Here is a 55,331-nt window from a genome sequence, read left to right on the forward strand (position 1 = left end):
CCCTCCGAGACCGCCGCCCCGACCCCCGGCTCCCCCGAGCGGGAGACGTCAGCGCCCTGGTGGACGAGCGCCGTCGTCTACCAGATCTACCCGCGCTCGTTCGCGGACTCGAACGGCGACGGCATCGGCGACCTGGGCGGCATCCGCTCGAAGCTCGACCACCTCGCCGACCTGGGGGTCGACGTGATCTGGCTCTCGCCGGTCTACCCGTCGCCGCAGCACGACAACGGCTACGACATCTCGGACTACGAGGACATCGACCCGCGGTTCGGGACGCTGGAGGAGTTCGACCTGCTCCTCGCGGAGGCCCACGAGCGCGGCATCCGCATCGTGATGGACCTCGTGGTCAACCACACGAGCGACGAGCACGCCTGGTTCGTCGAGTCCCGCTCCTCGCAGGAGGACCCGAAGCGCGACTGGTACTGGTGGCGCCGCGGGCGCCGCTCGGCCGAGCCCGGCCGCGAGCTCGAGGCGGCCGCCGGCGCCGGCCTCGACGTCGCCGAGCCGAACGGCTGGCGCTCCTACTTCTCCGGCCCGGCCTGGACGCTCGACCCGGCGACGGACGAGTACTTCCTCCACCTCTTCGCGGTGCAGCAGCCGGACCTCAACTGGGAGAACCCCGAGGTGCGGCACGCGGTGCACGCGATGATGAACCGCTGGCTCGACCGCGGAGTGGACGGCTTCCGGATGGACGTGATCAACCTCGTCTCGAAGGACGTCGGAGCCGTCGACGGCGAGCAGGGCGGCGCGGGCATCGTCGGAGGGGTGGGTCCGCGGCTCCACGAGTACCTCCGCGAGATGCACGAGGCCGTGTTCGCGCACCGCGAGGGCTCCTTCCTCACCGTCGGCGAGATGCCCGGGGTCACCCTCGAGGAGGCGGTGCTCGTGACCGATCCCGAGCGGCGTGAGCTCGACATGGTCTTCCAGTTCGAGCACGTCGGCATCGACCACGGAGTCGACAAGTTCCACCCGGTGCCGCTGGACCTGGTCGCCTTGAAGGCCAACCTCGCGCGCTGGCAGGACGGCCTGGCCGAGCGCGGCTGGAACAGCCTGTACCTCGGCAACCACGACCAGCCGCGTCTCGTCTCGCGCTTCGGGGACGACGGCGCGCACCGCTACGAGTCCGCGACCCTCTGGGCGACGCTCCTCCACCTCCAGCGCGGCACGCCGTACATCTACCAGGGCGACGAGATCGGGATGACGAACGTCCCGTTCGCCGGCATCGAGGACTTCCGCGACGTCGAATCCCTGAACTACTGGGCCGAGGCCGTCGGCGAGCGCGGCGAGGACCCGGCGACCGTGCTCGCCGGGCTGCGCGCGCAGAGCCGCGACAACGCCCGCACGCCGGTGCAGTGGGACGACAGCCTCCAGGCCGGCTTCACGACCGGCGAGCCGTGGATCGCGGTCAACCCGAACGCCGCCGAGGTGAACGTCGCCGCCGATCGGGCCGCCGAGCGGTCGGTCTTCGAGTACTACCGGGCGCTGATCGCGCTGCGGCACGCCGACGAGACGGTGCAGCTGGGCCGCTTCGCGCTGCTGGAGCCCGAGCACCCCGCGCTCTTCGCCTTCACGCGCACCGGACCGGGCGAGCTGCTCGTCGTCGGGAACGTGTCCGGTGAGCCGCTCGAGGTGCCGCTGCTCGAGGAGTGGGCGGCTGCCGAGACGGTCCTCGGCAACGTCGCCGGTGCGACCGGGTCGACGCTCGGCCCGTGGGAGGCGCGCATCCTGCGCCGCTGAACCTCGCCGCGCCCCGCTCCGAGCCCGGCGCGGGGCGCGGCGCTCGACGGCGGCGGACCAGCGGGCGAGAGCCTCAGGCGGAGACGCGGTCCAGCTGAGCGATGTCGCTCCGGGTCAGCGGGAGCGCGGCCGCCGCGAACAGCGACTCGAGCTCCGCGGCGTTCCGCGCCCGGACGATCGCCGCCGAGACCTCCTGGTGCGAGAGCACCCAGGCGAGCGCGACCACGCCGGGCTCCGTGCCGTGGGCCCCGGCGATCTCGTCGAGGGCAGCGAGCACGCGGGAGCCGTGGCGGCCGACGTAGTCCAGGCCCGCCTCGAACAGGGCCGACTCCGGCTCGTCCGTGCGGCTGCGCAGGGCGCCGGTGAGGTAGCCGCTCGCCAGGGGCAGCCGCGCGAGGGTGCCGAGCTCGAGCCGCACCACCTCGGGCGCGACGTCGGTCTCGTAGGTCCGGCGCTCCATCAGGCTGTACTCCGACACGACGGCCGAGAGCGACGGCAGCGCGAACGCGGTCGCCGTCTCGTGCAGCGCCGTGATCGCGGCTCCGCTGAAGTGCGCGGCGCCCAGGGCGCCGACCGATCCGTCCGCCAGGAACGGCGCGACCGCCGCCAGGCTGTCGGCGATGGGGATCCCGGGGTCCTCGCTGTCGAACGAGAGCAGGTCGATCCGGGTGCCGAGCCGCTCGAGGCTCCCCTCGATCGCGATGCGGACGTCCTCCGGGGCGAGGCCCGGCGCGTCCGGGTGCCGGCCGACCTTCGTCGCGACCAGCATCCGCTCGCGCAGCCCGCTCTGCTCGAGCCAGCGGCCGATCATGTACTCGCTCCGACCGGTCGCGTAGTGGTCCGCGGTCGAGATCAGGGTGCCGCCGAGACGGCCGAAAGCGTCGAGCACCTCGGTGGTGTCGTCGATCCCGGCGGCCCAGCCGAAGACGGAGCCGTCGAGGGCGAGCGGATGCACGGGGAGGCCGGTCCGACCCAGGGTGCGTGAGAGGAGCAGCGTCTCCGGCTCGGTGGCCAGGGGCGTCGGGTCGGTCACGGAGTCCTCCGGTCGGGGCGGTGCGGCGCGGTCCCGCCACCGTACCCCATGCCCCGCCGACGACGGACGCCCGCCCCACCGGAGTGGGACGGGCGTCACGGTCGTGCAGGAGGGATCAGCTCTCGGCGGGAGCCTCGACCTCGGCCTCCTCGGCCACGACGGGCGCGAGGGACAGCTTGCCGCGGTCGTCGATCTTGGTGATCTGGACGAGCAGCTTCTGGCCGACTCCGAGGACGTCCTCGACGTTCTCGACGCGCTTGCCGCCGGCGAGCTTGCGGACCTCGCTGATGTGCAGCAGTCCGTCCTTGCCGGGGAGGAGCGAGACGAACGCGCCGAAGGTCGCGAGCTTGACGACGGTTCCGAGGAACTGCTCGCCGACCTCGGGGTTGGTCGGGTTCGCGATGGCGTTGACCTGCGCACGCGCGGCCTCGGCCGACGGACCGTCGACGGCTCCGATGTAGACGGTGCCGTCCTCCTCGATGGAGATGTCGGCGCCGGTCTCGTCCTGGATCGCGTTGATCGTCTTGCCCTTGGGGCCGATCAGCTCGCCGATCTTGTCGACGGGGATCTGCACCGAGATCACGCGGGGCGCGGTCGGGGCCATCTCGTCGGGCTGGTCGATGGCCGCCGTGAGCACCGCGAGGATCGTGGTGCGGGCGTCCTTGGCCTGCTTGAGCGCGGCGTCGAGCACCGACGACGGGATGCCGTCGAGCTTCGTGTCGAGCTGGATGGCCGTGACGAACTCGGCGGTTCCGGCGACCTTGAAGTCCATGTCGCCGAGCGCGTCCTCGGCGCCCAGGATGTCGGTCAGCGCCGCGTAGCGGGTCTGGCCGTCGACGACGTCGGACACGAGGCCCATCGCGATGCCCGCGACCGGGGCGCGCAGCGGCACTCCGGCGTTGAGGAGCGACAGGGTCGACGCGCAGACCGAGCCCATCGAGGTCGAGCCGTTGGAGCTCAGCGCCTCGGAGACCTGGCGGATCGCGTAGGGGAACTCCTCGCGGCTCGGCAGCACCGGCACGAGGGCGCGCTCGGCGAGGAAGCCGTGCCCGATCTCGCGACGCTTCGGCGATCCGACGCGGCCGGTCTCACCGGTCGAGTAGGGCGGGAAGTTGTAGTGGTGCAGGTACCGCTTCTTGGTGACGGGCGACAGCGAGTCGATCTGCTGCTCCATCTTGAGCATGTTCAGCGTGGTGACACCCAGGATCTGGGTCTCGCCGCGCTGGAAGATGGCCGAGCCGTGGACGCGCGGGATGACCTGCACCTCGGCGTCGAGCGGGCGGATGTCGGCCAGGCCGCGTCCGTCGATGCGCACGCCGTCGCGGAGGATGCGGCCGCGGACGACCACCTTCGTGACGGACTTGTACGCCGCTCCGACCTGGTTGTAGGCCTCGGCCGACAGCTGACCCGAGGCGATGCGCTCGGCGATCTGCTCCTTGACGCGCGCCTTGAGGGCGTCGTCGGCGTCCTGCCGCTCGACCTTGTCGGCGATCTGGTACACGCGGACGAGCTCGTCGTAGCTGAGCTCGGCGACGTTGTCGTAGGTCTCCTGCGCGTAGGGCAGGAAAACCGGGTAGTCCTTGACCGGCTTCGCGGTCTCGGCCGCGAGCTTCGCCTGCGCCTCGACGAGTGCGCGGAGGAAGGGCTTGGCGGCCTCGAGGCCCTCGGCGACGACGTCCTCGCTGGGCTTGGTCGCACCCGCCTTGATGAGGTTCCAGGAGGACTCCGTGGCCTCGGCCTCGACCATCATGATGGCGACGTCCGAGGAGCCGTCCTCGTTGGTGACGACGCGGCCCGCGACGGTGAGGTCGAAGACGGCGTTCTCCAGCTGGGAGGCCTTGGGGAAGGCGACCCACTGGTCGTTGCCGGAGCCGTCGGACATGAGCGCCAGGCGGACGCCGGCGACCGGGCCGGAGAACGGCAGGCCGGAGATCTGCGTGGACGCGCTCGCGGCGTTGATCGCGAGGGCGTCGTAGAACTCGTCCGGCGCGATGCTGAGGACCGTGATGACGATCTGGACCTCGTTGCGCAGGCCCTCGACGAACGAGGGGCGCAGCGGCCGGTCGATCAGACGGCAGACCAGGATCGCCTCGGTGGAGGGGCGGCCCTCGCGGCGGAAGAACGAGCCGGGGATCTTGCCGGCGGCGTAGGAGCGCTCCTCGACGTCGACGGTCAGCGGGAAGAAGTCGAAGTTGTCCTTCGGGTTCTTCGAGGCCGACGTGGCCGAGAGGAGCATGGTGTCCTCGTCGAGGTAGGCGGCGACGGCGCCCTGAGCCTGCTGCGCGAGGCGGCCGGTCTCGAAGCGGACGGTGCGGGTGCCGTACGAGCCGTTGTCGAGAACGGCTTCGGCGAATGTGATTTCAGGACCTTCCAAGAGGTCTGTCTCCTTAACGTCTGCAGCGGCGCCCCTTCTGGGCGCCGGCGTTCGTCGGAGCAGCGGTCCGGTCAGGAATCGAGACGATCCCACGGCAGGGCTTCGCGCCGTGCCGTCGTGTGGAGGGCGTTCGTGCTGGCCACCAGTAGAAGAGCTCCGGGCTGTCGCGACCTGTGCCGCGAGCGGGACGTGCCGCCTGCGACTCGTGCCGCGGCGGCCCGTGCTCTGTCGCACGCTGCCGCCGTCCGGGACTCCACCACCGAGGACCAGCTTCCTGCCGGCCTGCTCCGTGGCTCGAACCCTGGGTCGACCGGCGGTCGCTTTCGGATTCGGAACCGGTTCATGCTATCAGCCGCGGTGCGGTTCCTCCATGGACCGCGCCGACCCGGGGGCCTTCAGCCCGTCAGCCCCGCGTCTCGTGCATCAGCAGCTCGACACGCAGCCCGCCCCTCGCGCTCACGATGCGGGCCGGCACGCGGGGCGACCTCCCCGCCTCCGAGAGCCGGGCGAGGGCGGCCTCGACCACGTTCTCGAGACCGCGCGGCACCTGGCCGACGAGCCCCGAGGGGCGCTGGGCCGCGAACAGGCGGACCGGCATCGGAGCGTCCACGCGCTCCTCCTCCGCGGTGCGGCGCGGGATCACGGCCGTGACCTCGTCCTCGCCGAGGGCGAGCACCCGCGCGATCTCGTCCTGGTGCGGCCGGGAGTCGGCGAGGCGGAGGAGGGTGTCGCCGCGCCGCGACTTCGGGCGCAGCTCGTAGTCGTAGTCGTCGAGCTTGCCCGAGCCGCGGTCGTCGGAGGGGAGGGGGTTCGCGTCGCCGCGTCCGAACGGGAAGAGCTTCATGCCCCCATTGTCCAGCGCGCGGCCCCTCCCCCGCTCGCGTCAGGCGGTGCGCCGCATCCGGGCGATCGCCGAGAGCACCAGGACGAGCACGACGGCGACGAAGCCGAGCAGGACCGGGACGGCCGGCAGGAGCGCGAGCGCGGCACCGATCGCCAGGACCGGCACCGCGAGGCCGAGGTAGGCGGCGAGGAACACGGCCGCGAGCACCTCGCCGCGGGTCTCGTCGGTGGCGAGCGAGCCGGCGACTCCGAGCGCCAGGCGGAAGAGCAGGCCCACGCCCGCTCCCGCGAGCACCCCGCCGACGATGAAGGCGGACACCGAGACGATCACGGCGCCGGTCGCGACCAGCAGCAGCCCGGCCGTCAGCGCCACGGCCGCGAGGCGGAGCGCCGTCCGCGAGGACAGCCGGATCGAGACCAGCTGCGCGACGGCTCCGGCGGCGAAGACCCCGAAGGAGACCGCGCCCGCCTCGAGGTGGGAGGTCTCGCCGAAGCGCCCGGCGAGGAAGGTCGGCGCCAGCGAGGTGAAGAGGCCGAACACGGCGAACCCGGCGAACGCGCCGACCGCAGCCGAGAGGAAGACGCCGCGGGAGGCGGCCGGCACGGCCAGGCGCTGCGGACGGTAGGCCGGGAGGACCTCGCGCCGCTCGACCGTCTCGGGGACGAGCGCGACGCCGATCCCGAGGACGACCAGGAGGACGAGGAACACGGCGTACGGGACGACCAGGGGCTCGCGCACCGTCACGGCGAACACCCCGCCGACGAGCGGGCCGAGCGCCAGCCCGCCCATGTTGACGAGGGCGGAGACGGCGCGGGAGGCGCCGGGGCCCTCCTCCGGGCGGGCGACGGCGCGCAGCTCCGAGAGGTGGGCGGTGGCCGTCGCGGTGAGCGCGCCGACGCCGAGCCCGGTCAGCAGGCGGGCGAGGATCAGCCCGGGCACGTCCGGCCAGAGCAGGAACACGGCGGCCGCCAGGACCTCGACGAGGATCGACGCGAGCAGGATCCGGCGGCGGCCGAGCCAGTCGCTGACGTGCCCGGCGAGGAAGAGGCTCGCCACGACTCCGACCGCGTACGCGGCGAAGACCACGGTGACGACGAAGGCCGGGAACCCGTCGCGCTGCTGGTAGATCGCGTAGAGCGGTGTCGGCACGGTCGAGAACGCCATCACCGTGAGGAAGGCGACGGCGATCACCCGGAAGCCGTGGCGGTGCGGGAGCTCGCGGCGGTGGACGGATGGGAGGGAGCGCTCGGTGGTGGTCACGGTGTCCACAGTGCTCCGCCCCATCATCCGTGTCCAACGGAGGATCTCGGTTGGATTGATCGTCCCTGCTGGATAATGGGCGGATGGACGACCGCCAGCTCGCCGCCTTCGTCGCCGTCGCCGAGGAGCTCAGCTTCACCCGGGCGGCCGCGCGCCTGTTCGTCGTGCAGTCGACCCTCTCGGCGAGCATCCGCTCGCTCGAGCAGGAGCTCGGCTCGCCGCTGTTCGCCCGCTCGACCCGGCGGGTGGCGCTCACCGCGGTCGGCGAGGCGCTCCTGCCCTCGGCCCGATCGGCGATCGACAGCCTCGACCGGATGCGCTCGCTCGCGGCCGATGACGCGGCGGGGCTCCGCGGGCGGGTGCGGGTGGGCACCTTCTCCGCCCTCGACCTCGTCGACCTGCCCGGCGCGCTCGGCGTCTTCCGCACTCGGCACCCGCTGGTGGACCTGCTCCTGCGCACCTCGACCACCGGCTCCACCGGTCTCGCCGAGGACCTGCGCCGCGGCCTGCTCGACGCCGCTCTGCTGGCACTGCCGGCGACGCAGCTGCGGGGCCTGGCGGTGACGCGGCTGGTGCGCAGCGACTACGTCCTGCTGGTGGAGAGCGCGCATCCGCTCGCCGCGGCGGGACCGCCCTCCCCGCAGGACCTCGACGGGCTCACCTTCGTGGACACGCCCGCCGGCTTCGGCAACAGGGTCGCCGTCGACCTCGCCTTCCGCGAAGCCGGGGCGTCGCGCCGGGTGGCCACCGAGGTCGCCGATCTGCCGGGGATCCCCCGCTTCGTGCAGGCGGGGCTGGGGCCGGCGATCGTGCCGCGCGCGGGCGTCGAGCCGCTGGAGGGCGTCACGGCCCTCGCGCTCGACTGGCCGGGGCTGGTCTGGGAGCTCTCGGTCTGCACGGCGCCGCGCCCCTCCGCCGCGGCGCAGGCGCTCACGGCCGTGCTGGCGGAGCGGTCGGCCTAGGCCTCAGCCCTCGCGCAGGGGGCCGCGGACGATCGAGTCGCCGGAGTGCTCCGGGTCGTCGTCGAACGGCTCCTGGGAGACGTCCACGAGCGGGTACTCGGCGAGGTCGACGTCGTCGGGCACGGCGAAGACGCCGTCGGTCCCGTCGAGCACGCCGAGCCCGACCAGCCCGGAGGCGTCGGCGGCGAGGAGCCAGACCTCCCGGTACGAGTCGTCCGCGCTCTGCGCATCGAGGTGCACGTGCAGGCGGCGGGTGCCGTCGGCGTCCTCCAGCTCGGCGGTTCCGCTCGCTCCCTGCCAGTCGGGGAGAGCGGCGAGATCAGCGCGCGCCACGACGGCGGCGGTGTCGTCGCTCCGCGAGGCCTGCCACCAGGCTCCGCCCGCGACCCCGATGACGAGCGCGCCGAGAGCGGCCAGCACGGCGCTCAGAGCGCGGGGCCGGCGACGGCGGGCGGGGCGGTGCCGTCCCGGGGGAAGGGCGAGCGGAGGCGGCACGGCAGCGGCCGACGACGGCAGGGCGCCGGGCCCGAGGTCGCCGAGGGCGAGCTCCTCGCGGATGCGGTCCCAGACGATCGCGGGCGGCGCCTCCAGCTCGACAGCACGGCTCGCACGGCCCAGGCCCGCGGCGTGGCCGAGCTCGACCAGCTGCCGGGCGCAGTCGGGGCAGTCGCGCAGGTGGGCCTGCTCGGCGTCGCTCGAGTGCTCGCCGAGGGCGAGCAGGGCGAGCTCGTCGGGATCGAGGTGGGTCATGTGCTGCTCACCTCCAGGCGGGAGCGGAGCCGGTCGAGGCTGCGGCGGATGTGGCTCTTGACGGTACCGAGCGGCAGGCCGGTGCGCTCGGCGATCTCGGTGTGGGTGAGGTCCTCGTAGAAGGCGAGGCCGATCACCCGCCGGGGGACGGGATCCAGGCGGGCCAGCTCGTCGGCGATCAGGATCCGCGCCTCGAGGTCGACGGGGGCCTCCCCCTCCTCGACCGGCGTGACGGCGACGAGGGCCTCGGTGAGCCTCCGCTCGCGCGCCCGCGCCTCGTGCGCGTCCGCGATCCTCCTCCGGGAGATCCCCACCAGCCAGGCTCCGAGAGCCGCCCGTCCGGGGTCGAAGCCCGAGCGCGAGGTCCAGGCCGAGACGAAGACGCGCTGCACCACGTCCTCCGCGTCGCCGCGGTCGCCCAGCGAGCGCAGCGCCAGCGTGAAGACCAGCGGCGACCAGCGCGAGTACGCCTCGGCGAGCGCCGCCTCCTCCCCTGCGGCGAAGCGGCGGCCGAGCCGGGCCACGAGAGCGCTGTCGGCCTCGGCGCCGTCGGCGGGCTCGATGGTCTCGATCAGGGGGTCCCTCCAGGGCTGCGGGGAGCGCTGCCGCCCGGGGGCGTGCGGCGCTGCGAGGCTCATCGTACGTCGCTGAGGCTCGGGCGGGCGGATCAGCCGGCCGGGACGGCCGTGACTACCACGTTGCTGAGGTAGTGGCGGGTGTCGTAGTCGAAGTCGCCGCCGCAGGTGATCAGGACCAGCCGCGGCGGTCCGTCGGCGGCGAACACGGCCGAGAGGTCGACCGTGGTCTTCTCCGTGGTCTCCACCGTCGAGACGGTGTACGCGCGCTCCGCGCCGTCCGCGCCGGTGAGGGTCACGGTCTGGCCCGGGACCGCCTTCTTCAGCTCGACGAACGGCCCGAGGCCGTAGGCGAGGGAGTCGACGTGCGCGGCGATCACGACCGTGCCCTCCGGCTCGTCGAGGCCGGCGCCGAAGCGGTACCAGCCGGCGACCTGCGTGTCGGGCACGAGCTCCATCGTGCCGTCGTCCGCGACTCCGACCGGCTCGACGGCCATGTCGACGGGGAGCCCGTCGACGACGAGCCGCTCGGGAGCGAGCGCGGTGGGGGCGGGGGTCGCGCCGAGCCGGGCGTCCGCCACCGGGACGGACGGCACCGCTTCCGGCAGGGCCGCCGCGGGCGAGGAGGGGACCGTGGCCGGCACCGGCTGCTGGGGCGCCGAGGAGACGGCGGCGGGAGCGGGCTCCACCCGGGACTCCTGCGCCGCGCATCCGGCGAGACCGGCACCGGCCACGATCAGCCCGACCACGGCGAGGACGCGCAGAGGGAAGGGGCTCCGGCTCATGGCGTCCTCCTGGGTCGTGGTCGGGGGTGCCGGGACGGCCGCGCTCCAGCACGGCCGACCCGGCGGTCGGAGCCTCGGGTCAGCGACGCGAGGCGGCGGTGCGGCGGCCGATCAGCACGGCGCCGGCGGCGGCGAGGGCGGCGAGCAGTGCTCCGCCCCACCAGCCCGCGGCGGCGTCGGGACGGTTGTCCGCGGCGAGGCCGGCCTCACCGGCGGGGACGCCCGACGGCGAGGAGTGCAGTCCGTCGATGGTCTGCGTCGCGAGAGCGAGGTTGCCCTTCTCCAGGCTGCCCCAGGCGTAGACGATCGTGTTCACGCCCTCCTGGACCTGCACGTCGGCCGGGCCGATGACCGGCGCGGTGGTCCCGGTCGCGGCGACCACGGTCGAGATCGTGGCCGGGGCGAGGTTCAGCACGCCCTCGTTCGGGTTCGTCACGTTCGTCAGGACGGGCGACCCTCCGGCGAGGATGTCCACGGCCGGAGCGGCGGCGATGTGGCGGACCGTGAGCCGGCCCTCGCCCGCGGCGGTCTTCGAGATGTCATTGGTGAAGAGGGTCGCGGTGGGGGTGTTGTCCGGCTTGAGGTGCGCCGCGACGGTGTAGCTCTTCCCCGCCTCGAGGCTGATGTCGATCGGGCCGATCACGGGGGCGCTGGCGTCCGCGGCGGTGGAGGCCGTGATGGCGACCTTGTAGGTGCCGGTGGGGAGGTCGAGCGGGCCGGCGAGCGAGCCGGGGGTGAAGTCGTCGAGCGTCAGCTTGCCGTCGACGTAGACGTCGACCGGGGTATCGGGGACGGCGTGCAGGACCGAGAGGTCGGCCGAGTCGGCGTCGGCGGCGGCGGCGGGCGTGGCGGCGATGCCGACGACGGCCAGGGTTCCGATGCAGGCACCGGCGAGCAGGCTGCGGGAGAAGCGGGAGATGGTCACGGTGTTCCTCTTTCACGATGGGACCCGCGTGGGGTCGGGGGGTGGTCGAGAAGGGCCTTCACCACTACTTCCGGCCGAGGCGCCTCCTCGGATGCACCCGGTCTGAGATTCTTCGAAAGAATTCCTGCCGGACGCTTCGCGAGCCCCTCGCAGCGCTGGCCCGAGCGCCCGCGCCGGGCTAGCCTCCGACCAGGAGGTGCGGAGGATGGGCAGGCGCGGCGTGGTCCTCCTCCTCGCCGCCGCGGCGCTCACCACGGCGGCGGTCGCGGGCGTGCAGGGCTCCCTCGCCCCCCGGGCGCCGGTCGCCGGTCAGTCCGCCGCCGCCTCCGACGCCCCCGCCCAGTGCGACGACGCGCGGGAGCTGCTGGCCGCCTCGTCCGCCTTCGAAGGCGGAGCGGGCGTGCCGGCCGGCCACCTCGTGGCCTGCCTCGACGAGGACCACCGGCGCCTCACGATCCACAACCGCACCCCCGTCGTCTGGAGTCTCGGCGACTCCTCGGTGCGGGGCGTGACGAGCGGGACGGACGGAGTGACGGGTCTGCTGAGCCTGCACGCGTCGCAGTCCTCCTCCGGGCTGCTCCTCGCACCCGGATCGGCGGCCTCGGTCTCGGCCGGCGACGGGAGGATCCAACCGCGGCCCGACGAGCCCTCGACCCGGCTGCAGCTCGCGCTCACCGCGGTGGTCGCGGCTCAGGATCAGGCGATCGGCCCCTCCGCCGGTCCCGACAGCATCATCCGCGGCGCCGCGCTCACCTGCGCGGTCGTGGTCGCGGAGTCGGACACCGGCTGGCGGGTGACCTCGCCGCGGGCTCTCGCCGCGGCGGCCGAGGACCCGGTGTGCGCGCGCGACTGGGCCCGCGCCCAGCGCAGCGCGGCGGCGTGGCGGATCGCCCTGCCCGGGCTCGTCGACGCCGTGGAGGCTCCCGGCCGCCCCGAGGAGGACACGGCGCTCCAGCAGGCCGCGGCCGACTGGTTCTCGGCCTCGAGCGGCTACTCGTGGGGCGGAATCGACCGCCCCGCTCCCCTGCCCTGACCGGCGCCGCGCGCCTCGTCCGCCCGGGAACGCGGAACGGGCCGCCCTCCGCGAGGAGGACGGCCCGTTCGGCAAGAAGTTCACGGTGTCATCGAGACCGCGCCCTGCTCCGGGAGGAGCTAGCGGCGCAGACCGAGACGCTCGATCAGCGAGCGGTAGCGGTTGATGTCCACATCCGACAGGTAGCCGAGGAGTCGACGACGCTGACCCACGAGCAGCAGCAGACCACGACGCGAGTGGTGGTCGTGCTTGTGCTCCTTGAGGTGCTCGGTGAGGTCCTTGATCCGCTTGGTCAGGACGGCCACCTGCACCTCGGGGGATCCGGTGTCACCGGGGTGGGTCGCGTACTCTTCGATGATCGCCTTCTTGACATCTGCTTCGAGTGCCATATATGGGATCCCCTCTCTCTCGTTGCGCGGTGCCCGGCGCCTGATGCGTGGGCTCTCTTGATCCGCGGCCGTCGAACGGCAACTGCACGACTCTACCAGAGGGAGGGCGGTATCAGGAGCCGGTGGCCCGGTTCCAGAGCACGACGAGCCACGGCGAGACCAGCAGCTGCCAGTAGACGAGCACGAGGACGTTGAGGACCACGCCGATCCAGCCGGCGATCGGCGGACGCTTCTCGCGACGCCGGGCGCGGAGGGTGGAGACGGCGAGCAGGATCCCGGCGAGCAGGACCGCGTGCACGAGCGCGGTGTAGAGCACGCCGACCAGCAGGTCGCTGACGGCCTGGTCGCCCGGGTAGGCGCCGAGCGAGATAAGGGCGTACCAGACGAAGAACGACAGCGGGACGGCGAGGACGGCCAGGAGGACCGAGACGATCCCGGCTCCGTAGCGGCGGAGGAAACCGCGAGCTCCCGAGGCCGTGGCACCGGTCCGAGCGGCTCCGGCGCGGACGCCGCCCGTGGAGCTGCGCCGACCGCCCGTGGCGGCCGCCGCGCGACGCGCGCCCGCCTCGGCGGCGGTGCGGATCGAGCGTCGCGAGGGGGCGGCTCCGGCTGCTCGCGGGGCAGGAGGACCCTGACGCCCGGGCGCGCCGTCGGATGACGTGCTCATGCCTCTCACCCTAGGGGATGACCCCTGAGCCCCCGGATCGGCGCGACGCGGCCCGCCGGGGCGGCGGAGTCAGCAGAATGGAGCGAGTGAGCCAGACCCCCCGCGCCCCCCGGCGCAGCCACGTCCTCGACGTCTCCCCCCTCCGCGAGTCCCCGGCCTTCGCCCGGCTCTGGGCCGGCAACGTGATCTCGGGCATCGGCGGCCAGATGACGATCGTCGCGGTCGGCCTGCACATCTACGAGCTCACCGGATCGACCCTCGCGGTCGCGCTGGTCGGCGTGGTGGCGCTGGTCCCGACCGTGATCGCCGGCCTCTACGGCGGGATGCTCGCCGACGCGTTCGACCGCCGCCTGGTGCTCCTGCTCGCCGCGGTCGTGGCCTGGGGCTCGACCGCGGGGATCGCGGCCCTCGCCTGGCTCGGCGCCGAGACCCCGCTCTCCCTCTACGCGCTCACCGCCGTGAACGCGGTGGCGACGACGGTGATCGTGACCACCCGGATGACGCTGGCTCCGCGGCTGCTCCGCACCGAGCTGGTCCCCGCCGCCGCCGCGCTGGGCGGCATCGCGAGCGGAGTCGAGGTGACCGTGGGGCCCGCCCTCGCCGGCGTGCTGGTCGCCTCCTCCGGCTTCGCGATCACGTACACGATCGACGTCGTGCTGTTCCTCGCCGCGTTCCTCGGCATCGCGGGGCTGCCGGCGCTCGTGCCCGAGGGCGAGCGGCAGCGGCCGGGGCTGGAGTCCCTCCGCTACGGCCTGGGCTTCCTGAAGGGCGCCCCGAACATCCGGATGTCCTTCCTGGTCGACATCGTGGCCATGACCTTCGGACAGCCGCGCGTGGTCTTCCCGGCGGCCGCCGCCGTGCTGCTCGGCGGAGGCGCGGTGACGGTGGGCGCCCTCACGGCCGCGTTCGCGATCGGAGCGCTGATCAGCGGCGTCTTCTCGGGCCGGCTCACCGGGGTCCGCCGGCAGGGCCTCGCGATCGGCCGCTCGATCCAGGTGTACGGAGCGTTCGTGGTCGCGTTCGGCGCGGTCCTGCTCGGTGCCGCACTCGTGCAGCACGACGCGTCGGCGCCGAACGCGGTGCTCATCGCGCTGGCGGCGGTCGCCCTGGCCGGCGCGGGCGCCTCGGACAACGTCAGCTCGATCTTCCGGCAGACGATGCTGCAGACCGCGGTCCCGGACAACATGAGGGGTCGTCTCCAGGGCGTGTTCATCGTCGTGGTGACGGGCGGCCCGCGGGTCGGCGACCTCTACACGGGACTGCTCGCCTCGCTCGCGCTGCTCTGGCTGCCGCCGCTCGCGGGCGGGCTCGCGATCATCGCGATCCTCGCCGCGGTGCTGCGACTGCGGCCGGGGTTCCGCGCGTACGACGCCCTCCACCCGACGGCCTGAGCGGAGGGGCGTCTCCCTCGAGGCGGACGGGACAGCGCGCCCGCCCGCTCGGCTCAGGCCGGCGGACGAGCGCGCCGCAGATCAGTCGCCGGAGGCCGCGTCGGCGCCGCCGCCGTCGGTCAGCCGGTCGTCCGAGACCAGTCCGCTGTCGTCGTCGCGGCCCTCGACCCGCACCGGGCGGTAGACGTGGAAGCCGTCGTCGTCGGGCTCCAGCTCCCAGATCACCTCGACCTCCTCGCCGTCGATGTCGGCCAGGCGGGTGAAGGAGCGCTGCGGGGAGCCGTCGATCATCTCGAGGCGGATGCTCTCCTGCTCCGCTCCGCTGTCGAGGATGGCGGTGTACGTCGATTCGGTGTCCATGCCTCGACGCTAGACACGCGCGGGGAGGCGTCGCCACCCCTTGCGGCGGCGCGCGGTCCGCGTAGCGTCGGCACCATGACCGACACCGACATCACTCCCGCCGACTCCGACGACCGCGAGCAGATCACCGAGATGGTGAAGAGCGCCGGGATCGGGCTCCTCACCACCGTCAACGCCACCGGGCAGCTCGTCAGCCGTCCGCTCAAGGCCCAGGACATCGACTTCGACGGCGAGCTGTGGTTCTTCACGCAGGACCCGTCGCCCAAGGTCGACGACATCCGCGCGAACCCGAGCGTCAACGTCGCGTTCGAGTCGAAGAAGGGCTACCTGTCGGTGGCCGGCTCGGCGACTGTCGTGCACGACCCGGCGAAGGTGGACGAGCTGTGGTCCCCGGCCGTCGCCGGCTGGTTCCCCGACGGCAAGGACGACCCGACCGTCGCGCTGATCCGCGTCGAGGCCGAGACCGTCGAGCTGTGGGCGACCGACGAGCCCCGTCCGGTCGTGCTGTTCAAGGTCCTCAAGGCCGCCGTCACCGGCGGACAGCCCGACATCGGCGAGAACCGCACCGTCTCCTTCGAGTGATCCCTCCCCGCGAGGCGCCGCCGGGGCGCGGCGCCTCGCGGGGACAGGCGTCAGGCGCCGCCGAAGCGCTCGGTGCGGACGCGCTCGGGCGCGTGGCCCTGCTCGACCAGGGCGGTGGCGACGGCCTCGACGAACGAGGTCGGGCCGCACACGTAGACGGTCGGCTCGAGCGGGGCCGGCAGAGCCGCCTCGGCGAGCAGCTCCGGAGTGACGCGGCCGGCCGGACGCGCCGCTCCCGCCGGCGCCACCCGGGTGAAGACGTGGTCCACCGCGACTCCGCCCGTCGCGGCCGGCCGCTCGGCGAGCGCCGCCAGCTCCTCGCGGTAGTAGGCGAAGACGGGCGAGCGGACCGAGTAGAGCAGCTGCATCCGCGCCGCGCTCCCGGACCGGGCGTGCTCGCGCGCCATCGCCATCAGCGGCACCACGCCGCTCCCGCCCGCGATCAGCTGCACCGGCTCCGCCTGCTCCGGACGCCAGACGAACCAGCCGCCGATCGGACCGCGGATCTCGAGCCGGTCGCCCGCTTCGAGGCCGTCGACCAGGTACGGGGAGACCTCCCCGTCGTCCAGCCGCTCGACCGCGAGCTCGACCCGCTCCCCGTCGGCCGGGGCGCCGATCGAGTAGGAGCGGCTCGCCTGGTAGCCGTCGGGCGCGGTGAGGCGCACGTCGAGGTGCTGCCCCGCCAGGTGGCCCGGCCACCCGGGCACGCGGAGCACCAGGAGGCGCGACGTGGGCGTGAGCGGCGCGACCGACTCGGCCACCGCCTCCGTCCACATCACCAGTAGCGCTCCTCTTTCCAGGGGTCCCCGTGCATGTGGTAGCCGTTCTGCTCCCAGAAGCCGGGCTCGTCGCCGGGCATCAGGCGGAGGGTCCGCACCCACTTCGCGCTCTTCCAGAAGTAGAGGTGCGGCACCAGGAGCCGGGCGGGGCCGCCGTGCTCGGCCGCGAGGGGCTTCCCCTCGAACTCGGTGACGACCCAGGCCCTCCCGCCGCGGATCTCGGCGAGCGGGAGGTTCGTCGTGTAGCCGCCGAAGCTCTGCGCCATGACGAAGCCGGCGTCCGTCTCCAGGCCCTCCAGCAGCGTGTCGACCGAGACGCCGCGCCAGCTGGTGCCGAGCTTCGACCACCGGGTCACGCAGTGGATGTCGGTGTGCACGTCCTCGTGCGGGAGCGCGTCGAACTCCTCCCGGTTCCAGCGGCGCACGCCCGCGGGCCCGCCGTCGATGGAGAAGGCCCACTCGTGGATGTTCGGGGTGGGCCCGATCGAGAGGACGGGGAAGCCGTTCTCGAGGTGCTGGCCCGGCGGGAGGTCCGGGTCCGCCTCCCTCTTGCCGAAGAAGCCCCGCGTGATGATGCCCATGTCCGCCCTCGTCGTCCTCGGGGCCTGGCCCCGGATCGCTGGAAACCGCTCGTCGCGCTCACGCTACCGCTCGGTGCTACCGCATGCGGGCCCGCCGGGCGAGCCCGGGACCGTGTCGGACGTCGGTGCCAGGATCGGGGCATGAGACGAACTGTCGTGCCGCCGTACCTCCTCGTCCGCATCGCCCGCCTCGACGATCCGGCCTTCGCCCGGGCCGCGCGGGCCGCGAGCCGCTCGCTCGAGCAGGACGTGCCGTTCCGGCGCGTCCGGCCCGGAGAGCCCGCGCCCGACCGCGGGGCGCCGACCGCCGCCGCGACGTCCTCGCCGCGCACCCGCGTGCAGTCCCTCCAGCGCACCATCGCGGACGCGCGGACCGAGGAGACCCTGCCCGGCACGGTCGTCCGCCGCGAGGGCGAGGCGGCCACGGGGGACGCGGCCGTCGACGAGGCGTACGACGGCCTCGGCGCGATGTCGGCCTTCCTGCAGGGTGCGTACGGCCGCGACTCGATCGACGACGCCTGGCTTCCGCTCGACGCGACCGTGCACTTCGGCGACGACTACGACAACGCCTTCTGGGACGGCTCGCGGATGGTCTTCGGCGACGGGGACGGCCAGGTGTTCCGCCGCTTCACCGTCTCGCAGAGCGTGATCGGCCACGAGCTCGCCCACGGCATCACCGAGTACACGGCGAACCTCGTCTACCGCGGCCAGTCCGGGGCGCTCAACGAGTCGGTCTCGGACGTGTTCGGAGCCCTGCTGGAGCAGTACGGCGCCGGCCAGAGCGCCGACGAGGCGAGCTGGCTGATCGGCGAGGGGCTCTTCACCGACGAGGTGCAGGGCACGGCCCTGCGGTCGATGATCGCCCCCGGCACCGCGTACGACGACGACGTCCTCGGCTCCGACCCGCAGCCGGGCTCGATGGCCGACTACGTCGAGACCGACGACGACAACGGCGGAGTGCACATCAACTCGGGGATCCCCAACCGCGCGTTCGCCGTGGCGGCGACGACCCTCGGCGGGAAGGCGTGGGAGCGCGCAGGGCAGGTCTGGTACGACGTGCTGACCGGGGGCGTCCTCACCGCGACGGCCGACTTCGAGGCGTTCGCCGCGCTCACCGTGCAGGCCGCCGCCGAGCGCTACGGATCCGGCTCCGAGGTCGAGGCCGCCGTGCGCACCGGCTGGACGACGGTCGGCGTGACCCTGTCCGCCTGAGCCGGTCCGATCGAGGGCGGAGGCGGGTAGCATCGCGCGCATGGACGTCATCGTGTCGCGCAGCGGCGGAGTCGCCGGCCTCCGCCGGGTGTGGCGGGTCGACGTCGAGCAGCAGCCCGACGAGGGCGCGTGGCGCGACCTGCTCGGCTCGCTCCCCTGGGACGCCGCCGACGGCGAGTCCCCCGGCCGGGCCGACCGCTTCGTCTACGAGATCCGCGTGCAGACGCACCACGTCCGCCTCGGCGAGACCGAGCTCGACGGAGCCTGGCGCGAGCTGGTCGACCGGGTGAAGAAGGCGCAGCCCCGTTAGGAGCTGCGCCTTCTTCGTGTGCTCGGAGCTACTCGGTGCCGAGCAGATCGATCACGAAGATCAGGGTCTTGCCGGAGAGCGGGTGCCCTCCGCCGGCCGGGCCGTACGCCAGCGCGGGCGGGCAGATCAGCTTGCGGCGGCCGCCGACCTTCATCCCCGGGATGCCCTGCTGCCAGGCGCGGATGAGGTTGTTGAGGGGGAAGTTGATCGACTGGTCGCGGCTCCAGGAGGAGTCGAACTCCTCGCCGGTGTCGTACTCGACGCCGAGGTAGTGGACCTCGACGGTCGAGCCGGGCTGCGCCTCGGCGCCGTCGCCGACGACGATGTCCTCGACGACGAGGGTGTCGGGGGCCGGGCCCTCAGGGGCGTCGACCTCGGGCTTGGTCAGGTTCTCGCTGCTCATGCCTCGATCCTACGGCGCTCGGGAGCGGAGTCTGGGAGCGGGCTGCGAGCACTCACTCCACGAGCGTGAGGCGCTGCGTCGGCCGGGTCATCGCGACGTAGAGCGATGCGGCGCCGCGCTCGCCGGTCTGCGCGATGAGGCGAGGGCGGGCGATGATCACGGAGTCGAACTCGAGCCCCTTGGCGTCGTTCGTCGACAGCACGGCGATCGCACGGTCGAGCCCGGTCGCTCCGCGGCCCACCTCCCGGCCGAACCGCTCCTCGAGGCGCTCGGCGATCGCGGCGAGGTCGTCGTCGGGCGCGATGACCGCGAGCGTCCCCTCCGCCTCGATCGCCCGGTCCTCGACGACGGCCGCCAGCACGCGCTCGGCGAGGCTCGCGTCGCCGCGGTCGCGGATCGTCCGCACCGGCCACTCGGTGGAGCGCACGGCCTCCCCCGGCGTGATCTCCAGCCCGTTCTCGCGCGCCGTCCGCTCGGCGAAGGCGACGATCTGCGCGGGCGTGCGGTAGTTGACCGTCAGCTCCTCCAGGCGCCACGGCGCCGCCTCCACTCCCCGGCCCTGGCGGCCGAAGGTGTCGCGGAGCGCGGCGTCCCAGCTCGAGGCGGCGGAGGCGCCGGACGCCTGCGCGACGTCGCCCACGATCGTGAACGAGCGCATCGGGCAGCGGCGCAGCAGCACCCGCCACTGCATCGGCGAGAGCTCCTGCGCCTCGTCGACCACGACGTGCCCGTAGGTCCAGGTGCGGTCGGCCGCGGCCCGCTCGGCGGTGGTGCCGAGCACAGAGCGCTCGGCGAAGCCGGCCGCGAGGTCCTTGGCGTTGACGAGGCCGTCGACGCCCATGTTGCGGATGGCGGCCTCCGCGTTCTCGACGTCGCGCTTGCGCTGCTCCTTCTCGGCCTTCTTCGAGGCGTCGGCGAGGTCGTCGTAGGCGCCGAGCAGCTCCGCGGCCTCGTCGAGCAGCGGCACGTCGGAGACCGTGAACGGAGCGTCGCGGTCGCGGCGGAGGAGGGAGCGCTGCGCGGCGGTCCAGCGCGGCGTGAGCGTCGCGAACCAGTTCGGACGGGCGTAGAGGTCCTGCAGCAGCTTCTCGGGGGTCAGCGGGATCCACGCGGTGTTGAGAGCGACGCGGACGTCGTGGGCGGTCCGCACGTCCTCGCGCAGCACCGCCTCGTCGGCCTCGTCGACCGTGCTGCCGTGGCTCCGCAGCTGATCGGCGAGCTGGCGGGTGAGCTGCGAGAGCAGCGTCTTGACGAAGGAGACGCGCGCCTCGTTGTGCGGCTTGCGAGTGTCGCGCGCCCGGGTGATCGCGCGCTCCACGTCCTGCGGCTCCAGACGGAGCTTCTCGCCGTTGACGTCGAGCACCTGGGTCTCGGCCGGGACGGTCTGGCGGGAGCGGACCGCGCGCTTGAGCAGCTCCGCCATCCGCGCCGAGCCCTTCACGCGGGCGACCGCGGGCACGTCCTCCTCGACGAGGTCGAGGCCCGGGTAGAGCTGGCCGAGCGTCGAGAGGACGACGCCCGTCTCGCCGAGCGAGGGCAGCACCGCCTCGATGTAGCGGAGGAAGGACCGCGAGGGGCCGACCACGAGCACGCCGGAGGAGGCGATGCGGTCTCGGTAGGAGTACAGGAGGTAGGCGGCCCGGTGCAGGGCGACCGCGGTCTTGCCGGTGCCCGGCCCGCCCTGCACGACGAGCACGCCGCGCAGCTCGGACCGGATGATGCGGTCCTGCTCGCTCTGGATGGTCGCGACGATGTCGTGCATCCGGCCGGTGCGCTGAGCGCCGAGAGCCGCCATGAGCGCGCCCTCGCCCTGCAGCACGGTGCCCTCGCGCAGCAGCTCCTCGTCGAAGACCTCGTCCTCGAAGCGGAGGACCTCGCGGCCCCGAGTGGTGAGGTGGCGCCGGGCGCGCGTCCCCATCGGCCGGGCGGCGGTGGCCTGGTAGAACGCGGCCGACTGCGGGGCGCGCCAGTCGAGCAGCAGCGTGTCCTGCTCCTCGTCGCGCAGGCCGATCCGGCCGATGTAGCGGTGCTCGGCGTCGGCGTCCGCGAGCGTCAGCCGGCCGAAGGCGAGCCGGTCGTCGGCGCCGGTGAGCGAGCGGATGCGGTCCTCGTAGAGCCGCGCGTACGCGTCGCGCTCGGAGCGGCTCTGGTGGTTGCCGCCGACGCTCTCGATGCGGACGGTGTCCAGAGCCTCGCGGGCCTGGGCGATCAGCTCGTCGAGGCGGGCGTAGAGCGCCGCCACGTAGTCGCGCTCCCGAGAGAGCTCGGTGGCCTGCACAGTGCTGCCGTCCGTCATCGTCCGCCTTCCGAGGGTCCGCCGCCGCGGGCCGGGAGGCGCGGGATGCGCTCCGGGGGCCGCGGGAAAACAGGCGGTCCAGTCTACCGAGCGATCCGAAGCGGCCCGTCCCGACAGCGGGATCCGGATGCCTCTTGCGCTCGGCGCCGCGGAGGAGCATCCTCTCTCTCACGAAGAGCTCGACGCCCCGTCCGAGCAGCCGGCCCTGCCGCTGCCGCAGGGCGTCGAGCTCTTTCTCGCGGGAGCCCGTCCGCCGTCCGGTCATCGACCGGGAAGAGAACCGGACGGCCCCGCGTTGCACGCCCCATGGCCACTCCGAGCAGCAGCGTCACCGCCCCCTCCCGCGCCTCGATCGACCTCACGGAGTCGGCGCGCGCCAGCTGGGAGTCGTGGCTCGCCCGACGCGTCGAGCGCGTCACCGGACCCCGGGGCGATCTCGCCCTCGTCGAGACGCGCTGGCTCGAGCCCGGCGAGAGCGTCGACGACGAGCAGGCGCTGACCGGCTACGGCCCCTCGGCGACCCTGACGCGGATGCGCCGCGAGAACCTCGACACCGGCGAGCCGGAGTACGGCTACCGCGTCTGGGACGCGGCCTCCGACGGCATCCGCTCCTTCGACGCCATCGAGACCTTCCCGTTCGACGCCGCCTGGGTGCTCGAGGCGTGGTTCGAGCCGGTCGCCGAGGACCGCACCGTCCCGTTCGAGCACCTGCGCGACAACGGCGCCACCCGCGAGCTCGTCGTGCCCGGCGACATCACCTTCTCGCTCGTGGACGACGGGCGCGCCCGCGAGTACACGGTCGCGGCGTTCGACGACGGCGGCACGCTCCTCGTCCCGTTCGGCGATCCGACCAACCGCAGCGACGACCCGGAGCTCGCGAGCTACCCCGTCGGCCGCTTCCTCGTCGTGCAGCGGATCGGCGGCGCGGCCGACGCGGGCACCCCCGGTCCGGTGCTCCTGGACTTCAACCGGGCGTACATCCCGCCGTGCGGCTTCTCGCCCCACTACAACTGCCCGCTGCCGCCCGCGCAGAACCGGCTCGGCGTGCCCGTGACGGCCGGCGAGCGCCGCGTGCGCAGCGCCTCCGCCTAGCGCGCCGGGGCTGAGCGGGGGCGGCCCCGGCTCAGCGGGTGAGCACCGCCCGGCGGGCGACGAGCTCGTCGAGCAGGACCTGCTCGTCGACCGCTCCGGTGCGTCCGCCGCGGCCGAGCAGGAGGTGCTGCCGGTGGTGCGCGAGCCGCGTCGCCGAGCGGAGGAAGTCCCGCATCGCCCGCGGCCGGTCCCCTCCCGCGCTCCGGGCCCAGCGAGCGGCGGTGCGGCGCCCCTCCGCGGTGCCGATCATCCGCACCTCGGCCGGCGAGAGCCAGCCGGCGACGGCGTAGTCGTCGAGCCGCTGGAGCGTCACGCGCCGCTCCTGCCGGCGCAGCAGCACCACCACGACCACGGCGACCGCGAACAGCGGCACCTGGACCACGCCGTAGAAGCCGAACCAGTCGGACACCAGGAACGACGAGCCGTTCCAGAGCGCGTGCAGGAACGCGGCGAGCGCCAGCCCGAGCAGGGCGATGGGCAGCCGCGCGACGGCGGGCCGGTTCGAGGCGAAGCCGAGGGCCGCGCCCGTGCAGGCGGTGAAGAGCACGTGCGCGAAGGGCGAGAGCACCCCGCGGAGGAAGAAGGTCACGGCGAGCGAGCCGAGACCGCCCTCCACCAGCGCGCTGCCGAAGTAGAGGATGTTCTCGACGAAGGCGAACCCGGAGGCGACGAAGGCCGCGTAGACGATGCCGTCGACGGGCCCGTCGAAGGTCCGGCGCCAGATCAGCAGGACGAGGAGGACGCCGATCCCCTTGGCCGTCTCCTCGACCAGCGGCGCCTGGATCACGGCGCCGACGAAGTCGGATCCGCTCGGCTGCTGCCCGGACGCGTAGACGGCGATCTGCACGCCGAGGTCGACCAGGAGCGCGATCGCGACGGACCCGGCCGCGCCCCAGAGGAACGCGAACCACAGGCCCAGCGCCGGCTCCGGCTCCCACCGGTCGACCCAGCGGACGCCCAGCAGGACCACGGTCAGCGGGACGAGGGCGATGACCGCGCAGATCCCCGCGGCGCTGACGCCGAGTCCGAGGACCACGTAGGCGAGCACGAGCAGCAGCAGGATCCCGAGGAGCGCCACGCCGATCGAGCCGAGCACGGTCGGCACGACGGAGGGGCGGGCGGTGGCGGGCGGTGCGGGCGGCGGATAGGCGCTCATGGGGCCGACAGTAGGGCACGGGCGGGGTGCGCTGTCGGCGGTTGACACGCGCCGGGCGCGTGGAGGAGGGCCGGGGTGCGGACGCCCGTGTCCGATTCCCGCTCCTGCTCGACGTCGCCGCGTGCGAGGCTCGAGGCGTGCCCGACTCCGATCCGCTCTTCGAGGAGCGCTACCGCGCCGTCGCCTCCCGCGACTCCCGGTTCGACGGGCGGTTCCTGACCGGCGTGCACTCCACCGGCATCTACTGCCGTCCGAGCTGCCCCGCCATCACGCCGCGGCGCGCGAACGTGCGCTTCTACCCGACGGCCGCCGCCGCGCACGAGGCGGGGCTCCGCGCCTGCAAGCGCTGCCTGCCGGACGCCGTCCCCGGCTCCCCCGAGTGGAACCTGCGCGACGACACGGCGGCGCGCGCCATGCGTTTGATCGCCGACGGAGTGGTCGACCGCGAGGGGGTCGAGGGGCTGGCCGCCCGGCTCGGCTACGGCGCGCGCCACCTCGGCCGCATCCTGCGCGAGGAGCTGGGCGCGCCTCCGCTGGCCCTCGCTCGCGCCCAGCGCGCCCAGACCGCCCGGCTCCTGCTCACGAGCACCGACCTGCCCGTGTCCGACGTCGCCTTCGCCGCCGGCTTCACGAGCATCCGGCAGTTCAACGCGACCCTGGCGGAGGTGTACGAGCGGACCCCGACGGCCCTGCGCGCCTCGGCCCGCGGCACGCGCTCCGAGGCGAGCGTCCACGACGGCGCGACCACGCTGGAGCTCCGGCTGGCAGTGCGGGCTCCGTTCGATCCCGAGGTGCTCGACGTGCTCGGCGGCACCGCGCTCCCGGGCATCGAGGAGGCGTCCCCCGGCGGCTACGCGCGCTCGCTCGTCCTGCCCGGGGGCGCGGCGCTGATCCGGCTGGCGGCGGACGGGGAGAGCGTCCGCTGCAGCGCGACGCTCGTCTCCGTCGCCGACGTCGGGCCGCTGGTCGCCCGGGTGAGGCGGCTGCTCGACCTGGACGCGGACGCCCGCGCCGTGGACGAGGCCCTCGCGGCCGATCCCGCACTCGCTCCGAGCGTCGCCGCCCGCCCCGGTGTCCGCGTGCCCGGCTCCGTCGACCCGGCCGAGACGCTGGTGCGCGCGCTGCTCGGCCGGCGGGAGGCCGCACGGCTGGTCGCGGCGCTCGGCGCGACGCTCCCGGAGTCCGTGGCGAGCGGATCGATCGCACGCGCCTTCCCCTCCCCCGCGGTGATCGCCGAGCACGCCGCCGACGTGCTCCGCGGATCCGCCGACGTGCTGGTGCGGACCTGCACGCTGCTCGCCGAGGGAGCCCTGCGGCTCGACGCCGACCGGGAGGAGCTCGCCGAGCAGCTGCTGGCGGTCCCCGGGATCGACGCGGCGACGGCGGCCGAGGTGGCACAGCGGGCGACCGGAGATCCCGACGTCCTGCTCACCGGGGATCCCGTGCTCCGGCGGGGCGCGGCGGCGCGCGGCCTGCCCGCCGGCGAGCGCGGGCTGGCCGAGGCCGGGCGCCGCTGGGCGCCCTGGCGCAGCTACGCCGGGGCGCGCCTCGCGGCCGCGGTCACGCCTCCGGCGCGGGGTCGATGATCGGGAGCGCCGCGGTCATCGCCTCGATGCCCGAGAGTCGGGCCGGCGAGATGAGCCTCATGACCTCTTCGCGCGACATCAAGCCCGCCTCGACCACCAGGTCGGCGATGTTGCGGCCGGTCGCGAGGGCGGCCTTCGCGAGGGCGGCGGACGCGGTGTAGCCGATGCTCGGGGTGAGCGCCGTCACGACGCCGACCGAGGAGGCGACCATGGCCTCGAGCCGGTCGACGTTCGCGGTGATGCCGTCGATGCAGTTCTCGCGGAGCGTCCTGCAGGCCTGCGTCATCCAGGTGATGCTCTGCAGCAGCGAGTGCGCGATCACAGGCTCGAAGGCGTTGAGCTGGAGCTGACCCGCCTCGGCCGCCATCGTGACCGTGACGTCGGCCCCGGCCACCGAGTAGGCGACCTGGTTGACCACCTCGGGGATGACCGGGTTCACCTTGCCGGGCATGATGCTGGATCCCGCCTGGCGCGGAGGCAGGTTGATCTCGCCGAAGCCGGCCTGCGGGCCCGAGGAGAGGAGCCTCAGGTCGTTGCAGATCTTGGACAGCTTGATCGCGGAGCGCTTGAGCGCGCTCGAGAACGACATGAAGACGCCGGTGTCGCTCGTCGCCTCGACGAGGTCCTGCGCCATCTCGAGGTCGAGGTCGGTGATCTCGTTGAGGTGGCGGACAGCGGCCGCGCCGTAGCGCGGATCGGCGGTGATGCCGGTGCCGATCGCGGTGGCTCCGATGTTGACCTCGGCGAGCAGCCAGATGGTCTCGGAGAGACGGGCGTGGTCCTCGCCGAGGGTCGTCGCGAAGCCGTGGAACTCCTGGCCGAGCGTCATCGGCACCGCGTCCTGCAGCTGCGTGCGGCCGACCTTCAGGACGCTGCCGAACTCGACCGCCTTGCGGGAGAACGACTCGCGCAGCAGCGCCAGCTCGTCGAGCAGGCGGCGCAGCGACCAGGTCATCGCGATCTTGATCGCGGTCGGGTAGACGTCGTTGGTGGACTGGCTGCGGTTGACGTCGTCGAGGGGGTGCAGGTGCGCGTAGTCGCCCCGCTCGAAGCCGCCGATCTCGAGTGCGACGTTGGCGACGACCTCGTTCGCGTTCATGTTCGTCGAGGTGCCGGCGCCGCCCTGGATCACCCCGACCACGAACTGGTCGTGGAACTCGCCGTCGATGATGCGGCGGCACGCGGCCTCGATCAGCTCGGCCTTGGCGGGGGCGAGGGTGCCGAGCTCGGTGTTGGCCCGGGCGGCCGCGAGCTTGACCGTCGCGAGGGCCCGGACGAGATCGGGGTAGATCGAGATGGGGCGCTTCGAGATCGGGAAGTTGTCGAGGGCCCGCGCCGTGTGGATGCCCCAGTAGGCCTCGGCGGGGATCTCCATCGAGCCGAGGGAGTCGCTCTCGGTGCGCGTGGCGGGGGTCTCGGTGTCGTCCAGGGCTCTGCCTTCCGGGTCGCGGTCGGGGAGGGTGCTCGGTGCGAGGGTCACGTCCAGCTCCGTTGCTGTCGTCGTGCGGCCCCGGAGGGTGCAGGGGGCTCGCGAACTGCGCGGCCAGCCTATCGCCGGGGCGCGGGGCGGCGGCGGACGCGGGCGCGGAGCGTCCGGTCGACGGGCGCGGAACGACCGCGCCTCCCGCCGCCGGAGCGGACAGGAGGCGCGGGACGCGGGAAGCGGCGGATCAGCGGTAGTCGCTGCCCGACGCGAGGGCCGCGAGCGGCACGAGCACGACCACGACGAGCACGGCGATCGCGAACAGCAGGACGAGGCCGAGCATGACGGAGTTGAGCACGATGCCCCAGATCGAGAGCGTGCGGCCGGTCGGCTCCCTCCGCAGGCCCAGGATGCCGAAGACGAGGCCCGCGGCCGGAGCGATCACGGTCAGTCCGAAGAAGACCGAGGTGACGCCGAGGATCAGGCTGGTGAGCGAGAACGGGGTCGAGGGCGCCGGGGCGAGGGCCGCGGGCGGGACGGCGGGGGTGCCGTAGGGGGCGCGGGCCTGCTGCGAGGAGGCGGACTCCTCGGCGGCGGGGCGCTCCCCGGCGGACGGCCGCTCCTCGGTGAGGACGGCGGTCGCGCCCAGGTCCACGGTCGGCTGCTCGTCGGCGGGGGTGGAGAGGCGGGCGGTGCGGTCGTCGGTGGTCACGGTGTGCTCCTTCTCGGGTGCCGGTCGCCCGGCGGGATGCGGTCCCGCCGGGCGGGGCGGCGGTGCTGCCGGTGTGCTCCGGCGATGCCTCCACGCTACGGACGAGCCCGGACCCGCCCCATCCGGGGAACCCCCGGAACTCGGGGGCGATCCCCCGCCTCGAGGCGGGGGCGGGTGCGAGACTGGTCCCGGCGCGAGGAGGCGGCGACGATGGACGACGACGAGCTGCGGCACCGCACCCGGGACCGCAAGGGCGCCCGGGCCGTCTGGTTCGCCGGGCTCTCGGCGCTCGCCGGCTTCGTGGTGATCTCCCCCGTGATCTCCCTCACGGCGACCGTGATGGTGTGGGGGTCGCGGCGGCGGATCGGCACCCTCAGCGACCGGAACGGCCTGGTCGCCGTCAACTGGCAGCTCACCTACCTCGCGCTCCAGCTGATGCTGGTCCCGCTGCACCTCGCGCTGGTGTCGGTGCGCGACTCGCTCGGCGCCGACTGGCCGCTCGCGACGATCTCGGCGATCCTCGCGCTGGCCGTGCTCAACCTCGTGCTGTGCGTCGTCCTCGGAGTCCGGTCCGGCCAGGGCCGCACCGTGCGCCTCTGGATCGCCGTGCCCTTCGCCCGCTCCACCCGTCCGCCGCGCTGACCGTCCGGGGACACCGGGCCCGGCGGCTCTCCGCTCCTGGGACTCCGCCCGGCGTGTCCGCGGCGCGGTGCCCCCTCGACCCTGCGGCGGCGGGCAGGGTGGTGGAGTGATCGCCTTCCCTCCGCCCGTGTACGTCGTGGCCGACGACGGAGTGCGGCTGGCCACCTACTCCGTCGGCGAGGAGAGCGCCCCGACCGTCCTCGCCGTGCACGGCTTCGCCTCCCACGCCGTGCTCAACTGGGAGACGTCGGGCTGGCTGCGGACGCTGCACCGGGCCGGGTACCGCGTCGTGGCGCTCGACCAGCGCGGGCACGGCGCGAGCGAGAAGCCGCACCACTCCGACTCCTACAGCGTGGACGCCATGGTGGCCGACCTGGTGCGGGTGCTCGACTCCTACGACCTCGAGGCGCCCCACGTCCTCGGCTACTCCCTCGGCGCCCGGATGAGCTGGGTGCTGGGGCTCGAGCACCCGGAGCGGCTCGCATCGCTGAGCCTCGGCGGGCTGACGGTGGGCGAGCCCCTCCGCTCCTTCGACGCGGAGGCGGCCCGGGCCCGCGTCGCCTCCGGCGGCGAGATCGACGACGGCTTCACCCGCGCCTTCATCGGCCTGGCGGAGGGCGTGCAGGGCAACGACCTCGCGGCACTGGTGGCGGTGGCCGACGGCGTCCGCGGCGGGGCGCACCCGGAGCACGGGCGGCACCCCGGCCTGCCGACGCTGCTCGTGACCGGCGGCGCGGATCCGATCGCTCCCGGCGGAGAGCTGCTGGCGGCGGAGGCGGGGGCGCGGTTCGTGAGCGTCCCCGGCCGCGACCACACCAGCACCGTGCCCGCGCGGGGCTTCAAGGACGCGGTGCTGGCGTTCCTGGCGGAGCAGCGCTGAGCCGGCCCCTCGCCGGACGGGAGCACCGCGAGCGCCGAGGCCCGCGGCGTAGCATCCCCCTCATGCAGGCGATCCGCATCGAGAACCCCGGCCCCGACTCCCGACTCGTGCTGGAGGAGGTGCCGACGCCCTCCCCCGGACCCGGCGAGGTCCTCGTCCGCGTGGCGGCCGCCGGCGTCAACCGCGCCGACCTCGGCCAGCGCGGCGGGGTCTACCCGCCGCCGCCCGGCGCCTCCGAGATCCTCGGCATGGAGGTGTCCGGCACGGTCGTCGCGCTCGGCGAGGACGCGACCGGGTTCGCGGAGGGCGACGAGGTCTGCGCGCTGCTCTCCGGCGGCGGCTACGCGGAGTACGTCGCGGTCGACGCGGGCCTGGTGCTGCCGGTGCCGGACGGCGTCGGCCTCGTCTCGGCCGCCGCCCTCCCGGAGACGACGTCCACCGTCTGGTCGAACCTCGTGATGGTGGCCGGGCTCGGATCCGGCGACACCGTCCTCCTCCACGGCGGCGGGAGCGGGATCGGGACCACGGGCATCCAGATCGCCGCCGCCCTCGGCGCCCGCGTCGCCGTCACGGCCGGCAGCCCCCGCAAGCTCGAGGCGTGCCGCGCGCTCGGGGCCGACGTCCTGATCGACTACCACGAGGAGGACTTCGTCGAGCGGATCCGCGAGGCGACCGGCGGGCGCGGCGTCGACGTGATCCTCGACCCCGTCGGCGGCGACTACCTGGCCCGAGACCTGGAGGCGCTGGCCGTGGGCGGGCGCGTGGTGTTCATCGGCAACCAGTCCGGTGCGCTGGGCTCGCTCGACCTCGGGGTGCTGATGCGCAAGCGCGGGGCGGTGCACGCCACGACCCTCCGCGCCCGGCCCCTGGAGGAGCGGCGCGCGATCGTCGCGCAGGTGCGCGCGGAGGTCTGGCCGCTGGTCGCCGCCGGGACGGTGCGCCCGGTGGTGGACGAGGTGGTCCCGCTCGCCGAGGCCGAGCGGGCGCACGACGTGATGCGCTCCTCCGGCCACATCGGCAAGCTGCTGCTCACCCCGTGACGCCCGACACCGGAGGAGGCCCCCGCCGCCGGCGGTGAGCGGGAGCGGGGGCCTCCTCCGGTGATGCCCTGCGGCGGGGCGTCAGACGGCGGAGCGCAGGAGTCCGAGCGAGCGGTTGATGCCGTCGACGTCGACCGCGGCCGGATCGAACGAGGCTCCGGCGGCGAGGCCGAGTGCCTCGAGCGCCTCCGCGTGGTCGGCCGAGGACGGATCGGTCGCCGCCCGCACCGTGTCGGCCCAGGCCGCGGGGCCTCCCGGCACGTCGAGCGGAGCCGCGCCGCGCGCGCCCGTGCAGCGCGGCAGAGCCGTCGACAGCGGCGCGATCGCCTCCAGGCGGATGACGTGGCGCCACTCGTCCTCGAGGTCGTAGACGTAGAAGAGCTCGTCCTGCTCCTGCTCGAGGACCTCGGCGAGCGCGACGCCCGCCTCGTCCACGAGGTCGGCGCCGAACTCCTCCGCGTCGGACGGTGAGCCGATCGGAGCCTGCTCCTCGTCGGGCACGCCCACGCTGAAGTAGTGCGGCTGCGCGTCGGTCCAGCCCAGCGAGAGCTGGAGCGCGAGGTGCAGATCGCGCAGCGACGACTCGGAGGAGAGCTCGAGGCGTCGCCAGACGACGGGCTTGGTCCCGAGCAGGGCGACGTGGAGCGCGTAGGCCGTCGCCGTGTCCTGGGTCGCCTCGTCGAGGATCTCGAGGCGGGTGGCCTCGCGCTCGCCGAGGAGGACGACCGTCGCGCGGACGACGGAGGCGAGGACGGGCGCCAGGCCCTCCGGCACGGCGTAGCCGAACTCGGGCGAGTGCAGCAGCAGGCCGAGCTCGGCGGTGTCGTCGAGCATCCGCTCGGCCGTGCCGACCATGCGCTCGCGCTCGTCGAGGGCCTCGTCGAGCGAGACTCCGGAGTCGGCGGCCAGCTCGTCGACCAGCTCGCCGACGACCAGGCCCGGATGGATCTCGGCCTGGCAGGCGACGGCGATGCGGACCAGTGCGGCATCGGTGGTGGTGACCGCGCGCTCCTCCGGGGAGAAGGCGCCGTCCTCGGTGTCGGCGGCCGCCAGCGCGGTCTGGGCGCTGAGGATCCACTGCTCGAGGAAGCGGGCGACGTAGGCGACGCGCTCGGCGGCGGCCTCGTGCGCATCGGAGCTGCGCCAGAGCACGGCGGCCTCGCCGAGACCTGCGGCGGATCCCTCCTGCTCGAGCACCGCGGAGCCGACCAGCGCGTCCCACCAGGCCGAGACCGGGATGCGGACGGAGTCGTCGCTCGGGGTGGATCCCGCGGAGGAGATGCCCGCCTCGACCGCGATCTCGCGGGCGGCGCGCTCGGTGAGGGTCGCGCCGTCGTCGGCGGCGAGGTGCTCGACCACGACGTCGGCGGCGTGCACGAGAGCCGTGGCGCGCACGGCGGAGAGCTGCTCCTCGGCCGGGACCTCGTCGAGCTCGGCGAGGTCGTCGAGCACGGCCTCCACGAAGGAGCCGGCGAGGTCGAGGACCTCGTCGAGGACGGCCTGGCACTCGTCCAGCTCCTCGTCGGTGCCGGTCCAGAGGTCCTCGTCGGTGAGGAAGTCGAGGAAGTGCTCGACGACCTCGGCGACGGTGAAGAGGGTGTCGTCGAGGTCGGCCTCGCTCTCCTCCCCCGACAGGTCGGCCTCGATCTGGTCGAAGACGGCCTCGAGCAGCTCGGCGTCGGGGTGGGCGAAGGAGCCGCGCGGGCGCAGGTCGCGGGTCATCGCGAAGAGGTCGGTCAGCACCTCGACGGCCTCGTCGGCCTCGAGGTGCTCGTGCTGCATTCCCACCTCGGCGAGGTGCGAGCGGTACCAGCTGCGGAACCGCACCATCAGCGCGGTCTCGGCCGTGCGGCCGCCGCCCTGACCGCCGGACCCGCCCTGACCGCCTCCGGATCGTCCCTGGTTGCGCTTCTTGCCCATGATTCCTCCGCGACCGCTCCACTCACGACGAAGCGCTCCAGCCTACCCAGTGCGGGCGCGCGGCGGCACGCGCGGTCGCCCCCTGTTCACCCTGTGCGCACCGGGTCCGCTCCCTCTGATGCGGCCGATCGCCCGAGTCCCGGGATCAGCGCGCTGTGGGAGTCCTCGCCGCCCGGGCCCCTGCCACACGGGTCGCGATGATGAGAAATCTCGCAGCGATCGGGCGGCGAGGCTTGCGCTCGGACCCTCCGCTTCGGTGGAGTGTCCGGATGACCGACACGACGGACACCGCCGAGACCGCTCCCGGGAAGGCGTCGCTCAAGCGGGTGATCACCGGGCCGCTGCTGTTCGCCTTCATCGTGGGCGACACGCTCGGCGCCGGCATCTACACCCTGGTCGGCACGATGGCCGAGGACGTGGGCGGCGTGATCTGGCTGCCGCTGCTGATCGCGCTGGTCGTCGCCCTGCTCACCGCGGGCACGTACGCCGAGCTGATCACCAAGTACCCGCACGCCGGAGGAGCGGCGCGCTACGTGGACCGCGCGTTCGGGAAGCCGTACCTCTCGTTCCTGATCGGCTTCCTGATGATGGCCTCCGGCATCACGACGGCCGCCTCCCTGGCGAACGCGTTCGCCGGCGACTACCTCGGGGCTCTGCTGGACGTGCCGCCGATCCCCACCGCGATCGTCTTCATCGCGATCCTCACCCTGGTGAACCTGCGCGGGGTGAAGGAGTCGCTGACGGCGAACCTGGTCGCCTCGGTGATCGAGGTGAGCGGACTGGTCATCGTCATCGTCTGCGCCGCGGTCTTCTTCGGCTCCGGCGACGGCGACGCCTCCCGCGTGCTCGAGTTCAACCCCGACGTCGCTCCGCTGCAGGGGGCGTTCGCCGCCTCGATCGTCGCCTTCTTCTCGTTCCTCGGATTCGAGGCCGCGGCGAACATGGCCGAGGAGGTGCGGAACCCCTCGAAGGTCTACCCGCGGGCCCTCTTCGGTGCGCTGATCACCGCCGCCGTGGTCTATCTCCTGATCGCGCTCGGCGCCGTGATCGTGCTGCCGAACGACGAGCTCGCGGCCTCCAGCGGCCCCCTGCTGGACGTGGTCGCGGCGAGCGGAGTGGCGGTGCCGCCGTGGCTGTTCGGCCTGATCGCGCTGGTCGCCATCGCGAACGGCGCTCTGCTGTTCATGGTGATGGCGTCGCGGGTCGGCTTCGGGCTCGCCACCTCCGGGCTGCTGCCGAGCGCTTTCGGGAAGGTGCTGCCGGGCCGCCGCACGCCGTGGGTGTCGATCGTGGTCGTCGGCGGAGTGACGATGCTGCTCAGCCTGATCGGCGACGTCGGCACGCTCGCCGAGACGACGGTGCTGCTGCTCCTGCTGGTGTTCATCGCGGCGAACGTGTCGGTGCTGGTGCTGAAGAAGGACCGCGTCGACCACGCCCACTACTCCGTGCCGCGGGTGGTGCCGGTGCTCGCGACCATCGCGAGCGTGGTGCTGCTGACGCAGCAGACGGGCGTGGTCTGGCTGGCGACAGCGGGCTACGTGGTCGTGGGGACGCTGCTGTTCCTCGCCACCCGCCTGGGGAAGCGGAAGCACGCGGAGCGGACCCCGGAATGATCCGGGCCAGCGGCGATCCGTCGCGAGCGGCTTGTCCGCGGATCCCCTGCGGGCCGTCCGCGGCGGATCGATCGCGGGGGGCGGTGAGGAGTGGGATCGTGAGGCTATGACCGTCACGCTCGAGCCGATGCCCGCCGCCGCTCTCGCCGCCTGGATGCGGGTCCAGCGCTCGGCGTACATCGAGGACCGGATGCGGGCGGGCGACGACGAGGCGGCCGCGACCCGCAACGCCGACGCCTCGTACGAGAAGTACTTCCCGGGCGGCTCCCCCGCCGCCGGGCACGACGTGCTCCTCGTCTCCGAGGACGGCCGCGCGGTCGGGTCGCTCTGGCTCGGCCCGCACCCGAGCGGACTCGAGGGCGTCGGGTACGTCTGGGACGTGCAGATCGACGCCGCCGAGCGAGGCCGCGGCCTCGGCCGGGCGGCGATGCTGCTCGCGGAGTCGCACGTCCGCTCCCGCGGCGGCTCAGCCCTCGCGCTGAACGTGTTCGGCTTCAACACCGCCGCGCGGGCTCTGTACGAGTCGCTCGGCTACGAGACGACGTCCCTGCAGATGCGCAAGCCGCTGGCCTGAGCGGGGCCGCTCGACGCCGGGCAGGGGCACGACCCGGTCGCGCAGAACGCCGCACGCCGTGCTCGAGGGCGGACGCCGACGGGCGCCCACCGACGAGCACGGCGGCGGCGGCGGTGGAACCGCCGGGAATCGGCGGGACCCTGCGGTCAGCTCGTGGAGGCGACGGCGGTCGGGTCGCCGGTGCCGGACGGACGCGGGGCGTCACCCGGTCCGGTCGGCACCGACGCGCCGGTCGGCACCACGGTGCCGCCGGTCGCCATCCCCCGGCCGAAGGCCTGGCCCTGGAGGATCGCGCCGAGGTCGACGCCGGTCGCCGACCTGACGCTGTCGAACGTCGCGGCGAGACCCGCCGCCTGCTCGCGCGCGATGTGGGTGCCGGCCGTGTCGCCGCCGATCAGCGTCACCGAGCCGACGTTCTGGTAGCCCTTCGCGAACTCGGCCATGAGCGAGGGCAGCTGCCCGATGAGCTCGCGACCCAGGATCGCCTCCTGGTTCTCGCGGAGCGCCTCCGCCTCGGCCGCGATGGCCGCCGCGCTCGCCTCGCCCTTCGCGCGGATGGCCTCCGCCTCGGCGGTCGCGTTCGCGCGCAGCGCCTCGGCCTCTGCGCCCGCCTTGGCCCGCAGTGCGTGGGCCTCGGCCTCGGCGCGGGCGCTCACGGCGGCGGCCTCGGCGGCGGCGGACGCCTGGCGCGCCTCCGCCTGGCGCTGGACGGCGTACGCCTCGGCGTCCGAGACCTGCTGCGCGACCTGGCGGTCCGTCTCGGCCTTCTTCTCGCGTCCGTAGGCGTCGGCGTCGGCCTCGGTCTGACGGCGGTACTTCTCGGCGTCCGCGACGCGCTTGACGTCGGCGTCGAGCTCGGCCTGCCGGTTCTCGGCGCGCTGCACGAGGACGGCCTGCTCGCGCTCGGCGCGGGCCAGGTTCTCGGCCTGCTCGGCCTCGGCGTTGGCGCGGCCGACCTCGGACTTGGCGGCGGCGGTGTTCTTGTCGTAGGCGGTCTGCTCGATCAGGTTCGCCTCGTCCGTGGCGAGCTGGCGGGCCTTGACCTCGCGGGCGGCGTTGATCCGCGCGACGTCGGCCTCGCGGCGGACACGCTCGATCTCCTGCGCTCCGAGCGCCTCGATGTAGCCGTTGCGGTCGGTGACGCCCTGGATCGCGAAGGAGTCGAGGACGAGGCCCTGGGCGAGCAGGTCGCCCTTGATGCCCTCGGCGATCTCGTCTCCCAGCTTCTGCCGGTCCTGCATGACCTCCTCGACGCTGAGCTTGGCGACGACGCCGCGGAGGGCGCCCTCGAGCTGCTCGGTCGTGAAGACGTCGATGGACTGGTCCTGCGACGCGAAGCGCTCGGCGGCGGCGCGGACCTGGTCGGCCGTGGACCCGATCTTGACCAGGGCGACGCCCGCGAGGTGGATGGTCACGCCGTTCTTGGTCTGCGCGACCGGCTCCATCTTGATCTGGCGGGAGCGCAGCGAGATGCGGTCGGACCGCTGGGTCAGCTTGTTCACGAACGCGCCGCCGCCGGTGATGACGGTCATGTTCGAGGTGAGGCCGTCCTCGCCCTTCTGCTTCTTCCCGACGATCACGATCGCCTCGTCGGCCTGCGGCACCTGGTACCAGGCGCGGAAGAGGAAGAAGCCGATGAGGGCGATCAGCAGGAGTGCGCCGACGGCGACTCCGGCGAGGACGATCCAGAGGAGATCCGGTTCCATGGGCGGGCGACCTTTCGTCCGACCCGCGCGACGCGGGTACCTGAGAGACGTACAGGTTCCATCGTGTCACAGCGCCTCGGACGGCCGCGTCGGCCGGAGGGGGGATACTGCGGACGCCGCCGAGAGCGGTTCACCATGAGGCGGGCCCGGAGGAGGACGCCACGAACGAGGGCGTCGCGCGGAGTGCCGCGGAGGAGATCAGTGCTGGGGTACCTGGACTCGAACCAAGAACAACTGAACCAGAATCAGCCGTGTTGCCAATTACACCATACCCCAATGGTCATCCGGAGGTGATCCCGGGACCAGGCGGCGACCGGATCGAGACCCGAGCGCCGAGAGACGACAGTACCCTACGCGGGCATCCCGCTCAAATCGAGCCGCGGACGACGCTGCCCTCGGACTCCGGGGCGGCCTCGCCGAGGCGGGCGCGGACGAGGTCGCGGTTGATCGCGGAGGCGACCTGGGCGCCCGATCCGGCGGCGACGATCAGCTGCTGCGGGCCGGGAGGGGTGACCTCGCCGGCGGCGTAGAGGCCGGGGACGGACGTGCGGCCGCCGGCGTCGACGCGGAGGAAGCCGTCGGCGTCGCGGTCGGGGCCGGCCGCGTCCAGGTAGTCCAGCGCGGGCGTCCAGACGGGGCGGACGAACGCCCCGGTGCGCGGGACGACGTCGCCGTCGACGAGGCGGACGCCGGTCATCTCGGCGCGCTCCCCGGCGAGGTCGGCGACCGGGCGCCGGTCGACCCGGATGCCGATGGAGGCGAGCAGCGACTCGTCGGCGTCGCTCACCGTCCCGACGCCGTTGGTGAAGACGATCAGGTCGGTCGACCACTGCGAGAGGAGCATGGCCCGCTCCGCGAGGTCGTCGGTCTCGCCGATCAGGGCGAGCGCCTCCCCCGCCTTCTCGTAGCCGTCGCACTCCATGCAGCTGTGCACGGCGGTGCCGTAGTAGGCACGCAGGCTCGGGAGCGCGGGCGGCGTCTCGAGGAGCCCCGCGGCGACCACGACGGCGGTGGCGACGACGGAGCGGTCGGCGCTGCCGCGCACGCCCCGGGCGCCGACGACGAACTCGCCGCCGGAGCGCTCGACCGAGGTCACCAGGGCGTTGTGCACCTCGGCGGCCTCGTAGCGCTCGAACTCCTCGCGGCCGAGGCGGCGCAGCTCGAGCGGCGAGATGCCGTCGCGGGTGAGGAACCCGTGCGAGTGCAGGGTCGCGGCGTTCCGCGGGCGGTTGCTGTCGAGCAGCAGCACGCTGCGGCGCGCCCGGACGAGGTTGAGCGCGGTCGAGAGCCCGGCGGGGCCCCCGCCGATCACGACGACGTCGTAGCGTCCGCCGACCGTCTCCGCCACGGTCAGGCCTGCCGGGAGGCGCCGAGGTGAGCGCCCAGGCGGTCGAGGCGGGCGATCGACTCCTGCTTGCCGAGGATCTCCATCGACTCGAACAGCGGCGGCGAGACGCGGCGCCCGGAGACCGCGGTGCGCAGCGGCCCGTAGGCGATGCGGGGCTTGAGGCCGAGGCCCTCGATCAGCGCGGAGGCGAGCGCCTCCTGGATCGAGGCCGTCAGCCACTCGGACGCGGGGACGAGCTCGAGAGCGCCGATCGAGGCGGCGAGCACCTCGCCGGCGTTCGCGGGCAGGCCCTTCAGCGCGTCCTCGTCGTACTCGAGCGCGTCGGAGGAGGTGAAGAGGAAACCGAGCATCCCGGGGGCCTCCCCCAGCAGGCCGATCCGCTCCTGCACGAGGGGCGCGGCGGCGTCGAGCACCGCGCGCTGCTCGGCGGTCGGCTCGCCCGCGAGCACTCCGGCCGCCACGAGGTACGGGATCGTCCGCTCGGTGAAGTCGTCGACGGCCAGGAGGCGGATGTGGTCGCCGTTGATCGACTCGGCCTTCTTGAGGTCGAAGCGGGCCGGATTGGGGTTCACGTCGGCGACGTCGAAGGCGGCGACCATCTCGTCGATCGAGAAGACGTCGCGGTCGTGCGTGAGCGACCAGCCGAGCAGGGCGAGGTAGTTGACCAGGCCCTCCGGGATGAAGCCGCGGTCGCGGTGGTGGAAGAGGTTCGAGGACGGATCGCGCTTGGAGAGCTTCTTGCTGCCGTCGCCCATCACGTACGGGAGGTGCCCGAAGCGCGGGACGAAGGTCGTCACTCCGATGTCGATCAGCGCGTGGTACAGCGCGATCTGCCGGGCGGTCGAGGGGAGGATGTCCTCGCCGCGCAGCACGTGGGTGATCTGCATGATCGCGTCGTCGACCGGGTTCACCAGCGTGTAGAGCGGCTGGCCGTTGGGGCGCACCACGACGAAGTCGCTGAAGGAGCCGGCGGGGAACGTGATCGGGCCGCGGACCAGGTCGTCGAAGGACAGGTCGGCGTCCGGCACGCGCAGGCGCAGCGCCGGGGCGCGGCCCTCGGCGCGGAAGGCGGCGCGCTCCTCCTCGGTGAGATCGCGGTCGTGGTTGTCGTACCCGTGCTGCTTCGCGCGGCCGGCCGCCTCGTTGCGCGCGTCGATCTCCTCGGCCGTGGAGTAGCTCTCGTAGAGGTGCCCCGAGGCCGTCAGGCGCGCGATCACGTCGAGGTAGACATCGGTGCGCTCGGACTGCCGGTACGGGCCGTGCGGGCCGCCGACTCCGACGCCCTCGTCCCAGTCGAGCTTCAGCCAGCGCAGCGCGTCGAGGATCTGCTCCACGCTCTCCTCGCTGTCGCGGGCGGCGTCCGTGTCCTCGATGCGGAAGACGAACGTGCCGCCGGTGTGGCGCGCGTACGCCCAGTTGAACAGGGCGGTGCGGATGAGGCCGACGTGCGGGGTCCCGGTCGGCGAGGGGCAGAAGCGGACGCGGACGTCGCTCCCGGTCGCGGTCGTGAACGGGTGCGCGTCCGGCGCGCTTTCCAGGGGCGGGGTGAGCTCAGACATACGAGGCCGATCCTACCGGCGGGAGCCGGTGCGGCGCCCGGGATCGCGGGGGCCGTGGCGCCTCCGCCCCGGGCACGGTGCGCGCCTCGCGGCGACTGCTTCTACCGGACAGCACTGCTCCGAGTCAACGGACTCCCCGAGCGAGCAGGAGCAGTGGTGCGCTGACCCCGGGCCTCTCGTCGAGAGGGCCCGAGCGCCGCACCGCAGGCCGCGCCGGGCCTCCGCGCGAGCGTGCCCGGAAGGAGCACTGATGAGCACGATCGATCTCGACCCCCGCACCGACCGCCCGAGCGCCCTCACCGAGGCGGCACGGGAGGAGAAGGACGCCCGCACGCTCTCGCTCTTCCAGGCCGCGGTGAGCGCGGAGGCCGCCGAGGGCGCGCGCATCCGCGAGCGCATCGTGCTCGACCACCTGGGCCTGGCCGAGGCCATGGCCCGCCGGGTCTCCCGGAGCGGAGGCGACTGGGCGGATCTGCGCCAGGTCGCCTACGTGGGCCTCGTGAAGGCCGCCCGCCGCTTCACTCCCGAGCGCGGCGACAGCTTCGCCGCGTTCGCCGTCCCCACGATCACCGGCGAGCTCAAGCGCCACCTCCGCGACCTCGGCTGGATGATCCGGCCGCCGCGCGGCGTGCAGGAGCTGCACCGCCGCTCCGCCGTCGTCGCCGACGAGCTCGCGCAGGAGCTCGGCCGTCACCCCACCGACCAGGAGATCGCCCGCCGCCTCGGAGTGGACGCGACGGAGGTGGCCGACGCGCGCCTCGCGGGGCATCCGCTCTCCCTCGACGAGACCGTGGGCGAGGGCGGCGTCGGCCTGGGCGACACCCTCGGCGGCGAGGACGACCGGCTGCTCGAGATCGACCGGCGGCACGGGCTCGCCGAGGCCCTCGCCGAGCTCGAGGAGGGCCAGCGCGAGCTCCTGCGGATGCGCTTCGTCGAGGAGCGGACCCAGCAGCAGATCGCCGACGCGCTGGGGACGACGCAGATGCAGGTCTCGCGCCTGCAGCGGCGGATCCTCGCGCAGCTCGCCGACCGGCTCGGCGCCCCCTCGCGCAGCCATCAGCCGCGCGCTCCCCGGGCCCGCGTGGCCACGGTCACTCCGGTCCGACCGGCGACGCGGCTGAAGTCCGCCTGAGGTGGGCCTCGGCACGCGACGGGAGCGACGAGAGGGCGGCGAGGACGTCGTCGACCTGGACCGCGAGCAGCGCCGGGTCCGGCTCGGCGGAGAACACGTCGCCGCGGCGGAGGGAGGCGTCGGTCAGCACGACGTGCGGACCCGAGGCCGGAGGACCCCAGGCCTCGGGAGGTGCCGGACCGAAGATCACGACCGAGGGGACGCCGTACGCGGAGGCGAGGTGCGCGGCCCCGGTGTCGACGGTCACCACGACCTCGGCGGCCGCGACGACCGCGGCGAACCCGCTGAGCGCGAGCTCCCCCGCCAGCACCTCGCCCGTGCCGGCGAGCTCGGCGACGCGGCGGGCGCGGTCGGCCTCGTTCGCGCCCCCGGTGTAGACGACGCGGTGCCCCTCGGCGGTGAGGGAGCGGGCCACCGCGGCGAAGCGCTCCTCCGGCCACTCGCGCGAGCCGTAGAAGGCCCCGATGTGCACGACGGCGGCTCCGGGGGCCGAGGCGGGCTCCTCCGGGACGGCGATCGCGACGTCCTCGGGGTCGGCGTCGAGACCGATCGAGTTCACCAGGCGGGCCCAGCGGGCGCGCTCGAGCTCGCCGTCGATCCAGAGCGGCCGCGGGTCCTCCGGGCCCGCGCCCGGGTCCAGCGCCGGGACGCGGAACTCGAGCGTGCGCTCGGGCGCGATCTCGCGCAGCCGCAGCCGCGACTCCGGGCCGTTGCCGTGGAGGTTCACGCCGAGCTCGACGCGGCCGGCGGCCATCGGCAGCGGGTCGTCGAGTCCGTGGAGGGTGGGCACGAGCGCGTCCAGGCCCTCGACCAGGTCGACGATCGGCTCGAGCCAGGGCGTGGTCGCCATGATCAGCCGGTGGTCCGGGAAGCCTCGGCGCAGGGCCTTGAGCGCCGGGACGGCGACGAGCAGGTCGCCGAGCTTGAGGGCGCGCAGCGCGAGGATCTCCGGAGTCCCGTCCGGGGCGGTGAGAGCGCGCACGGCGCCTCCTTCCTGTCGGAGTCCCCGTACCCCGCTGCGCGCACCTCAGACGCGCCGCCCGCAGATGCGAACGACGCGCCCGGACGGACCGACTTCTCCGGAAGGGGGTTTACATCCCCGGTCGAGGGGTACGAGGAGAAGGTGAACGACTCCTCCTCCCGGAGCGCCGACGAGCGCGCGAGGGCCCCGCGCCTGCGGGGGATCCTCTTCGACCGCGATGCGACGCTCGTGGTCGACGTGCCCTACAACGGCGACCCGGCGCAGGTCTCCCCGATGCCCACCGCCCTCGCCGCGGTCGAGCGGGCGCGCGAGGCGGGGCTGGCCGTGGGCGTGGTCACCAACCAGTCCGGGATCGCCCGCGGGATCATCGACCGCGGCCAGGCCGACGCGGTGAACCGGCGCGTGGACGAGCTCTTCGGCGGCTTCGACGTGTGGATGCTCTGCCCCCACGGCCCGGAGGACGGCTGCTCCTGCCGGAAGCCCCGGCCCGGCATGGTGCTCGGCGCCGCCGAGCAGCTGGGACTGCCGGCCCGATCCCTCGCCGTGATCGGCGACATCGGGGCCGACGTCGGCGCCGCCGCCGCGGCCGGCGCCCGTGGAGTGCTGGTGCCGACTCCGATCACCCGCGCCGAGGAGGTGGACGCCGCTCCGCTGCAGGCGGCGACGCTCCTCGAGGCGGTCGAGCTGCTGCTCGCGATGCAGCCCGACGAGGACGCCGAGTGAGGCGCCGCGTGCTCGTCGCCCGCCTGGACAGCGCGGGAGACGTCCTGCTGTGCGGACCCGCCGTTCGCGCGATCGCGGCCGACGCCGAGGTGCTGCTGCTGAGCGGTCCGCAGGGAGCGCCCGCGGCCGCGCTGCTGCCGGGTCCCTCCTCCGTCCGCACCTGGTGGTGCCCGTGGATCGGCGACGCCTCCCGCCCCGTCGACGCCGAGCTCGTCGACGAGCTGCGCGCGATCGTCGAGGAGTTCGCGCCGGACGAGGCCGTGATCCTCACCTCCTTCCACCAGTCGCCGCTTCCGCTGGCCCTGCTGCTCCGCCTCGCCGGTGTCGCCCGCATCACGGGCGCCTCGGTCGACTTCGCGGGCGCCCTGCTCGATGTGCGCCTCGTCCCGGGCGAGACCCTCGAGGAGGACCAGCCGGAGCCGGAGCGCGCGCTCGCGATCGCGGCGGCGGCCGGCTTCGCGCTGCCCGCCGGCGACGACGGACGGCTCCGCGTGCGCCGCGAGGGCGTGCTGCCCGCCGCTCTCGAGGGGATCGGCCCCTACGCGGTCGTGCACCCCGGGGCAGCCGTCCCCGCCCGCGCCTGGCCCGCGGCGAACGCGGCCCGCGCCGTCGAGCTGCTGGCGGACGCGGGCCTCGCCGTCGTCGTCACCGGCGGCCCGGGCGAGCGCTCCCTCACGGCCGAGGTCGCGGGCTCCCGCGGCATCGACCTCGGCGGGGCGACGGACTTCCCCGGCGCCGCCGAGGTGCTGGCCGGCGCCGAGGTCGTGATCTGCGGCAACACCGGCCCCGCGCACCTCGCCGCCGCGGTCGGCACCCCCGTGGTCAGCCTCTTCGCGCCGGTCGTCCCGGCCGTGCGCTGGGCGCCCTACGGCGTCCCGGTCGCGCTGCTCGGCGACCAGGAGGCGCCCTGCGCCGGCTCGCGCGCCCGCGTGTGCCCCGTCCCCGGCCATCCCTGCCTCGCGGGGGTGAGCGCCGAGGAGGCGGTCGCCGCCGCCCTCCGACTCCGACCCACGACTTCCCCGAGAGAGGCCATCGTATGAGGATCCTGCTCTGGCACGTGCACGGCGGCTGGGCGGACGCCTTCGTCCGCGGCGCCCACACCTACCTGCTCCCCACGACTCCGGCCCGCGACGGCTGGGGCCTGGGCACCGGCGGCCGCGACTGGCCGAGCGCCGTCGAGATCGCGCCCGAGGAGCTGCACGACGCCGACGTCGACGCGGTCCTCCTCCAGAGGCCCGATGAGCTCGCCGAGGCCGAGCGCCTGCTCGGGCGACGCCTCGGCCGCGACGTGCCCGCCGTCTACGTGGAGCACAACACCCCCCGCGGGGACGTGCCGGACAACCGCCACCCGCTCGCCGACCGCGACGACCTGCTGATCGTCCACGTCACCCACTTCAACGCCCTGATGTGGGACACCGGATCGACGCGGACGACGGTGATCGAGCACGGGATCCACGACCCGGGCCCTCTCTACACCGGCGAGCTGCCGCACTTCGGCGTGGTCGTCAACGAGCCCGTCCGCCGGGGCCGGGTCGCGGGGACCGACCTGCTCCCCCGCTTCGGCGCCGTCGCTCCGCTGGACGTCTTCGGGATGAAGACCGACCGGCTCGCCGAGCTGCCGGGCCTGGAGGACGTGACGGTCCTCGGCGACGTCCGCACGCAGGCGATGCACGCGGCCCTGGCCCGCCGCCGGGTCTACCTGCACCCGTTCCGCTGGACCTCCCTCGGCCTCGCGCTGCTGGAGGCGATGCACCTCGGGATGCCCGTCGTCGCGCTCGACGTGACGGAGGCGGGGCGCGCCGTCCCGCCCGAGGCCGGAGCGGTCTCGAACGACCTCGACGCCCTCGTCGCCTCGGCCCGGGCGCTCGTCGAGGACCCGGACCGCGCCGCCCGCGCCGGCGCCGTCGCCCGCGAGGCCGCGCTCGCGCGCTACGGCCTCGCCCGGTTCCACCGCGACTGGGACGAGGTCCTCGCCGACCTCCCCGGACGCCGGTCGCCGGAGCCCGCTCTGGAAGGGAGCACCCGATGAAGCAGCACCTCTCCGCCGCGCCCGCGCTGACGATCGCCATGGTCTCGGAGCACGCGAGCCCGCTGGCGACCCTCGGCGGCGTCGACGCCGGCGGCCAGAACGTCCACGTGGCGGCGCTCGCCGACGCGCTCGCCCGCCGCGGCCACCGCGTCGTCGTCTACACCCGCCGCGACGACCCCTCCCTCCCCCGGCGCGTGCCCTTCACCTCGGGAGTCGAGGTCGTGCACATCGACGCCGGACCGCCGCGCCGGGTGTCCAAGGACGAGCTGCTGCCCTTCATGGGCGACTTCGCCGTCGACCTCGCCGAGGAGTGGCTGCAGGAGCGGCCGGACCTCGTGCACAGCCACTTCTGGATGTCCGGGGTCGCCGCGCTCGACGCCTCCGAGCGGGTGGAGCGAGCCACGGGTCGGCGCGTGCCCGTCCTCCACACCTTCCACGCGCTGGGCGTGGTCAAGCGCCGCCAGCAGGGCGCGCTCGACACCAGCCCCGAGGAGCGCGCCTGGCTCGAGCCCGGAGTGGGCCAGAAGGCCGACGGCGTCGTCGCCACCTGCTCGGACGAGGCCTTCGAGCTCAAGGGGCTCGGCGTGCCGACCTCGCGCATCTCGGTGGTGCCCTGCGGTGTCGACATCGACCGGTTCTCGGTCGAGGGCCCGGTCGCGCCCCGCGGCGAGCGCTCGCGGCTGATGACCATCGGACGCCTGGTGCCGCGCAAGGGCATGGGCATCGCTATAGAGGCGCTCGCGCACCTGGTCGCGGCCGGCCACGACGCGGAGCTCGTCGTCGTCGGGGGCTCCGGCTCCGGCGACGCGCTGACCGCGGACCCCGAGTACCAGCGGCTGCACGGCGTGGCCGAGAGCCTCGGCGTCGCGGACCGCGTCGACTTCGTCGGCCAGCTCTCGCAGACCGAGATGCCCGCGATGCTCCGCTCGGCCGACGTCGTGGTCTGCGCGCCCTGGTACGAGCCGTTCGGCATCACTCCGCTCGAGGCGATGGCCTGCGGCGTGCCGGTCGTCGCCTCCTCCGTGGGCGGCCTGATCGACACCGTGGTCGAGGACGTCACCGGGGTCCACGTGCCTCCGCGCGACCCGGTCGCACTGGCCGCCGCCCTCGGCTCGCTGCTGGAGGACCCCGACCGCGCCGGCGCCTACGGGGCCGCCGGCCGCGAGCGCGTCGAGTCCCGCTACTCCTGGGATCGCGTCGCCGCCGACACCGAGCGCGCCTACGTCACGACCCTCGCCGGCCTCGGCGACGAGTCGCTCCTCACCGGCGCCACGAGCGCACCCTCATCCCCCACCACCCGGAAGGCGGCTCCGCGACGATGACCATCGACACCGCGACCATCGACACCGTTCTGGACACCCCGGCCGACGCCGCCCGGCGCCTCGTCGACGACCACGTGGCGCGCGCGCTCGACGCGGTCGCGCAGCTGGAGCGCCACTCCGACAGGATCGCCGCCTGGGGCGTCGAGCTCGCCGACCGCCTGCACTCCGGCGCGCGCCTGCTCGCCGCGGGCAACGGCGGCTCCGCGGCCGAGGCGCAGCACCTCACCGCCGAGCTCGTCGGCCGCTTCGACGGCGACCGCGTCCCCTTCTCCGCCATCTCGCTGCACGCAGAAACGTCGAGCCTGACCGCGATCGGCAACGACTACGGCTTCGACCACGTGTTCTCGCGCCAGGTCACCGCGCACGCCCGGGCGGGGGACGTCGTGGTGCTGCTCTCCACCAGCGGACGCAGCGCGAACCTCCTCCACGCCGCGGAGGCCGCCCGTGCGGCAGGCGCCCGGTCGTGGGCGCTGACCGGCGAGGGGCCGAACCCGCTCACCGAGCTCTGCGACGAGGCGATCGCCCTCGAGGGCCACGGCTCCAATGTGCAGGAGGCGCAGCTGGTGCTCGTGCACGCGCTATGCCGGGCCTTCGAGCACCGGATCCGCGCGCGGACGGCGGCCGCCTCGTGAGCCGCCTGCGCCTCGTCGTCGTCGGCGACGTGATGCTCGACGTCGACCTCTCCGGACCCGCCGAGCGGCTGAGCCCGGACGCCCCCGTCCCCGTGGTCGACGTGTCGGCCCGCAGCGCCCGCGCCGGCGGTGCCGGGCTCGTCGCCCGGATGCTCGCCCGCGACGGGCACGAGGTGACGCTGGTGACCGCGCTCGCCGAGGACTCGGATCCGGACGTGGCGGAGCTGCGCGCCGAGCTGTCCGGCGTCCGCCTGGTCGCCGGGCCCTCGGGAGCGGCGACGCCGGTGAAGACCCGCGTCGCCGCCTCCGGCCAGGCCGTCGTGCGGATCGACCGCGGCTGCGAGACGCCGCCCGTCCCCGGCGTCACCGACGCGATGCTCGCCGCGCTCGCCGACGCCGACGCCGTGATCGTCGCCGACTACGGCCGCCGCCTGACCGAGGAGCCGTCGCTCCGCACGGCGCTCGACGCGCTCACCGTGCCGCTGGTGTGGGATCCGCACCCGCGCGGCTCGCAGCCGGTCGCCGCCACCTCCCTCGCCACCCCGAACCTGGCCGAGGCCACCGCCTTCTCGGGAGCCGTCGGCCGCGGAGTGACGCGCGCCGAGTCCGCCGCGACCACCCTCCTCGAGCGCTGGGGCTGCGGTGCGGTCACCGTGACGATGGGATCCTCCGGCGCCCTGCTGCGCTCCCGCGGCGCCGGCGTCCCGGTCGTCGCACCGGCCGTCGCCGTGCCGCCCACCGACCCGTGCGGCGCGGGCGACCGGTTCGCCGCCTCCGCCGCCGTCGCCCTCGCCGAGGGTGCGAGCACGTCGGAGGCGGTGCAGGCGGCGGTCGCCGCGGCCGGCGCCTACCTCCTCGCGGGAGGGGTCGCCTCCCTCTCCGCTCCCGCCGACCCCGCACCCCTCCACGGCGGCGGGGTGGACGCCCTGCGCGTCGCCGAGTCCGTCCGCGCGGCAGGAGGAACGGTGGTCGCGACGGGCGGCTGCTTCGACCTGCTCCACGCCGGCCACGCCCGCACCCTCTCCGCGGCACGCGCTCTCGGCGACTGCCTGATCGTCTGCCTCAACTCGGACGACTCCGTCCGGCGCCTCAAGGGCGCGGCGCGGCCGATCATCCCCGAGGACGACCGCGTCGACCTGCTGCTCGCGCTCGAGTGCGTCGACGCCGTGCTGGTCTTCGGCGAGGACACGCCGGACGAGGCGCTGCGCCGCATCCGCCCCGACGTCTGGGTGAAGGGCGGCGACTACTCCGCCGAGTCCCTCCCCGAGACGGCGACGGTGGCGGAGTGGGGCGGCCGGGTCCTGACCGTGCCGTACCACCCCGGCCGCTCGACCACCCATCTCGCCGCCGCGCTCGCGCGCGTCGGCTGACCCGCGGCCCACGAGGCCCGCAGACCACCCCCGGAAGGAAACCATGAGCACCACTCCCACCCCCGTCGGCCGCGTCCTGATCACCGGAGGAGCCTCCGGGCTCGGTGCGGCCGTCGCCGCCGCGGTCACCGCCGCCGGCGGCACCCCGATCGTGCTCGACCGCGACGTCTCGTCGGTGAAGGAGGGCGTCGCCGCCTACCAGGTCGACGTCGCGAAGACCCGCGAGGCCGAGAAGGCGGTCGTCGAGATCGCCCGCGAGCACGGCGGGCTCGACGCCGTCGTGACCGCGGCCGGCATCGACCGCTGCGGCCGCCTCGTCGACGTGGAGCCGGAGGAGTGGGAGCGGGTCATCTCCGTGAACCTCCTCGGCACCGCGGCCGTCGTCCGCGCGGCGCTGCCCTTCCTCACCGAGACCCACGGCCGCGTCGTCACCGTCGCCTCCTCGCTCGCGATCAAGGCCGTCTCGGACGCGACCGCGTACTGCGCCTCGAAGTTCGGCGTGCTCGGCTTCACCCGCGCGCTCGCGGCCGAGACCAAGGGCGAGATCGGCGTGACCACGCTGATCCCGTCGGGCATGAAGACGCGCTTCTTCGACGACCGCGACGAGCAGTACAAGCCGGGTCCGGACGCGCTGCTGAACGACCCGGAGAACGTGGCGAACGCCGTCATGTTCGTCCTCGGCCAGCCGCGCGGCTGCGAGGTCCGCGAGCTCGTCATCACGCACGAGGAGGAGCCGTCCTGGCCGTGATCCGCTGATCCGGGCGCGCCCCGGATCCCCCGCCGCGAGACGCCACCTCGGTCCGCACGCCCCGGCGCGTCGCGTACCGAGGCGGCGTCTCGCGGTTCAGCGGGTGGAGGCGAGCACCCCGCGGACGTCCTCGAGCACCGCCTCGACGCCCACGTCGCCGACGAACGTGACGTCGTGCTCGCAGCGCGGAGCGGTCCAGCCGACCTGCGTGGCGTCGCGCCCGCAGACCGGGCAGTGCGTGGTCCAGCTCAGCTGCACCCGGTGGCGCTGCCGCCCGAGGGCCGCGGCGTTGATCGCGTTGCCCACCCAGAAGATCCCGACCGTCGGAGCGCCGACCGCGGCGGCGAGATGGCGGGGTCCGGAGTCGTTGCCGAGTACGAGGTCGGCGAGCGAGAGCAGCGGAGCGAGGTCCGGGAGGTCCACGACGCCCGCCCAGGAGACCGCTCCCGGCGCCCCGGCGACGATCTCGTCGGCGGCGGGCACGTCCGAGGCGTCGCCCACCACCAGCACGCGCGCGCCGTCCGCCAGCAGCTCCGTCGCCACGGCGGCGAAGGAGGCGGCGGGCCAGCGCCGGCGGGGATCGGTCGCGCCGGGGTGGATCAGCACCAGCGGGCCGCCCGCGGGCAGCGCCGCGGCGAGGCGGTCCCGCCGCTCCGGATCCACGGCGAGCGCCGGCTCGAGGCGTGTCGCGGGCGCTCCTGCCAGCCCGACGATCTCGAGCGCCCGCAGCATCTCGTGCTGGTAGTAGACGTAGGGGATCGTGCGCTCGAGCTCCGCGGCGTCGTCGGTGCGCGACCCGACCGTGTGGCGCGCGCCGAGGCGCTGGAGGAACGGGTTGGAGTAGCGCCCGCCGCCGTGCAGCTGCACGGCCAGGTCGAAGCGGCGCGCGCGCATCCGCTCGGTGAAGTCCTCGACGACCCGGGGGTCCTCCCCCTCTCCGTCGCGGACGCCCTGCGCCACCGGCAGGATCTCGACGTCGGCGATCGGCGACTCGACGCCCGTCAGCAGGACCCGGTGCGCGGGCGTCCCGAGCAGGGTGATCTCGGCTCCCGGGTAGGCGGCCGCGAGGGCGTCGACGGCGGGCAGCGCGAACAGCAGGTCGCCGAGTCCGCCGCCGCGCAGGACGGCGATCCTCTCGACTCCGGCGAAGGGCTCTCGGAGGGGGGCGATGGCGACCACGACGGGTTCCTCTCAGGTGCGGAGGGCGCGCGTGCGCCGCTCCGGGGACGGTGCACTCCTCCACTTCCCCGCCGGGGCCGATCCGAAACCGGATCGGGGGCGAGCCCGTCGCCGATCCGGGGGCGGATTCCGGAGGCGGCGTGTCTAGGCGCGCACCACCCGGGTACCGGACGGATGCGTCCGCCACTCCGCGGGCGCCCCCGACCGAGAGGTGACCGTGACCATCGACATCACGACCCCCGCCACGACCGCCGCCGACGCCGTCCGCCGCGCGCGGACCGCGTTCCCCGCGTGGGCCGCCACCGCGCCCGCCGAGCGCGGCGCCCTGCTCCGTGCCGCCGCCCACCGCGTGGCCGAGCGCGAGCAGGAGCTCGCCGACCTCAACACGCAGGAGACGGGCAAGCCCGCCGGCGACGCCCTGGGCGGCGTCCGCGCCGGTGTCGACACGCTGCTCCAGTACGCCGAGCTCGGCCCGCTGCACCGCGGGAGGAGCCTGCGCGGAGGGGCCCTCAACGTCGATCTCGCCCTGCCGCACCCGCGCGGTGTCGTGCTCGCCCTCACTCCGTGGAACGACCCGGTCGCCGTCGCCGCGGGCCTCCTGGGCGCCGCGATCGTCTCCGGGGACGTCGTCGTGCACAAGCCGAGCGAGCGCAGCCCGGGCACGGGCGCCCTCTTCACGAGCATCCTCGCCGAGACGCTGCCCGAGGGCGTGCTGACCCTGGTCGAGGGCGACGGGGCGGTCGGCGACGAGCTGGCGCGCACCGAGGGCGTCGACGTCCTCGCCCACGTCGGCTCGACCGCCACCGGCCGCGCGGTCGCCCGGGTCGCCGCCGTCACCGGCGCGCACGTGATCCTCGAGAACGGAGGCAACGACGCGCTCGTCGTCGACCGCGACGTCGACCCGGTCTGGGCCGCCGAGCAGGCCGCGCTGGGCGCCTTCGCCAACGCCGGCCAGATCTGCACCTCCGTCGAGCGGATCTACGTGCACCGCGACATCGCCGAGGCGTTCACGGCGGCGCTCGTCGCCGAGGCCGATCGCTGGAGCGCAGGCCCGCTCCCCCGCCTCGTCGACGCCCGCATGCGCGACGCCGTCCACGAGCACGTCACGGAGGCGCTCGACAGCGGCGCGCGCGCCCTCACCGGCGGCACCCCCGGGGACGGCACCTTCTACCCCGCGACCGTCCTGGCCGACTGCACCGAGTCGATGCTGGTGATGACGGAGGAGACCTTCGGGCCCGTCGCGCCGATCCGCGTCGTCGACTCCTTCGACGAGGGCCTGGACCTGGCCGCCGCGAGCCCCTACGGCCTGGCCGCCTCGATCCTCACCGCCGACATGGAGCACGCCCATCGGGCCGCGGCGACGCTGCCGGTCGGCACCGTCAAGGTCAACGGCGTCTTCGGAGGAGCGCCGGGCGGCAGCGCCCAGCCCCGCGGAGCATCCGGCTCCGGCTTCGGCTACGGCCCGGAGCTGCTCGACGAGATGACCACCACCACGGTCGTGCACTTCGGCCTGCCCGTTCTGCCGGGAGGCGCGCGATGAGCCTCGAGGGCTCGGCGCTCCAGCGGGCGAGCGCCCTCCTGGCGCACGTCCACGAGCGCCCGCCCGTCGTCGCCGTGATCGGGGACCTCATCCTCGACTCCTGGTGGCTCGGCGAGGCGGAGCGCGTCACGCGGGAGGCGCCCGCGCCGGTCCTGCGGCTCGAGGACGTCGTCGACGTCGCGGGCGGGGCCGCCAACACCGCCGCCAACCTGCGCGCGCTGGGCGCCGTCGTCCGCACGGTCGGCGTGGCCGGTCGCGACTCCGAGGGCGACCGGCTCGTGCGCGCGCTCGAGCGGGCCGGCCTGGACACCTCCCGGGTCGTCCGCACCGGCGCCGCGACGACGATCAAGACCCGCGTGGTCGGCGGCGACAGCGTGATGCTGCGCGTCGACTCCGGCCCGCACCGCCCGGCCGACGACGAGCTGGCCCTGCTCGCCGGTGCCGCCGCCGAGGCCACCGCGGGCGCCGACGCCGTCCTGGTCTGCGACTACGGCTCGGGGATCCTCCGCGAGGCCGTCGAGCGCCTGCTCGCCGTCGGGCGCCCCGGCCTCCTCGTGATCGACGCGCACGAGCTCGCCGACTGGGCCTTCGCCCGGCCGGACCTCGTCACCCCGAACGCCAAGGAGGCGGAGCGGCTGCTCGGCGGCTCCCTCGGCCGCGGGACGGAGCGGGCCGCCGCCGTGCGCGACGCGGCGGACGACCTGCGCGCCCGCTCGGGCGCCCGGCACGTCGTGGTCACCCTCGACCGGGACGGCTCCACCGCCCTCGACGCCGACGGCACGGTCAGCCGCACCTTCGCTCAGCCCGCGGAGGAGAAGCAGGCGTCCGGCGCCGGCGACACCTTCGCCGCGACCGCCACCCTCGCCCTCGCCGCCGGCCGCTCCCTGGCCACCGCCGTCGACCTGGCGCAGGCCGCCGCCGACGTGGTCGTGCAGCGCCCCGGTACCTCCGTCTGCTCGGGCGACGACCTGCTCGCCTCCCTCGCCGCTCCCGGCGCCGTCGTGCTCGGCGAGGACGCCCTCGTCGAGGTCCTCGCGGAGCAGTCGCGCCGCGGTCGCCGCGTGGTGTTCACCAACGGCTGCTTCGACGTCCTGCACCGCGGCCACACCGCCTACCTCCGCCAGGCCCGCGAGCTCGGCGACGTGCTCGTGGTCGCGGTGAACGACGACGACTCCGTCCGGCGGCTGAAGGGCGAGGGACGGCCGATCAACCCGGAGGGCGACCGCGCGGGCGTGATCGCCGAGCTGGGCTGCGTCGACTACGTGACGCTCTTCGGCGGAGACACCCCCATCCCGCTGCTCGAGCGCGTGCAGCCCGACGTCTACGTGAAGGGCGGGGACTACAACCCCGACATGCTCGCGGAGGCGGCCGTCGTCCGCTCCTACGGGGGCGTCGTCACCACGGTCGGCTACGTCTCGGAGCACTCCACGACCGAGATGGTCCAGCGCATCCGATCGGCCGCGCCGTGACCAGCCGCCGGTGGTCCGGGCGCTGGGGGGTCCCCGAGGCTCCCCGGCAGCCGCTGATCGACGTGCTGGTGCCGACGGTCGGCCGCCGTGCCGAGCTCGCCGCCACGCTCGCCGGACTCGCCGCCCAGGACGACCCGCCCTTCCGCGTGATCGTCAGCGACCAGTCCGACGACGCGGTCGCCGAGAGCGACCCGACGATCCTCGCGATGCTGCGCGTGCTGGAGGCGCAGGGCCGGGCTCCGGTGGTGCGTCGGCACCTGCCCCGGCGCGGGCTCGCGGAGCAGAGGCACTACCTCCTCTCCCTCGCCACCGCCCCGGCCGTCCTCTTCCTCGACGACGACGTGTGGCTCGAGCCGGGCACGCTCTCGCGGCTGCACGAGGCCCTCGAGCGCCTCGACTGCGGCTTCGTCGGCTCCGCGGTGCAGGGCCTGTCCTACCTCGAGGACGTGCGCCCGCACGAGACCGAGTCGTTCGAGACCTGGGAGGAGCGCGTGGAGCCCGAGCGGGTGCGGCGCGGAACCCCGGAGTTCGAGCGCTGGCCGCTGCACAACGCGGCCAATCTCACGCACGTCGCCGCCCGCCTCGACGTCCCGGAGGGCGCCTGGCGCGCGTACCGGGTCGCCTGGCTGGGCGCGTGCGTCCTCTACCGCCGCGACGCCCTCCTGGCCGTCGGCGGCTTCGACTTCTGGGAGCAGCTGCCCCCGGAGCACAGCGGTGAGGACGTCGCCGCGCAGTGGCGCGTCATGGAGCGCTTCGGCGGCGCGGGCCTGGTGCCCAGCGGCGCCGTGCACCTCGAGACGCCCACGACGGTCACCGACCGGCGCGTCGACGCCTTCGACCGGCTCTTCGCCGAAGAGCACTCGTAACACTCAGCAAGGCGACGAAAGGACAGCACGATGGACGCACCCAACCCGATCCAGATCCAGAAGTACCTCTCGGGCATCGACTACCCCGCCTCGAAGGACACGATCGTCGAGACCGCGGAGAAGGAGGGCGCGGACGGCGACGTCCTCGAGGCCCTCCGTGCGATCCCGGACGGCGACTACGAGAAGCCCACCGACGTGAGCTCGGCCGTCTCGAAGGTCTGACCCCCTCCGCGGGACGCCGCTCCGGTGCACGGCACGCCGTGCCTGTCGTACCGGAGCGGCGTCCCGCGAGCGGCGATCGGCCGGCGCGGAGAGCCGGGGTCAGGCGGAGGCGTGCTCGCGCTCGCGCAGGACGCCGGACTCGAGCGCCTGGAACGACAGCACCTTGTAGCCCTCGGACTCGAAGAAGATCGTCGCCCGGTCGGCCTCCACGCTCATCACGGTGCCGGCGCCCCACTCGCGGTGCTCCACCGACTCGTCGACGCTCAGAGGGGCGTCCACGGGCGCCTCGACGGTCACGCCGCTCGCCTCGTGCCGCTCGCAGCCGTCGCAGTTGCCGCACCACTCGGCCGACTCCACGCCGAAGTAGTCCAGCAGGACTCGGCGGCGGCACTGGCTGGTCTCCGCGTACGCGCGCATCATCGACAGGCGCGACTCCGCGATCCGCTCGCGGGAGGCCAGAGCCTCCTTCACCGCGTGCACGGCCTCGTCGCCGGAGGCCTCGCGCGTGGCGCGCAGACCGGAGCCGGTCTCCACCAGCCCCGCGTCCGCGAGATCGTTGACGATCCGGGCGATCGTGCGGGCCGGCTTCCCCAGCTCCTTCGCGAGAGCCGCGGAGTCCAGCCCCGGCTGCTCCGAGACGGCCGCCCAGATCACGCGCAGCGCGGCCTTGTCGACCGAGCGCTTGGCAAAGAAGCGGCGGAGACCCAGATCCTCGGCGCGGTAGTGCAGCGCGCCCGTCGCCGGCTCGCCGTCGCGGCCCGCGCGGCCGATCTCCTGGTAGTACGCGTCGAGCGACTCGGTGGTCGTCGCGTGCAGCACGAAGCGGACGTCGGCCCGGTCGATGCCCATCCCGAAGGCCGAGGTCGCGACGACGACGTCGAGCTCGCCAGCGCGCCACTGCTCGTGCACGACCTTGCGCTCGGACACCTTGAGTCCGGCGTGGTACGCCGCGACCCGGCGCCCCTCCGCCGCGATGTCGGCCGCGTAGGCCTCCGTCTCCTTGCGGGTGGCGACGTAGACCAGGCCCGGAGCCGTCCAGCTGCGGGCCTCCTCGACCACGGCGGCGCGCTTCTCGTTCTCGCTCTCGTGGCGGTGCACCACCAGCCGGATCTCCGGACGGTCGACGCCGTGCACCTGGATCTCGGGGTCGGTCATCCGGAGGCGCTCGATGATCTCGTCGCGCACCGGCCCGGAGGCGGTGGCGGTCATCGCGAGCACCGGCGGGTCTCCGAGCTCGCCGCGCACATCGGCCAGGCGGAGGTAGTCGGGGCGGAAGTCGTGGCCCCAGGAGGAGACGCAGTGCGCCTCGTCGACGACCAGGAGCGACACTCCCGCGGCCGCCAGACGCGCCACGTTCTCGGGCTTGGCGAGCTGCTCGGGCGCCAGGAGCACGTAGAGCGGGCCGCCCTCGTCGATCCGGTCCCAGGCGCGGGCGACGGCCGCGGCGCCCTGGGAGGAGTTGATCGCGACGGCGGGCGGGGCCGCCGGAGCCGCCTCGATCGCGGCGAGCTGGTCGGCCTGCAGGGCGACGAGCGGGGAGACGACCAGGACGACGCCGCCGCGCTCGGCTCCGGCGATCTGGTAGACCGCGGACTTGCCGCCGCCCGTCGCCAGCACCAGCAGCGTGTCGCGCCCGGAGGCGGCCGACTCGATCGCCTCGCGCTGACCGGGGAGCAGCGACGACCAGCCGAAGTCCTCCCGGGCGATGCGGCTGACGGAGTCGGTGCGGGAGGAGTTCATAGCTCGACGCTACGACCAGACGGCCCCGGAGGCAGTCCGCTTGACAGCGCCGGGGAGCACGGTGAAGGCGCGTCGCCCGGCCTCACGGCCCGCCTCTGCCCCCTCGTCCCCGCGCTGTCAACGTCCTGCGGAGGGGCCCGTCGCGTGCTGGGCTGGGGCCCCGACGAGAGGAGCCGACATGGCCGACCAGAACGTGAACGAGGACCTTCCCGGATCCGGCGGCGACGCCGTCCCGAACACCGGCGGCGCGCAGACGGTGCTGCCCGGCGAGAACGCGGCCGACGCCTCCGCCGCGGGGGCCGCTCCCGGGGGCACCGCGATGGACCGCGGCGTCACGGACGCCGTGACCGACGGTGACAGCGGAGGAGACACCGTCTCCGGCCACGCCGACCTGCCGGACGAGACCGAGGGCGCGGTCGGCAGCGACCCGGCGAGCGCCGACTGACGTCCCGCTCGGACGCGTCCGGCCCGCCGGATCCGAGGATCCTTGCGGGCCGGAGGCGCTCTACCCTCCGCGGAGGAGGACTCGGGCTCAGCGCCGGACGACCACCGGGTTGAACAGCGTGCCGATGCCCTCGACGTCCACCGCGACGGTGTCGCCGTTCGCGATCGGCCCGACGCCGGCGGGCGTCCCGGTGAGGATCACGTCCCCGGGGAGCAGCGTGAAGATGCGCGAGACGTAGGCCACGAGCTCGGGCACCCCGTGGATCATGTCGCCGGTGCTGCCCGACTGCTGCACGCGCCCGTTGACGCGCGTCTCGATCGCGCTCTCGTTCCAGACGAACTCGGTCTCGATGACCGGGCCGAGCGGGCAGAAGGTGTCGTAGCCCTTCGCCCGCGCCCACTGGCCGTCGGAGCGCTGGAGGTCGCGCGCAGTG

General features: G+C 74.3%; 53 protein-coding genes and 1 tRNA gene (1 of these 54 running past the window's edge). 27 read left to right on the forward strand and 27 right to left on the reverse strand.

The features are described 5' to 3' along the window. The first annotated feature begins 84 nt into the window (after positions 1-84). A complete protein-coding gene (locus C5C29_RS06150) occupies positions 85-1,737 on the forward strand; it encodes an alpha-glucosidase (RefSeq protein ID WP_104308159.1) in 1,653 nt (550 codons plus the stop codon). A 73-nt stretch (positions 1,738-1,810) separates the two neighbouring features. Here the strand turns inward: C5C29_RS06150 and C5C29_RS06155 are convergent, their stop codons facing one another. The 4 genes from C5C29_RS06155 to C5C29_RS06170 all read right to left on the reverse strand — a co-directional run bounded on the left by C5C29_RS06155 (position 1,811) and on the right by C5C29_RS06170 (position 7,248). Continuing rightward, on the reverse strand, positions 1,811-2,770 hold the full coding sequence (locus tag C5C29_RS06155; protein WP_104226294.1) for an aldo/keto reductase: 960 nt from the start codon (positions 2,768-2,770) through the stop codon (positions 1,811-1,813). A gap of 115 nt (positions 2,771-2,885) precedes the next feature. Then, on the reverse strand, positions 2,886-5,144 hold the full coding sequence (locus tag C5C29_RS06160; RefSeq protein WP_104224806.1) for a polyribonucleotide nucleotidyltransferase: 2,259 nt from the start codon (positions 5,142-5,144) through the stop codon (positions 2,886-2,888). Positions 5,145-5,547: 403 nt separating this feature from the next. Next, positions 5,548-5,988 (reverse strand): hypothetical protein, encoded by a 441-nt coding sequence (locus C5C29_RS06165; RefSeq protein WP_104308125.1) that lies wholly within the window; start codon positions 5,986-5,988, stop codon positions 5,548-5,550. 39 nt (positions 5,989-6,027) lie between these two features. Continuing rightward, entirely contained in the window at positions 6,028-7,248 is a 1,221-nt protein-coding gene (locus C5C29_RS06170) for an MFS transporter (RefSeq protein WP_258069466.1), read from the reverse strand. An 83-nt stretch (positions 7,249-7,331) separates the two neighbouring features. Between C5C29_RS06170 and C5C29_RS06175 the strand changes: the two genes are divergently transcribed. Continuing rightward, positions 7,332-8,210, forward strand: coding sequence for a LysR family transcriptional regulator (locus C5C29_RS06175; RefSeq protein WP_104308127.1), 879 nt, complete (start codon positions 7,332-7,334; stop codon positions 8,208-8,210). Positions 8,211-8,213: 3 nt separating this feature from the next. Here C5C29_RS06175 and C5C29_RS06180 read toward each other — a convergent pair whose 3' ends face one another. The 4 genes from C5C29_RS06180 to C5C29_RS06195 all read right to left on the reverse strand — a co-directional run bounded on the left by C5C29_RS06180 (position 8,214) and on the right by C5C29_RS06195 (position 11,245). Continuing rightward, positions 8,214-8,960 carry an anti-sigma factor gene (locus C5C29_RS06180; RefSeq protein ID WP_104239041.1) on the reverse strand — a complete coding sequence of 249 codons (747 nt, stop codon included), beginning with the start codon at positions 8,958-8,960 and terminating at the stop codon, positions 8,214-8,216. Further along, positions 8,957-9,598, reverse strand: coding sequence for an RNA polymerase sigma factor (locus C5C29_RS06185; protein WP_104226288.1), 642 nt, complete (start codon positions 9,596-9,598; stop codon positions 8,957-8,959). Before C5C29_RS06185 ends, C5C29_RS06180 begins: the two co-directional genes overlap by 4 nt. A 29-nt stretch (positions 9,599-9,627) precedes the next feature. Then, the gene (locus tag C5C29_RS06190) at positions 9,628-10,320 is read right to left on the reverse strand and encodes a class F sortase (protein WP_104262705.1); all 693 of its coding nucleotides are present in this window, start codon (positions 10,318-10,320) and stop codon (positions 9,628-9,630) included. Between the two features lie 79 nt (positions 10,321-10,399). Next, entirely contained in the window at positions 10,400-11,245 is an 846-nt protein-coding gene (locus C5C29_RS06195) for a DUF4397 domain-containing protein (protein WP_258069467.1), read from the reverse strand. 205 nt (positions 11,246-11,450) lie between these two features. Here C5C29_RS06195 and C5C29_RS06200 point away from each other — a divergent pair, with 205 nt between their 5' ends. Beyond that, the gene (locus tag C5C29_RS06200) at positions 11,451-12,278 is read left to right on the forward strand and encodes a hypothetical protein (RefSeq protein ID WP_104308128.1); all 828 of its coding nucleotides are present in this window, start codon (positions 11,451-11,453) and stop codon (positions 12,276-12,278) included. A gap of 119 nt (positions 12,279-12,397) precedes the next feature. On the opposite strand, the gene rpsO is transcribed toward C5C29_RS06200, so the two are convergent. After that, entirely contained in the window at positions 12,398-12,667 is a 270-nt protein-coding gene (gene rpsO / locus C5C29_RS06205) for a 30S ribosomal protein S15 (protein WP_068252328.1), read from the reverse strand. 112 nt (positions 12,668-12,779) lie between these two features. Further along, positions 12,780-13,334 carry a hypothetical protein gene (locus C5C29_RS06210; RefSeq protein ID WP_104224815.1) on the reverse strand — a complete coding sequence of 185 codons (555 nt, stop codon included), beginning with the start codon at positions 13,332-13,334 and terminating at the stop codon, positions 12,780-12,782. An 86-nt stretch (positions 13,335-13,420) separates the two neighbouring features. Between C5C29_RS06210 and C5C29_RS06215 the strand changes: the two genes are divergently transcribed. After that, positions 13,421-14,725, forward strand: a complete 1,305-nt coding sequence (locus tag C5C29_RS06215) for an MFS transporter (protein WP_258069468.1) — start codon at positions 13,421-13,423, stop codon at positions 14,723-14,725. Between the two features lie 81 nt (positions 14,726-14,806). Here the strand turns inward: C5C29_RS06215 and C5C29_RS06220 are convergent, their stop codons facing one another. Continuing rightward, on the reverse strand, positions 14,807-15,085 hold the full coding sequence (locus C5C29_RS06220) for a hypothetical protein (protein ID WP_104308129.1): 279 nt from the start codon (positions 15,083-15,085) through the stop codon (positions 14,807-14,809). 75 nt (positions 15,086-15,160) lie between these two features. On the opposite strand from C5C29_RS06220, the gene C5C29_RS06225 reads away from it, so the two are divergent. Further along, positions 15,161-15,667: a pyridoxamine 5'-phosphate oxidase family protein gene (locus tag C5C29_RS06225; protein ID WP_104224818.1), complete on the forward strand. Its 507-nt coding sequence runs from the start codon at positions 15,161-15,163 to the stop codon at positions 15,665-15,667. A 50-nt stretch (positions 15,668-15,717) separates the two neighbouring features. Here the strand turns inward: C5C29_RS06225 and C5C29_RS06230 are convergent, their stop codons facing one another. Both C5C29_RS06230 and C5C29_RS06235 read right to left on the reverse strand, forming a co-directional pair. Next, complete coding sequence (locus C5C29_RS06230; protein ID WP_104283799.1) at positions 15,718-16,443, reverse strand: ferredoxin reductase; 726 nt, start codon at positions 16,441-16,443, stop codon at positions 15,718-15,720. Beyond that, positions 16,443-17,027 (reverse strand): molybdopterin-dependent oxidoreductase, encoded by a 585-nt coding sequence (locus C5C29_RS06235; RefSeq protein ID WP_104224820.1) that lies wholly within the window; start codon positions 17,025-17,027, stop codon positions 16,443-16,445. Before C5C29_RS06235 ends, C5C29_RS06230 begins: the two co-directional genes overlap by 1 nt. A gap of 141 nt (positions 17,028-17,168) precedes the next feature. Between C5C29_RS06235 and C5C29_RS06240 the strand changes: the two genes are divergently transcribed. After that, positions 17,169-18,239, forward strand: coding sequence for a M4 family metallopeptidase (locus tag C5C29_RS06240; protein ID WP_104257230.1), 1,071 nt, complete (start codon positions 17,169-17,171; stop codon positions 18,237-18,239). A 40-nt stretch (positions 18,240-18,279) separates the two neighbouring features. After that, the gene (locus C5C29_RS06245) at positions 18,280-18,549 is read left to right on the forward strand and encodes a protealysin inhibitor emfourin (RefSeq protein ID WP_104226281.1); all 270 of its coding nucleotides are present in this window, start codon (positions 18,280-18,282) and stop codon (positions 18,547-18,549) included. A gap of 28 nt (positions 18,550-18,577) precedes the next feature. Here the strand turns inward: C5C29_RS06245 and C5C29_RS06250 are convergent, their stop codons facing one another. Then, positions 18,578-18,952, reverse strand: a complete 375-nt coding sequence (locus C5C29_RS06250; RefSeq protein ID WP_104224823.1) for an FKBP-type peptidyl-prolyl cis-trans isomerase — start codon at positions 18,950-18,952, stop codon at positions 18,578-18,580. A 52-nt stretch (positions 18,953-19,004) separates the two neighbouring features. Further along, positions 19,005-21,248, reverse strand: coding sequence for a UvrD-helicase domain-containing protein (locus C5C29_RS06255; RefSeq protein WP_104308130.1), 2,244 nt, complete (start codon positions 21,246-21,248; stop codon positions 19,005-19,007). A 306-nt stretch (positions 21,249-21,554) separates the two neighbouring features. Between C5C29_RS06255 and C5C29_RS06260 the strand changes: the two genes are divergently transcribed. Beyond that, positions 21,555-22,340 (forward strand): DUF1684 domain-containing protein, encoded by a 786-nt coding sequence (locus C5C29_RS06260; RefSeq protein WP_104308131.1) that lies wholly within the window; start codon positions 21,555-21,557, stop codon positions 22,338-22,340. A gap of 31 nt (positions 22,341-22,371) precedes the next feature. On the opposite strand, the gene C5C29_RS06265 is transcribed toward C5C29_RS06260, so the two are convergent. Further along, a complete protein-coding gene (locus C5C29_RS06265; RefSeq protein WP_104308132.1) occupies positions 22,372-23,496 on the reverse strand; it encodes a PrsW family intramembrane metalloprotease in 1,125 nt (374 codons plus the stop codon). Between the two features lie 137 nt (positions 23,497-23,633). Between C5C29_RS06265 and C5C29_RS06270 the strand changes: the two genes are divergently transcribed. After that, the gene (locus tag C5C29_RS06270; protein WP_181128773.1) at positions 23,634-25,082 is read left to right on the forward strand and encodes a DNA-3-methyladenine glycosylase 2 family protein; all 1,449 of its coding nucleotides are present in this window, start codon (positions 23,634-23,636) and stop codon (positions 25,080-25,082) included. Here C5C29_RS06270 and C5C29_RS06275 read toward each other — a convergent pair. After that, entirely contained in the window at positions 25,057-26,511 is a 1,455-nt protein-coding gene (locus tag C5C29_RS06275; RefSeq protein WP_258069470.1) for an aspartate ammonia-lyase, read from the reverse strand. The genes C5C29_RS06270 and C5C29_RS06275 overlap by 26 nt on opposite strands. Positions 26,512-26,752: 241 nt before the next feature. Beyond that, positions 26,753-27,217 (reverse strand): DUF4190 domain-containing protein, encoded by a 465-nt coding sequence (locus C5C29_RS06280; protein WP_104226275.1) that lies wholly within the window; start codon positions 27,215-27,217, stop codon positions 26,753-26,755. Between the two features lie 174 nt (positions 27,218-27,391). On the opposite strand from C5C29_RS06280, the gene C5C29_RS06285 reads away from it, so the two are divergent. From C5C29_RS06285 to C5C29_RS06295, 3 genes are all read left to right on the forward strand, one after another. Further along, on the forward strand, positions 27,392-27,859 hold the full coding sequence (locus C5C29_RS06285) for a DUF4870 domain-containing protein (protein ID WP_181027172.1): 468 nt from the start codon (positions 27,392-27,394) through the stop codon (positions 27,857-27,859). 106 nt (positions 27,860-27,965) lie between these two features. After that, on the forward strand, positions 27,966-28,739 hold the full coding sequence (locus C5C29_RS06290; protein ID WP_181074934.1) for an alpha/beta fold hydrolase: 774 nt from the start codon (positions 27,966-27,968) through the stop codon (positions 28,737-28,739). 62 nt (positions 28,740-28,801) lie between these two features. Further along, entirely contained in the window at positions 28,802-29,779 is a 978-nt protein-coding gene (locus C5C29_RS06295; RefSeq protein WP_104223514.1) for an NAD(P)H-quinone oxidoreductase, read from the forward strand. A gap of 81 nt (positions 29,780-29,860) precedes the next feature. Here the strand turns inward: C5C29_RS06295 and C5C29_RS06300 are convergent, their stop codons facing one another. Then, the gene (locus C5C29_RS06300) at positions 29,861-31,699 is read right to left on the reverse strand and encodes a plasmid pRiA4b ORF-3 family protein (RefSeq protein WP_104223515.1); all 1,839 of its coding nucleotides are present in this window, start codon (positions 31,697-31,699) and stop codon (positions 29,861-29,863) included. A gap of 269 nt (positions 31,700-31,968) precedes the next feature. Here C5C29_RS06300 and C5C29_RS06305 point away from each other — a divergent pair, with 269 nt between their 5' ends. Then, a complete protein-coding gene (locus tag C5C29_RS06305) occupies positions 31,969-33,312 on the forward strand; it encodes an APC family permease (protein WP_104223516.1) in 1,344 nt (447 codons plus the stop codon). A 106-nt stretch (positions 33,313-33,418) separates the two neighbouring features. After that, on the forward strand, positions 33,419-33,886 hold the full coding sequence (locus C5C29_RS06310) for an N-acetyltransferase (RefSeq protein WP_104223517.1): 468 nt from the start codon (positions 33,419-33,421) through the stop codon (positions 33,884-33,886). A gap of 146 nt (positions 33,887-34,032) precedes the next feature. Here C5C29_RS06310 and C5C29_RS06315 read toward each other — a convergent pair whose 3' ends face one another. The 4 genes from C5C29_RS06315 to gltX all read right to left on the reverse strand — a co-directional run bounded on the left by C5C29_RS06315 (position 34,033) and on the right by gltX (position 38,499). Then, positions 34,033-35,592 carry a flotillin family protein gene (locus C5C29_RS06315; RefSeq protein ID WP_104223518.1) on the reverse strand — a complete coding sequence of 520 codons (1,560 nt, stop codon included), beginning with the start codon at positions 35,590-35,592 and terminating at the stop codon, positions 34,033-34,035. A 204-nt stretch (positions 35,593-35,796) separates the two neighbouring features. Then, a tRNA-Gln gene (locus C5C29_RS06320) sits at positions 35,797-35,868 on the reverse strand. 91 nt (positions 35,869-35,959) lie between these two features. After that, entirely contained in the window at positions 35,960-36,940 is a 981-nt protein-coding gene (locus tag C5C29_RS06325) for an NAD(P)/FAD-dependent oxidoreductase (RefSeq protein ID WP_104276156.1), read from the reverse strand. A gap of 2 nt (positions 36,941-36,942) precedes the next feature. After that, entirely contained in the window at positions 36,943-38,499 is a 1,557-nt protein-coding gene (gene gltX, locus C5C29_RS06330; protein WP_104223519.1) for a glutamate--tRNA ligase, read from the reverse strand. A 250-nt stretch (positions 38,500-38,749) separates the two neighbouring features. On the opposite strand from gltX, the gene C5C29_RS06335 reads away from it, so the two are divergent. Then, positions 38,750-39,631, forward strand: a complete 882-nt coding sequence (locus C5C29_RS06335) for a sigma-70 family RNA polymerase sigma factor (protein ID WP_104223520.1) — start codon at positions 38,750-38,752, stop codon at positions 39,629-39,631. On the opposite strand, the gene C5C29_RS06340 is transcribed toward C5C29_RS06335, so the two are convergent. Beyond that, positions 39,591-40,613, reverse strand: coding sequence for a glycosyltransferase family 9 protein (locus C5C29_RS06340; protein ID WP_104223521.1), 1,023 nt, complete (start codon positions 40,611-40,613; stop codon positions 39,591-39,593). The two genes, C5C29_RS06335 and C5C29_RS06340, sit on opposite strands and share 41 nt — an antisense overlap. Before the next feature lie 141 nt (positions 40,614-40,754). Between C5C29_RS06340 and C5C29_RS17080 the strand changes: the two genes are divergently transcribed. Genes C5C29_RS17080 through C5C29_RS06370 form a run of 7 tightly spaced genes read left to right on the forward strand, consistent with a single transcriptional unit; the run spans position 40,755 to position 47,437 of the window. Beyond that, complete coding sequence (locus C5C29_RS17080; RefSeq protein WP_104226264.1) at positions 40,755-41,336, forward strand: HAD-IIIA family hydrolase; 582 nt, start codon at positions 40,755-40,757, stop codon at positions 41,334-41,336. After that, complete coding sequence (locus C5C29_RS06345; RefSeq protein WP_219812923.1) at positions 41,333-42,376, forward strand: glycosyltransferase family 9 protein; 1,044 nt, start codon at positions 41,333-41,335, stop codon at positions 42,374-42,376. The genes C5C29_RS17080 and C5C29_RS06345 overlap by 4 nt, the downstream gene beginning before the upstream one ends. Then, positions 42,373-43,365: a glycosyltransferase gene (locus C5C29_RS06350; RefSeq protein ID WP_104223522.1), complete on the forward strand. Its 993-nt coding sequence runs from the start codon at positions 42,373-42,375 to the stop codon at positions 43,363-43,365. The genes C5C29_RS06345 and C5C29_RS06350 overlap by 4 nt, the downstream gene beginning before the upstream one ends. 26 nt (positions 43,366-43,391) lie before the next feature. Further along, entirely contained in the window at positions 43,392-44,687 is a 1,296-nt protein-coding gene (locus tag C5C29_RS06355; protein WP_104223582.1) for a glycosyltransferase, read from the forward strand. Then, positions 44,684-45,319, forward strand: a complete 636-nt coding sequence (locus C5C29_RS06360) for an SIS domain-containing protein (protein ID WP_104223523.1) — start codon at positions 44,684-44,686, stop codon at positions 45,317-45,319. The genes C5C29_RS06355 and C5C29_RS06360 overlap by 4 nt, the downstream gene beginning before the upstream one ends. Before the next feature lie 5 nt (positions 45,320-45,324). Then, the gene (locus tag C5C29_RS06365) at positions 45,325-46,689 is read left to right on the forward strand and encodes a PfkB family carbohydrate kinase (RefSeq protein ID WP_104223583.1); all 1,365 of its coding nucleotides are present in this window, start codon (positions 45,325-45,327) and stop codon (positions 46,687-46,689) included. 43 nt (positions 46,690-46,732) lie between these two features. Next, positions 46,733-47,437 (forward strand): SDR family oxidoreductase, encoded by a 705-nt coding sequence (locus C5C29_RS06370; RefSeq protein ID WP_104223524.1) that lies wholly within the window; start codon positions 46,733-46,735, stop codon positions 47,435-47,437. Positions 47,438-47,533: 96 nt separating this feature from the next. Here C5C29_RS06370 and C5C29_RS06375 read toward each other — a convergent pair whose 3' ends face one another. Then, entirely contained in the window at positions 47,534-48,616 is a 1,083-nt protein-coding gene (locus C5C29_RS06375) for a glycosyltransferase family 9 protein (RefSeq protein WP_104223525.1), read from the reverse strand. 217 nt (positions 48,617-48,833) lie between these two features. On the opposite strand from C5C29_RS06375, the gene C5C29_RS06380 reads away from it, so the two are divergent. Genes C5C29_RS06380 through C5C29_RS06395 form a run of 4 tightly spaced genes read left to right on the forward strand, consistent with a single transcriptional unit; the run spans position 48,834 to position 52,713 of the window. Then, on the forward strand, positions 48,834-50,156 hold the full coding sequence (locus tag C5C29_RS06380) for an aldehyde dehydrogenase (protein ID WP_258062257.1): 1,323 nt from the start codon (positions 48,834-48,836) through the stop codon (positions 50,154-50,156). Continuing rightward, a complete protein-coding gene (rfaE2, locus tag C5C29_RS06385; RefSeq protein WP_104223527.1) occupies positions 50,153-51,625 on the forward strand; it encodes a D-glycero-beta-D-manno-heptose 1-phosphate adenylyltransferase in 1,473 nt (490 codons plus the stop codon). Before C5C29_RS06380 ends, rfaE2 begins: the two co-directional genes overlap by 4 nt. Further along, complete coding sequence (locus tag C5C29_RS06390; protein WP_219812158.1) at positions 51,622-52,491, forward strand: glycosyltransferase family A protein; 870 nt, start codon at positions 51,622-51,624, stop codon at positions 52,489-52,491. The genes rfaE2 and C5C29_RS06390 overlap by 4 nt, the downstream gene beginning before the upstream one ends. A gap of 30 nt (positions 52,492-52,521) precedes the next feature. Then, positions 52,522-52,713 (forward strand): DUF2795 domain-containing protein, encoded by a 192-nt coding sequence (locus tag C5C29_RS06395; RefSeq protein ID WP_104223528.1) that lies wholly within the window; start codon positions 52,522-52,524, stop codon positions 52,711-52,713. 99 nt (positions 52,714-52,812) lie between these two features. Here the strand turns inward: C5C29_RS06395 and C5C29_RS06400 are convergent, their stop codons facing one another. Beyond that, positions 52,813-54,453 (reverse strand): RecQ family ATP-dependent DNA helicase, encoded by a 1,641-nt coding sequence (locus C5C29_RS06400; RefSeq protein ID WP_104223529.1) that lies wholly within the window; start codon positions 54,451-54,453, stop codon positions 52,813-52,815. Positions 54,454-54,631: 178 nt separating this feature from the next. Here C5C29_RS06400 and C5C29_RS06405 point away from each other — a divergent pair, with 178 nt between their 5' ends. Then, a complete protein-coding gene (locus C5C29_RS06405; RefSeq protein WP_104223530.1) occupies positions 54,632-54,898 on the forward strand; it encodes a hypothetical protein in 267 nt (88 codons plus the stop codon). Between the two features lie 87 nt (positions 54,899-54,985). On the opposite strand, the gene C5C29_RS06410 is transcribed toward C5C29_RS06405, so the two are convergent. Beyond that, a protein-coding gene (locus C5C29_RS06410) for a fumarylacetoacetate hydrolase family protein (RefSeq protein ID WP_104223531.1) crosses the window boundary here: on the reverse strand, positions 54,986-55,331 show its 3' portion. The gene runs 440 nt beyond the window's last position; the window shows 346 of its 786 coding nt (coding positions 441-786); the start codon falls outside the window, past its right edge; it ends in the stop codon at positions 54,986-54,988.

The sequence above is a fragment of the Rathayibacter sp. AY1H2 genome (assembly GCF_002931985.1).
Taxonomy (GTDB): domain Bacteria; phylum Actinomycetota; class Actinomycetes; order Actinomycetales; family Microbacteriaceae; genus Rathayibacter.

What these genes read in the sequence shown, in the direction of transcription:
- C5C29_RS06165 (WP_104308125.1), bottom strand. Translation starts at nt 5,988, where the DNA reads ATGAAGCTCTTCCCGTTCGGACGCGGCGACGCGAACCCCCTCCCCTCC.
- C5C29_RS06175 (WP_104308127.1), top strand. Translation starts at nt 7,332, where the DNA reads ATGGACGACCGCCAGCTCGCCGCCTTCGTCGCCGTCGCCGAGGAGCTC.
- C5C29_RS06180 (WP_104239041.1), bottom strand. Translation starts at nt 8,960, where the DNA reads ATGACCCACCTCGATCCCGACGAGCTCGCCCTGCTCGCCCTCGGCGAG.
- C5C29_RS06185 (WP_104226288.1), bottom strand. Translation starts at nt 9,598, where the DNA reads ATGAGCCTCGCAGCGCCGCACGCCCCCGGGCGGCAGCGCTCCCCGCAG.
- C5C29_RS06190 (WP_104262705.1), bottom strand. Translation starts at nt 10,320, where the DNA reads ATGAGCCGGAGCCCCTTCCCTCTGCGCGTCCTCGCCGTGGTCGGGCTG.
- C5C29_RS06200 (WP_104308128.1), top strand. Translation starts at nt 11,451, where the DNA reads ATGGGCAGGCGCGGCGTGGTCCTCCTCCTCGCCGCCGCGGCGCTCACC.
- rpsO (WP_068252328.1), bottom strand. Translation starts at nt 12,667, where the DNA reads ATGGCACTCGAAGCAGATGTCAAGAAGGCGATCATCGAAGAGTACGCG.
- C5C29_RS06210 (WP_104224815.1), bottom strand. Translation starts at nt 13,334, where the DNA reads ATGAGCACGTCATCCGACGGCGCGCCCGGGCGTCAGGGTCCTCCTGCC.
- C5C29_RS06220 (WP_104308129.1), bottom strand. Translation starts at nt 15,085, where the DNA reads ATGGACACCGAATCGACGTACACCGCCATCCTCGACAGCGGAGCGGAG.
- C5C29_RS06225 (WP_104224818.1), top strand. Translation starts at nt 15,161, where the DNA reads ATGACCGACACCGACATCACTCCCGCCGACTCCGACGACCGCGAGCAG.
- C5C29_RS06230 (WP_104283799.1), bottom strand. Translation starts at nt 16,443, where the DNA reads ATGTGGACGGAGGCGGTGGCCGAGTCGGTCGCGCCGCTCACGCCCACG.
- C5C29_RS06235 (WP_104224820.1), bottom strand. Translation starts at nt 17,027, where the DNA reads ATGGGCATCATCACGCGGGGCTTCTTCGGCAAGAGGGAGGCGGACCCG.
- C5C29_RS06240 (WP_104257230.1), top strand. Translation starts at nt 17,169, where the DNA reads ATGAGACGAACTGTCGTGCCGCCGTACCTCCTCGTCCGCATCGCCCGC.
- C5C29_RS06245 (WP_104226281.1), top strand. Translation starts at nt 18,280, where the DNA reads ATGGACGTCATCGTGTCGCGCAGCGGCGGAGTCGCCGGCCTCCGCCGG.
- C5C29_RS06250 (WP_104224823.1), bottom strand. Translation starts at nt 18,952, where the DNA reads ATGAGCAGCGAGAACCTGACCAAGCCCGAGGTCGACGCCCCTGAGGGC.
- C5C29_RS06255 (WP_104308130.1), bottom strand. Translation starts at nt 21,248, where the DNA reads ATGACGGACGGCAGCACTGTGCAGGCCACCGAGCTCTCTCGGGAGCGC.
- C5C29_RS06260 (WP_104308131.1), top strand. Translation starts at nt 21,555, where the DNA reads ATGGCCACTCCGAGCAGCAGCGTCACCGCCCCCTCCCGCGCCTCGATC.
- C5C29_RS06265 (WP_104308132.1), bottom strand. Translation starts at nt 23,496, where the DNA reads ATGAGCGCCTATCCGCCGCCCGCACCGCCCGCCACCGCCCGCCCCTCC.
- C5C29_RS06295 (WP_104223514.1), top strand. Translation starts at nt 28,802, where the DNA reads ATGCAGGCGATCCGCATCGAGAACCCCGGCCCCGACTCCCGACTCGTG.
- C5C29_RS06300 (WP_104223515.1), bottom strand. Translation starts at nt 31,699, where the DNA reads ATGGGCAAGAAGCGCAACCAGGGACGATCCGGAGGCGGTCAGGGCGGG.
- C5C29_RS06305 (WP_104223516.1), top strand. Translation starts at nt 31,969, where the DNA reads ATGACCGACACGACGGACACCGCCGAGACCGCTCCCGGGAAGGCGTCG.
- C5C29_RS06310 (WP_104223517.1), top strand. Translation starts at nt 33,419, where the DNA reads ATGACCGTCACGCTCGAGCCGATGCCCGCCGCCGCTCTCGCCGCCTGG.
- C5C29_RS06315 (WP_104223518.1), bottom strand. Translation starts at nt 35,592, where the DNA reads ATGGAACCGGATCTCCTCTGGATCGTCCTCGCCGGAGTCGCCGTCGGC.
- gltX (WP_104223519.1), bottom strand. Translation starts at nt 38,499, where the DNA reads ATGTCTGAGCTCACCCCGCCCCTGGAAAGCGCGCCGGACGCGCACCCG.
- C5C29_RS06335 (WP_104223520.1), top strand. Translation starts at nt 38,750, where the DNA reads ATGAGCACGATCGATCTCGACCCCCGCACCGACCGCCCGAGCGCCCTC.
- C5C29_RS06350 (WP_104223522.1), top strand. Translation starts at nt 42,373, where the DNA reads ATGAGGATCCTGCTCTGGCACGTGCACGGCGGCTGGGCGGACGCCTTC.
- C5C29_RS06360 (WP_104223523.1), top strand. Translation starts at nt 44,684, where the DNA reads ATGACCATCGACACCGCGACCATCGACACCGTTCTGGACACCCCGGCC.
- C5C29_RS06370 (WP_104223524.1), top strand. Translation starts at nt 46,733, where the DNA reads ATGAGCACCACTCCCACCCCCGTCGGCCGCGTCCTGATCACCGGAGGA.
- rfaE2 (WP_104223527.1), top strand. Translation starts at nt 50,153, where the DNA reads ATGAGCCTCGAGGGCTCGGCGCTCCAGCGGGCGAGCGCCCTCCTGGCG.
- C5C29_RS06395 (WP_104223528.1), top strand. Translation starts at nt 52,522, where the DNA reads ATGGACGCACCCAACCCGATCCAGATCCAGAAGTACCTCTCGGGCATC.
- C5C29_RS06400 (WP_104223529.1), bottom strand. Translation starts at nt 54,453, where the DNA reads ATGAACTCCTCCCGCACCGACTCCGTCAGCCGCATCGCCCGGGAGGAC.
- C5C29_RS06405 (WP_104223530.1), top strand. Translation starts at nt 54,632, where the DNA reads ATGGCCGACCAGAACGTGAACGAGGACCTTCCCGGATCCGGCGGCGAC.